This is a genomic window from Providencia alcalifaciens DSM 30120, assembly GCF_000173415.1.
GTDB lineage: Bacteria > Pseudomonadota > Gammaproteobacteria > Enterobacterales > Enterobacteriaceae > Providencia > Providencia alcalifaciens.
In genome coordinates this window covers 1-57671 of record NZ_ABXW01000017.1, presented here as the reverse complement: position 1 = coordinate 57671, position 57671 = coordinate 1, and the positions used below count along the sequence as shown (strand labels likewise).

At 41.1% G+C, this 57671-nt stretch carries 53 protein-coding genes and 1 other RNA gene (1 of these 54 running past the window's edge); 17 read left to right on the top strand and 37 right to left on the bottom strand.

All coding sequences use genetic code 11. The features are described 5' to 3' along the window. Positions 1 to 211, top strand: partial view of a heme ABC transporter ATP-binding protein gene (locus PROVALCAL_RS05185; protein WP_006658075.1) — the 3' end only. Its footprint begins 569 nt before the window's first position; the window shows 211 of its 780 coding nt (coding positions 570-780); its start codon lies off the left edge, out of view; its stop codon occupies positions 209 to 211. A gap of 37 nt (positions 212 to 248) precedes the next feature. Here PROVALCAL_RS05185 and PROVALCAL_RS05180 read toward each other — a convergent pair whose 3' ends face one another. Further along, on the bottom strand, positions 249 to 1166 hold the full coding sequence (locus tag PROVALCAL_RS05180) for a bestrophin family protein (protein WP_006658074.1): 918 nt from the start codon (positions 1164 to 1166) through the stop codon (positions 249 to 251). A 499-nt stretch (positions 1167 to 1665) separates the two neighbouring features. On the opposite strand from PROVALCAL_RS05180, the gene PROVALCAL_RS05175 reads away from it, so the two are divergent. After that, positions 1666 to 2607 carry an ATP-grasp fold amidoligase family protein gene (locus PROVALCAL_RS05175; RefSeq protein ID WP_006658073.1) on the top strand — a complete coding sequence of 314 codons (942 nt, stop codon included), beginning with the start codon at positions 1666 to 1668 and terminating at the stop codon, positions 2605 to 2607. 61 nt (positions 2608 to 2668) lie between these two features. Here the strand turns inward: PROVALCAL_RS05175 and PROVALCAL_RS05170 are convergent, their stop codons facing one another. Further along, the gene (locus PROVALCAL_RS05170) at positions 2669 to 3811 is read right to left on the bottom strand and encodes an MFS transporter (protein ID WP_006658072.1); all 1143 of its coding nucleotides are present in this window, start codon (positions 3809 to 3811) and stop codon (positions 2669 to 2671) included. 608 nt (positions 3812 to 4419) lie between these two features. Further along, on the bottom strand, positions 4420 to 6027 hold the full coding sequence (prpR, locus tag PROVALCAL_RS05165) for a propionate catabolism operon regulatory protein PrpR (RefSeq protein WP_006658071.1): 1608 nt from the start codon (positions 6025 to 6027) through the stop codon (positions 4420 to 4422). Between the two features lie 256 nt (positions 6028 to 6283). On the opposite strand from prpR, the gene prpB reads away from it, so the two are divergent. From prpB to PROVALCAL_RS05150, 3 genes are all read left to right on the top strand, one after another. After that, entirely contained in the window at positions 6284 to 7174 is an 891-nt protein-coding gene (prpB, locus tag PROVALCAL_RS05160; protein WP_006658069.1) for a methylisocitrate lyase, read from the top strand. A 73-nt stretch (positions 7175 to 7247) separates the two neighbouring features. Further along, the gene (gene prpC, locus PROVALCAL_RS05155; RefSeq protein WP_039861642.1) at positions 7248 to 8411 is read left to right on the top strand and encodes a bifunctional 2-methylcitrate synthase/citrate synthase; all 1164 of its coding nucleotides are present in this window, start codon (positions 7248 to 7250) and stop codon (positions 8409 to 8411) included. Between the two features lie 13 nt (positions 8412 to 8424). Next, positions 8425 to 9879 carry a bifunctional 2-methylcitrate dehydratase/aconitate hydratase gene (locus tag PROVALCAL_RS05150; RefSeq protein ID WP_006658067.1) on the top strand — a complete coding sequence of 485 codons (1455 nt, stop codon included), beginning with the start codon at positions 8425 to 8427 and terminating at the stop codon, positions 9877 to 9879. Between the two features lie 128 nt (positions 9880 to 10007). Here the strand turns inward: PROVALCAL_RS05150 and dbpA are convergent, their stop codons facing one another. From dbpA to PROVALCAL_RS05135, 3 genes are all read right to left on the bottom strand, one after another. Continuing rightward, positions 10008 to 11381, bottom strand: coding sequence for an ATP-dependent RNA helicase DbpA (gene dbpA / locus PROVALCAL_RS05145; RefSeq protein WP_039861656.1), 1374 nt, complete (start codon positions 11379 to 11381; stop codon positions 10008 to 10010). A gap of 62 nt (positions 11382 to 11443) precedes the next feature. After that, the gene (locus tag PROVALCAL_RS05140) at positions 11444 to 12484 is read right to left on the bottom strand and encodes a galactose-1-epimerase (protein WP_006658065.1); all 1041 of its coding nucleotides are present in this window, start codon (positions 12482 to 12484) and stop codon (positions 11444 to 11446) included. Between the two features lie 148 nt (positions 12485 to 12632). Beyond that, entirely contained in the window at positions 12633 to 13562 is a 930-nt protein-coding gene (locus PROVALCAL_RS05135) for a cation diffusion facilitator family transporter (protein WP_006658064.1), read from the bottom strand. A gap of 364 nt (positions 13563 to 13926) precedes the next feature. On the opposite strand from PROVALCAL_RS05135, the gene PROVALCAL_RS05130 reads away from it, so the two are divergent. Beyond that, positions 13927 to 14364 carry a universal stress protein gene (locus tag PROVALCAL_RS05130; RefSeq protein WP_006658063.1) on the top strand — a complete coding sequence of 146 codons (438 nt, stop codon included), beginning with the start codon at positions 13927 to 13929 and terminating at the stop codon, positions 14362 to 14364. 64 nt (positions 14365 to 14428) lie between these two features. Here the strand turns inward: PROVALCAL_RS05130 and eco are convergent, their stop codons facing one another. Continuing rightward, entirely contained in the window at positions 14429 to 14905 is a 477-nt protein-coding gene (gene eco, locus PROVALCAL_RS05125; protein ID WP_006661194.1) for a serine protease inhibitor ecotin, read from the bottom strand. Between the two features lie 265 nt (positions 14906 to 15170). Between eco and PROVALCAL_RS05120 the strand changes: the two genes are divergently transcribed. The 3 genes from PROVALCAL_RS05120 (at position 15171) to PROVALCAL_RS05110 (ending at position 17652) form a co-directional block, all read left to right on the top strand. After that, positions 15171 to 15383, top strand: a complete 213-nt coding sequence (locus tag PROVALCAL_RS05120) for a DUF465 domain-containing protein (RefSeq protein WP_006658061.1) — start codon at positions 15171 to 15173, stop codon at positions 15381 to 15383. Between the two features lie 175 nt (positions 15384 to 15558). Next, positions 15559 to 15942, top strand: coding sequence for a nitrous oxide-stimulated promoter family protein (locus tag PROVALCAL_RS05115; RefSeq protein WP_006658060.1), 384 nt, complete (start codon positions 15559 to 15561; stop codon positions 15940 to 15942). 894 nt (positions 15943 to 16836) lie between these two features. Continuing rightward, a complete protein-coding gene (locus tag PROVALCAL_RS05110; RefSeq protein WP_006658059.1) occupies positions 16837 to 17652 on the top strand; it encodes a helix-turn-helix transcriptional regulator in 816 nt (271 codons plus the stop codon). Positions 17653 to 17807: 155 nt separating this feature from the next. On the opposite strand, the gene PROVALCAL_RS19960 is transcribed toward PROVALCAL_RS05110, so the two are convergent. From PROVALCAL_RS19960 to xerD, 9 genes are all read right to left on the bottom strand, one after another. Next, positions 17808 to 18074, bottom strand: a complete 267-nt coding sequence (locus PROVALCAL_RS19960; RefSeq protein ID WP_006658058.1) for an FKBP-type peptidyl-prolyl cis-trans isomerase — start codon at positions 18072 to 18074, stop codon at positions 17808 to 17810. Between the two features lie 173 nt (positions 18075 to 18247). Next, on the bottom strand, positions 18248 to 19435 hold the full coding sequence (locus PROVALCAL_RS19535; RefSeq protein ID WP_006658057.1) for a coiled-coil domain-containing protein: 1188 nt from the start codon (positions 19433 to 19435) through the stop codon (positions 18248 to 18250). A gap of 59 nt (positions 19436 to 19494) precedes the next feature. Then, positions 19495 to 20787 (bottom strand): hypothetical protein, encoded by a 1293-nt coding sequence (locus PROVALCAL_RS05100; RefSeq protein ID WP_006658056.1) that lies wholly within the window; start codon positions 20785 to 20787, stop codon positions 19495 to 19497. After that, positions 20784 to 21281: a hypothetical protein gene (locus PROVALCAL_RS05095; protein WP_006658055.1), complete on the bottom strand. Its 498-nt coding sequence runs from the start codon at positions 21279 to 21281 to the stop codon at positions 20784 to 20786. Before PROVALCAL_RS05095 ends, PROVALCAL_RS05100 begins: the two co-directional genes overlap by 4 nt. 702 nt (positions 21282 to 21983) lie before the next feature. Beyond that, a complete protein-coding gene (gene lysS / locus PROVALCAL_RS05090) occupies positions 21984 to 23501 on the bottom strand; it encodes a lysine--tRNA ligase (RefSeq protein WP_006658054.1) in 1518 nt (505 codons plus the stop codon). A 7-nt stretch (positions 23502 to 23508) separates the two neighbouring features. After that, positions 23509 to 24610 (bottom strand): peptide chain release factor 2 gene (gene prfB / locus PROVALCAL_RS05085; RefSeq protein ID WP_096759634.1). Its coding sequence is split into 2 segments (ribosomal slippage): positions 23509 to 24531 and positions 24533 to 24610, totalling 1101 coding nucleotides; the frame shifts between segments, so codons are not numbered across the junction. A gap of 126 nt (positions 24611 to 24736) precedes the next feature. Further along, a complete protein-coding gene (recJ, locus tag PROVALCAL_RS05080; RefSeq protein ID WP_006658052.1) occupies positions 24737 to 26470 on the bottom strand; it encodes a single-stranded-DNA-specific exonuclease RecJ in 1734 nt (577 codons plus the stop codon). Positions 26471 to 26478: 8 nt separating this feature from the next. Continuing rightward, positions 26479 to 27180, bottom strand: a complete 702-nt coding sequence (gene dsbC / locus PROVALCAL_RS05075; protein ID WP_006658051.1) for a bifunctional protein-disulfide isomerase/oxidoreductase DsbC — start codon at positions 27178 to 27180, stop codon at positions 26479 to 26481. An 18-nt stretch (positions 27181 to 27198) separates the two neighbouring features. Beyond that, positions 27199 to 28101, bottom strand: coding sequence for a site-specific tyrosine recombinase XerD (gene xerD, locus PROVALCAL_RS05070; RefSeq protein WP_006658050.1), 903 nt, complete (start codon positions 28099 to 28101; stop codon positions 27199 to 27201). A 117-nt stretch (positions 28102 to 28218) separates the two neighbouring features. On the opposite strand from xerD, the gene fldB reads away from it, so the two are divergent. Beyond that, positions 28219 to 28737, top strand: coding sequence for a flavodoxin FldB (gene fldB, locus PROVALCAL_RS05065; protein WP_006658049.1), 519 nt, complete (start codon positions 28219 to 28221; stop codon positions 28735 to 28737). A gap of 25 nt (positions 28738 to 28762) precedes the next feature. Here the strand turns inward: fldB and PROVALCAL_RS05060 are convergent, their stop codons facing one another. Both PROVALCAL_RS05060 and sdhE read right to left on the bottom strand, forming a co-directional pair. Beyond that, positions 28763 to 29173, bottom strand: a complete 411-nt coding sequence (locus PROVALCAL_RS05060) for a protein YgfX (protein WP_006661186.1) — start codon at positions 29171 to 29173, stop codon at positions 28763 to 28765. Next, the gene (gene sdhE, locus PROVALCAL_RS05055) at positions 29154 to 29420 is read right to left on the bottom strand and encodes an FAD assembly factor SdhE (protein ID WP_036964213.1); all 267 of its coding nucleotides are present in this window, start codon (positions 29418 to 29420) and stop codon (positions 29154 to 29156) included. The genes PROVALCAL_RS05060 and sdhE overlap by 20 nt, the downstream gene beginning before the upstream one ends. A gap of 291 nt (positions 29421 to 29711) precedes the next feature. On the opposite strand from sdhE, the gene ygfZ reads away from it, so the two are divergent. Both ygfZ and PROVALCAL_RS05045 read left to right on the top strand, forming a co-directional pair. Further along, positions 29712 to 30698, top strand: a complete 987-nt coding sequence (gene ygfZ, locus PROVALCAL_RS05050; protein WP_006658046.1) for a tRNA-modifying protein YgfZ — start codon at positions 29712 to 29714, stop codon at positions 30696 to 30698. An 11-nt stretch (positions 30699 to 30709) separates the two neighbouring features. Then, a complete protein-coding gene (locus tag PROVALCAL_RS05045) occupies positions 30710 to 31330 on the top strand; it encodes an HD domain-containing protein (protein ID WP_006658045.1) in 621 nt (206 codons plus the stop codon). Positions 31331 to 31418: 88 nt separating this feature from the next. Here PROVALCAL_RS05045 and gcvP read toward each other — a convergent pair whose 3' ends face one another. From gcvP to PROVALCAL_RS05010, 7 genes are all read right to left on the bottom strand, one after another. Then, positions 31419 to 34295, bottom strand: coding sequence for an aminomethyl-transferring glycine dehydrogenase (gene gcvP, locus PROVALCAL_RS05040; protein WP_039861639.1), 2877 nt, complete (start codon positions 34293 to 34295; stop codon positions 31419 to 31421). A 184-nt stretch (positions 34296 to 34479) separates the two neighbouring features. Continuing rightward, entirely contained in the window at positions 34480 to 34872 is a 393-nt protein-coding gene (gene gcvH, locus PROVALCAL_RS05035; RefSeq protein WP_006658043.1) for a glycine cleavage system protein GcvH, read from the bottom strand. A 79-nt stretch (positions 34873 to 34951) separates the two neighbouring features. Further along, complete coding sequence (gcvT, locus tag PROVALCAL_RS05030; RefSeq protein ID WP_039861637.1) at positions 34952 to 36046, bottom strand: glycine cleavage system aminomethyltransferase GcvT; 1095 nt, start codon at positions 36044 to 36046, stop codon at positions 34952 to 34954. Positions 36047 to 36513: 467 nt separating this feature from the next. Continuing rightward, on the bottom strand, positions 36514 to 37740 hold the full coding sequence (gene ubiI / locus PROVALCAL_RS05025) for an FAD-dependent 2-octaprenylphenol hydroxylase (RefSeq protein ID WP_006658041.1): 1227 nt from the start codon (positions 37738 to 37740) through the stop codon (positions 36514 to 36516). Between the two features lie 25 nt (positions 37741 to 37765). Further along, positions 37766 to 38944 carry a 2-octaprenyl-6-methoxyphenyl hydroxylase gene (gene ubiH / locus PROVALCAL_RS05020; RefSeq protein ID WP_006658040.1) on the bottom strand — a complete coding sequence of 393 codons (1179 nt, stop codon included), beginning with the start codon at positions 38942 to 38944 and terminating at the stop codon, positions 37766 to 37768. 37 nt (positions 38945 to 38981) lie between these two features. After that, entirely contained in the window at positions 38982 to 40304 is a 1323-nt protein-coding gene (pepP, locus tag PROVALCAL_RS05015; protein WP_006658039.1) for a Xaa-Pro aminopeptidase, read from the bottom strand. A 164-nt stretch (positions 40305 to 40468) separates the two neighbouring features. Continuing rightward, the gene (locus tag PROVALCAL_RS05010; RefSeq protein ID WP_006658038.1) at positions 40469 to 41047 is read right to left on the bottom strand and encodes a YecA/YgfB family protein; all 579 of its coding nucleotides are present in this window, start codon (positions 41045 to 41047) and stop codon (positions 40469 to 40471) included. Positions 41048 to 41268: 221 nt separating this feature from the next. On the opposite strand from PROVALCAL_RS05010, the gene zapA reads away from it, so the two are divergent. The 3 genes from zapA to PROVALCAL_RS05000 all read left to right on the top strand — a co-directional run bounded on the left by zapA (position 41269) and on the right by PROVALCAL_RS05000 (position 42632). Beyond that, a complete protein-coding gene (gene zapA, locus PROVALCAL_RS05005; RefSeq protein ID WP_006658037.1) occupies positions 41269 to 41598 on the top strand; it encodes a cell division protein ZapA in 330 nt (109 codons plus the stop codon). A gap of 109 nt (positions 41599 to 41707) precedes the next feature. After that, positions 41708 to 41890, top strand: a non-coding RNA gene (gene ssrS / locus PROVALCAL_RS19225) — 6S RNA. A 139-nt stretch (positions 41891 to 42029) separates the two neighbouring features. Then, positions 42030 to 42632, top strand: a complete 603-nt coding sequence (locus PROVALCAL_RS05000; protein ID WP_006658036.1) for a 5-formyltetrahydrofolate cyclo-ligase — start codon at positions 42030 to 42032, stop codon at positions 42630 to 42632. Positions 42633 to 42669: 37 nt separating this feature from the next. Here PROVALCAL_RS05000 and serA read toward each other — a convergent pair whose 3' ends face one another. Together serA and rpiA are read right to left on the bottom strand one after the other, a co-directional pair. Continuing rightward, a complete protein-coding gene (gene serA / locus PROVALCAL_RS04995) occupies positions 42670 to 43920 on the bottom strand; it encodes a phosphoglycerate dehydrogenase (protein WP_006658035.1) in 1251 nt (416 codons plus the stop codon). A 428-nt stretch (positions 43921 to 44348) separates the two neighbouring features. Beyond that, complete coding sequence (gene rpiA, locus PROVALCAL_RS04990; protein WP_006658033.1) at positions 44349 to 45008, bottom strand: ribose-5-phosphate isomerase RpiA; 660 nt, start codon at positions 45006 to 45008, stop codon at positions 44349 to 44351. A 197-nt stretch (positions 45009 to 45205) separates the two neighbouring features. Here rpiA and PROVALCAL_RS04985 point away from each other — a divergent pair, with 197 nt between their 5' ends. Further along, positions 45206 to 46126 carry a LysR family transcriptional regulator ArgP gene (locus PROVALCAL_RS04985; RefSeq protein WP_006658032.1) on the top strand — a complete coding sequence of 307 codons (921 nt, stop codon included), beginning with the start codon at positions 45206 to 45208 and terminating at the stop codon, positions 46124 to 46126. Here PROVALCAL_RS04985 and PROVALCAL_RS04980 read toward each other — a convergent pair. From PROVALCAL_RS04980 to PROVALCAL_RS04965, 4 genes are all read right to left on the bottom strand, one after another. Beyond that, positions 46116 to 46844: an oxidative stress defense protein gene (locus tag PROVALCAL_RS04980; RefSeq protein WP_006658031.1), complete on the bottom strand. Its 729-nt coding sequence runs from the start codon at positions 46842 to 46844 to the stop codon at positions 46116 to 46118. The genes PROVALCAL_RS04985 and PROVALCAL_RS04980 overlap by 11 nt on opposite strands. 115 nt (positions 46845 to 46959) lie before the next feature. Beyond that, complete coding sequence (gene argO, locus PROVALCAL_RS04975) at positions 46960 to 47577, bottom strand: arginine exporter ArgO (RefSeq protein ID WP_006658030.1); 618 nt, start codon at positions 47575 to 47577, stop codon at positions 46960 to 46962. Between the two features lie 206 nt (positions 47578 to 47783). Beyond that, positions 47784 to 48656, bottom strand: a complete 873-nt coding sequence (gene mscS / locus PROVALCAL_RS04970; protein ID WP_006658029.1) for a small-conductance mechanosensitive channel MscS — start codon at positions 48654 to 48656, stop codon at positions 47784 to 47786. A 152-nt stretch (positions 48657 to 48808) separates the two neighbouring features. Further along, positions 48809 to 49174: a YacL family protein gene (locus tag PROVALCAL_RS04965; RefSeq protein WP_006658028.1), complete on the bottom strand. Its 366-nt coding sequence runs from the start codon at positions 49172 to 49174 to the stop codon at positions 48809 to 48811. A gap of 176 nt (positions 49175 to 49350) precedes the next feature. On the opposite strand from PROVALCAL_RS04965, the gene PROVALCAL_RS04960 reads away from it, so the two are divergent. Further along, entirely contained in the window at positions 49351 to 49728 is a 378-nt protein-coding gene (locus tag PROVALCAL_RS04960) for a VOC family protein (RefSeq protein ID WP_006658027.1), read from the top strand. 107 nt (positions 49729 to 49835) lie between these two features. Here the strand turns inward: PROVALCAL_RS04960 and acnB are convergent, their stop codons facing one another. The 6 genes from acnB to aceF all read right to left on the bottom strand — a co-directional run. Next, positions 49836 to 52433 (bottom strand): bifunctional aconitate hydratase 2/2-methylisocitrate dehydratase, encoded by a 2598-nt coding sequence (gene acnB, locus PROVALCAL_RS04955; RefSeq protein WP_006658026.1) that lies wholly within the window; start codon positions 52431 to 52433, stop codon positions 49836 to 49838. Between the two features lie 563 nt (positions 52434 to 52996). Further along, the gene (locus PROVALCAL_RS04950; RefSeq protein ID WP_006658025.1) at positions 52997 to 53359 is read right to left on the bottom strand and encodes a hypothetical protein; all 363 of its coding nucleotides are present in this window, start codon (positions 53357 to 53359) and stop codon (positions 52997 to 52999) included. Positions 53360 to 53366: 7 nt separating this feature from the next. Then, positions 53367 to 53699, bottom strand: coding sequence for a hypothetical protein (locus PROVALCAL_RS04945; protein ID WP_006658024.1), 333 nt, complete (start codon positions 53697 to 53699; stop codon positions 53367 to 53369). A 66-nt stretch (positions 53700 to 53765) separates the two neighbouring features. Then, entirely contained in the window at positions 53766 to 54773 is a 1008-nt protein-coding gene (locus tag PROVALCAL_RS04940; RefSeq protein WP_192941390.1) for an adhesin, read from the bottom strand. Between the two features lie 211 nt (positions 54774 to 54984). Then, entirely contained in the window at positions 54985 to 56412 is a 1428-nt protein-coding gene (lpdA, locus tag PROVALCAL_RS04935; protein WP_006661171.1) for a dihydrolipoyl dehydrogenase, read from the bottom strand. Positions 56413 to 56617: 205 nt separating this feature from the next. Beyond that, on the bottom strand, positions 56618 to 57671 hold a 1054-nt coding region (gene aceF, locus PROVALCAL_RS04930; RefSeq protein ID WP_006658021.1), incomplete at its 5' end, for a dihydrolipoyllysine-residue acetyltransferase.

Below are 57671 nucleotides of genomic sequence, written 5' to 3'. Positions count from 1 at the left end.
ACCACTAGGCGTTTGTTGCGTATTACATGACCTAAACCTGACAGCATTATATGCCGATAAGGTCTACCTCATTCATCAAGGGAAATTAGTGGTGGCAGGCACACCACAAGACGTGTTAACCACTGAGAATTTAACGCAATGGTATCAAGCGGATTTAGGGGTACAACCTCATCCTGAAACTGCGACCCCCCATGTGTATCTGCGCCATTAACGACAGAAGCCGCAAGCTATAACTTGCGGCCTTACTATCATAATAAATTAAAATATTTATTTGGCTTAGCCGGTGGCGGCAACTGTTTTGCATCAATCATATCAAGGGCATTACGTTCAAGCCCTGTACATAACGCATTCAATGGTAAGCTATTGTCTAGTACATCGAATGGATCTTCTAATTGCTCAGCTAATGCATCCCACGCCAAGAAGGTATAGGAAACGAACACTGAGACTAAAGGCGTCATATAATGTAAATCTCCCACCAATGCGAATGGCAGTAACGTACAAAAAAGATACACTGTGCGCTGTAAAATCAATGTATAAGCAAATGGGATTGGCGTATTAGAGATGCGTTCACACCCCCCTAATACCTCTGACAATCCGTTGACATCTTTATTGATGGATTGAAAAAGAACGTCACTAATCAGGTTATTATCCCGTAATTCCCCAACACTAAGACCAATGTGCATCAGGATTCGGCTGGTGGGATATGGGCTTTTAATCACATCTAAGAAAACATCGCGCGGTAACAACCGATATAAATCAACCTTTGGATTTGTTCGTCTGAGTTCGTGATTTAAACTCCAACTAAATGCAATAAGTAAATTAGCAAAGGTGCGGTGTGCTAATGGATCATTCGGTAATAATCCTTTGATGTTTCTTAATATATTACGTTGATTCGTTAAGATTGAGCCCCAGAGTGTCCTTGCTTCAACCAAACGGCTATAACAGGCATTATTTCGAAAGCCCAAAAAGATAGCGATAGCTATCCCTAATAAGCTAAATGGCGCTATTGTGAGATGTATTCCTAATTGCTCGTACCATTGATAGATTAAAATAGCGACAATGGACATCATGATATTAAGTGATAATCTGAAGGTAATTTTAGACAGCACGGAACCGTGCCAATCAAACAACCTAAAAAACCAGTGTTGATGCGGGCGAATGACCATAATTGAATAATAATTGAAAGAATAGTTATGTGTGATAATTATCACACAATTCATTTCAGCAATCTATATTTTGATATCATCAGAAATTTAACATTAAATTAACTAAAATTAACTTATTGGCAAAGTATTTAAATATCCTCAATATTTTTACTCTATTTACTATTCTTAATTACTTTAAGATTTCAGTCATTGACACTATATGATTAATAATTAATTTAAATATAGAATATGAAATAATTATTTAATTTTAAAATTAATCACCCCGAAACTTAAACAGTTGATATACTAAATTGAAATTTAATCATTTGATTTACCTTAAATTAAATTTAGTTTAAATATCATTCAATTACATTAAAACTAAGCAGAATCCTTAAGAAACTCTTAATAATAGCAATGTGATTGCTATTATCATTTAGTCATCATTTAAATAGTGGTTAATATAATCCAAACTATAAAAACATTAATAAAATACTAATTTATTAAGAATGGTTGCTTGTTTATGAAAAAAACAGAATATTTCCTAAAAAAAATTCGCACATTTATTATGAGTGATAAAAATTACCTAACGAGTAAATTTATCAAAAAATTAGGCTATTACCCCAATTTTAACTCACCGAAAAGTTTTAATGAAAAAGTGAATTTTCGAATGATTCACGACCGAAATCCACTTCATAGTCAATTCGCTGACAAGCTTGCCGTGCGCGAATATGTCACACAGACTATCGGACAAGAACATATCGTACCGATTCTTGCGACATATCAGCATGTGGATGAAATTGATTTAACCAAACTTCCGCAACGTTTCGTCTTAAAGTGCACTCACGACAGTGGTAGTAGCATTATTTGCACGGATAAATCCAAATTTGACTTACAAAAAGCCAAAGATAAGTTGTCGTTCCATTTAATGAAGAATCTCTATTACATTACTCGTGAACGCCATTATAAAAATATTCCTTCACAAATTATTTGCGAAGAATACATTGATTTATTTGAGCAGAAAACAAGAAAGCTAGTGCCTGAAACTTGTCGTATTCACTGTTTTTCAGGTAAACCCGTTTACGCTGAAATCGATTATACGGATGAGGACGGTACTGAATTTATCAATCTTTATGATACCGATTGGCAGCTACAACCAGTGAGTTTTGGCTACCCTCAAATGTTAGAGCCTATTAATGAACCAACTCAGTTTAGAGAGATGTTAAGGCTAGCCGAAATTTTGGTGACCCCATTTGATTATTGCCGAGCTGATTTTTTAATGGCTGAAAATAAGCTCTATTTTAGCGAGCTCACGTTTGCTCCCAATGCAGGACGCACCGTCATTACCCCGCTTTCTTGGGATTTTAAACTGGGCGAATTATGGGAACAAAAAATTACGACACCCAATATGCTTCACACATTCAAGCCAGAGCTAACACTCGCCAGCCTAAGTAAGAAAAAATAACCATAAAAAAACGCGCTACTGAGTCAAAATAGCGCGTTTTATTTTTCACTACCAAGTTCAATTAGTTAGCCAAGACGCTCGCTTTACGACGTAAACTTGCGATCAACATATAAATCGCAGTCACTAACAATACAATAAAGAAGAAATTGGTTAGCCCACTATGTTGCTCTAGTAATGTGCCAGCAGCAATCGGTCCCATCGCAGAACCCACACTGTAGCTAAATAACATCACTTGCGTTGCAGCGACAATAAAAGATGAGTCTAAATTATCACACGCTAATGTAATGGCGATGGGATATAAGGCAAATGAAGACATTCCCAGTAATGCTAATGCCACGATCATCACCACGTAATCTGTTGAGATATAAATCATTCCCATCGCAAATACGCCTAATAGTGACACCATCGCCAATAACAATGTTTTGCTCATCATCACCGACAACTTACTGATCACGGGCTGAATCAGCATCCCACCCAAAATGATCGATGCCATCAGTACCCCGACTTGGTCAGTTGTATAGTGATCATTTTTCAGAGACAGCGGCATTAATCCATAAATGGTGCCCATTACAATTCCAGAGACCATGCAGCCCATTATTGCGGGTTTACTTAAACGTGTAATTTGTTTCAATGAGAGCTTCTGGTGCAGCCCACATGCAGGTTGTCCTTGACGCACAAGTAATGGCGGTAAAATCGCGACAAGTAACAAACCTAATACAACAATAAATGGCACAACCCCTTGAGTCCCAATAACACCAATTGCGAGCTGACCCAACGTCGTGCCGCCATATAATGAGGTCATGTAAAAGCTTAATCGCTTCGCACGTTCTTTAGGGTTATCGCCAATCAATAACCACGATTCTACCACCACAAAAATTCCCGCCACCGCAATACCTGCGATTAAACGGTTAGGTAACCATGCTTCAATGGTTGGCGTCCATGGCAATAAAATAACGGTAACCGCCAGCATGACGAGAAAACCAATAAAAGAGAGACGGTGACCAATTTTTGCGATCACAGGTTCAATCATCATTGAACCAATCAATAAACCAATATAGTAGGCGCTCGCTAACCAGCCCGCATACTGAGTATCAATATCAAAGCTGCCCATCGATAGTGGGATTAAGCTCATCAGGTAACCAGATGCAATAGCAAACAGGGTTAAGCCTGCAACAGGTACAAAGGTATTGTCGCTTTTACGCATTAAAATGGTGGACTCTTTCACGTCCCACTCTCCAAAAATAAAATAAATACTCTGCGCTGCAAGACGTCGGTCATGACGATAGCAATATTCACAAAAATGAATATACCTTAGCGACTAGTGCAGTGATGAAATTAAATAGATGAGGCTAATTTGAGCGCAATATAGATCTTTCATCGAGGGAATGACAATGAGAAAAACTAATGATGACTAGTAAATTTATTTATGTGAGAAAAATCACGTTTTTTTATGCAGTAAAACCCCCTAAAAAATCGCCATAAAAACAAGCAAACCATTTATTATCAATATGATAAGATAATCCCCAAAAAAATCCCTATTGTTACTTTTTGAAACACAACTCCCTGCTTCAGTCCCATCTTTCAAAATATATTTATCGTTTTTTTTAAAAGAAATTTATTCAAAACTAATTTAGCTAATTAATTAGCCTCAAGTTTATCAATATACTTAATTAGTGGTATTCATTATTTATAAATTATTATCTTGCTTTAATAATTGTTTTCTAACTCCAAGTTGTCTCCTAACTAGTTCGCGCTGTAGCAAGGCGGCAAATGAACTAATCCCTAGGAGTATACACTAGTATGTGACTAGGGTTAGCGAGTGAAGCCAACACAGATAGAGCGTGAACTAGGACGAAGACGGCGCCACAAAGTAGTTCGGCTAATCCCTAAATACTCCGCCACCGCCTTACGATCGCCATTAAACCTTGCCATCACTTGCTCTAGCGACTCTGTTGTTTGTTGACTAATTGGGGGTGTAGACACGGCACGCCTTTCTGGAGATAGCATCATTAACATGTCTGGATTGATGCTTTTATCCGCATAGGCGCTACAATAGAGCGCAACCCGCTCCATTAGGTTACGTAGTTCCCTAACATTTCCTGGCCAAGAATAGGCAAGTAGAAAATCTCGACAACTGAGCAATTGCTGAACTCGAAAAGCAGGAAGTGGCAGTTGCAACCCTGCGAAAGCTAATTTTAATAATCGTTCTGAAAGCATGAAAATATCATCACCTCGTTCTGATAGTGCAGGGACTTTCATACGAAGCACACCTAAACGATAAAAGAGGTCACTTCGAAACCTTCCTTCTGCTACCCATTTATCCAGATCACAGTGGGTTGCACAGATCACGCGCACATTGATCTGCAAGGGGCGGTATCCCCCAACTCGCACCACTGAACGTTCTTCTAACACACGTAATAAGCGAGTTTGTAATGCGACTGGCATTTCTCCAATTTCATCAAGAAACAGCGTTCCGCCATTCGCTAGCTCAAATAAACCTGCTCGCCCGCCACGACGAGACCCCGTAAAGGCGCCCTCTTCATAGCCAAATAGCTCAGCTTCCAGTAATGTTTCAGGAATCGCACCGCAGTTAACGGCAACAAACGGCATTTGTTGCTTACTTCGTTTTTGTTGGTTAAATAAACTGAATTCATGATGAATGGCTTGTGCCACCATCTCTTTACCTGTCCCACTTTCCCCTTGAATGAGCACCGTCGCATCTGAACGAGCATATAACATAATCGTTTGGCGGACCCGCTCCATTGCGGGCGATAAACCGATAAGGTCATTAATCGTGTGCCTAACTTTTGCCATGTTGAGCTGCGGATAATTTGCTTGGTTAAGTACATGTCGATGAGACATTCGGCTAAGTTCAATGGCATCAGAAAAGGCTTGCCGAATAGTTTGTGTAGAATAGACGAAAATACCCGTCATCCCCATTTCTTCGGCAAGATCAGTGATAAGCCCGGCTCCCACCACAACATGGATCCCCATCGCTTTCAAAGACTTCAATTGTGCTCGAGCATCTTCTGCCGTCACATAGCTTCGCTGCTCAATCTGCAAACAAAAATTTTCTTGGAATTGTTCTAAGGCAGGCATAATTTTTTGATAACTAATGATCCCAATTTTATCGCTAATTTCTCGTGCTTTAGCGAGTGCTTGCATCACATCAAACCCATTAATGTTAACGATAATCACTGGGACAGAAATATGGCTTTTTAAGTAAGCCCCATTAGATCCAGCACTAATAATCGCATCACAATGCCCCTCTTTTAGACGGCGACGCACTTCTTCTACAGCTTGATCAAAGCCGATATTAAGTGCCGTAATATCGGCTTGCGCGCTAAATTCGGGGCTAATATCACGAAATAGCGTATAAAGGCGAGATACTGAGACGGTCCAAATAATCGGCTTTTCCATTTTTCTCCTCCGCAATACTGCGCTTTACGATGTTTCAATTTTGTTTCATGTAACAATATGGTGTTTCAATGAAATACACCAATTCATTCACTCAATAGTGACTCTTTCATCACATAAAAACAGATTATTTTTATCTAATTGATATATAACAATTAATAATATTTTTTGTATTTCAGGGCAGACTGGCACATCAATTGCTATCTCACTATAGTTATCAAAGATCATTTACACAGAATTAACAGATTATGAGGTGTTTATGTCTAGCCATTCCGCAGGTCAAAAATTTCGAGAGGCGATTAACCACGAGTCTCCACTTCAGTTAGTCGGCACAATCAATGCAAACCATGCACTGCTTGCCCAACAAGCGGGCTATAAAGCCATTTACTTATCAGGTGGGGGGGTTGCTGCGGGTTCTTTAGGTCTTCCTGACTTAGGTATCTCTACCCTTGACGATGTACTCATTGATATTCGTCGTATCACCGATGTGTGTGATTTACCGCTAATGGTGGATGCCGATATTGGTTTTGGTCCCTCCGCATTTAACGTCGCGCGTACCGTAAAATCCATGGCTAAAGCCGGAGCCGCAGGGCTGCATCTGGAAGACCAAGTAGGCGCTAAACGTTGCGGACATCGTCCGAATAAAGAGATTGTTTCTACACAAGAAATGGTTGACCGCATTAAGGCTGCTGTAGATGCCAGAGTGGATGAGAAATTTGTCATTATGGCACGCACTGATGCCCTCGCGGTTGAAGGACTCGAAGCCGCTCTAGAAAGAGCAAACGCCTACATCGAGGCAGGCGCAGATATGCTATTCCCTGAAGCCATCACCGAGTTAAGCATGTACCAACAATTTACTCGCCATACACAAGTCCCTGTATTGGCTAATTTAACCGAATTTGGTCAAACACCTCTATTTACGCTTGATGAGCTTCGCAGCGTCGGGATTGCCATCGCGCTGTATCCACTTTCCGCTTTTCGAGCCATGAATAAAGCGGCTGAACAGGTGTACACCACGTTACGCCAAGAAGGAACGCAAAAAAGCGTTGTGCCATTAATGCAAACCCGTGAAGAGCTCTATAAATCCATCAATTACTATCAATATGAAGAAAAACTGGATGCGTTATTTTCACAAAATAAAAAACGCTAAGCCTTTTTAATCACCAAATAAACCGTGAATAGAGCAAGTTGTAGTCGTCTCTGTCCCCTACAAGGAATCCATGATGAATGAACAACTTAACAGCGCTGTAACACCAAGCTTCAAACCTAAAAAATCCGTTGCTTTATCAGGCGTAACAGCAGGGAATACCGCGCTTTGTACCGTCGGTCGTAATGGTAATGACCTCCACTACCGTGGCTATGATATCCACGATTTAGCGACCCAATGCGAATATGAGGAAGTGGCCTACTTACTTATCCACGATAAGCTCCCAAATCGCACTGAATTGGCGGCATATAAAGAGAAGTTAAAGCCCTTAAGAGGTTTGCCAACCAATGTGAAGCAAACATTGGAATCCATTCCTGCCAATACACACCCCATGGATGTTATTCGCACTGGAGTGTCAATGATGGGCTGTGTTCTCCCCGAAAAAGAGGTTCATACCCTTGCCGGAGCAAAAGATATTGCAGACCGCTTACTGGCGTCTCTTGGCTCTATCTTGCTGTATTGGTATCACTTTAGCCATCATGGTCGACGTATTGAAACCATGACCGACGATGATTCTATTGGCGCTCATTTTTTACATTTGCTGCATGGTAAAAAACCGCCTGCACAATGGGAAAAATTTATGCATATCGCCTCCATTTTATATGCTGAGCATGAATTCAATGCCTCAACATTTGCCGCTCGCGTTATTGCAGGAACTGGGACTGATTTTTACTCTGCTATTACTGGTGCCATTGCAGCCTTAAGAGGTCCCAAACATGGTGGAGCCAATGAAGTTTCACTCGAGATTCAGCAGCGTTACTCATCGATAGAAGATGCAGAGCAGGATATTGTCGCTCGCCTCAAAAATTCAGAAGTCATTATTGGCTTTGGTCACCCCGTTTATACCTTGGCAGATCCTCGCCATCCAATCATTAAATCAGTGGCGCTACAACTGTCTGAACAAAGCATGAATCGACATTTGTATACCATTGCAGATCATATCGAATCGGTAATGAAACGTGAAAAAGGCATGTTTCCAAATCTTGATTGGTTCTCGTCCGTGGTTTATCACTTAATGGGCGTGCCAACTGCAATGTACACCCCGCTATTTGCAATTGCCCGAATAGCGGGCTGGTCAGCCCATATCATTGAACAACGCCAAGATAATAAAATTATTCGACCTTCCGCTAACTATACGGGTCCTGAAAATAAACTTTTTGTTCCTATTGAACAGCGCTAATTAAGGTAAAACCATGACAACGCAATCCCAAACAGCCCCACACGTTCAATTTGATACGGTGATGACGGATATCGTCGACTATGTTCTCGATTTTCCCATCACGTCAAAATTAGCTTACGAGACCGCCTATTATTGCTTACTTGATACGTTAGGCTGCGGTATGGAATCCCTTGAATACCCGGCTTGTAAAAAGTTATTAGGTCCGATTATTCCAGGTACAATTGTGCCGAATGGCACCAAAGTACCTGGCACGCAGTTTCAATTAGATCCCGTCCAAGGCGCATTCAATATTGGTACGCTATGTCGTTGGTTAGATTTCAACGACACTTGGTTAGCCGCAGAATGGGGACACCCATCGGATAACCTCGGTGGTATTTTAGCCACTGCGGATTGGCTTTCTCGCGAAAACATTGCTAAAGGCAAAAAACCGTTAGTCATTCGTGATGTGCTTACCGCCATGATCAAAGCCCATGAGATTCAAGGCTGCATCGCCCTAGAAAATGCCTTCAACAAAGTCGGTCTTGACCATGTCATTTTGGTCAAAGTTGCCTCAACAGCTGTTGTCGCACAAATGCTTGGGCTATCTCGTGAGCAAATCCTCAATGCGGTTTCCCTCGCATGGGTTGATGGGCACAGTTTACGCACCTACCGCCACACACCCAATACAGGCTCCCGCAAATCATGGGCTGCAGGTGATGCAACGTCCCGTGCAGTAAGACTCGCACTGATGGCTCAAAAAGGTGAGATGGGTTACCCAACGGCTTTAACGGCGAAAACATGGGGATTCTATGACGCCTTATTCCGCGGGCAGTCATTCAAATTTCAGCGACCTTATGGCTCTTACGTCATGGAAAATGTGCTCTTTAAAATTTCCTTCCCTGCTGAATTCCATGCACAGACCGCCGTTGAAGCAGCTTTACAACTCCATAACCAACTGAAAGAAATCGGTAAGTGCGCCGATGATATCGAATCCATTGCAATTCGTACCCATGAAGCCTGCATTCGAATTATTGATAAACAAGGTCCTCTACAAAACCCAGCAGATCGCGACCATTGCATTCAATACATGGTTGCGATCCCGCTTATTTTTGGTCGTCTTACGGCATCTGACTATGAGGACAGTATTGCTCAAGACAGCCGCATTGACGCACTACGAGCCAAAATGCATTGCCACGAAGACCCTGCGTTTACACAGGATTATCATGATCCTGAAAAACGCTCTATTACCAATGCTCTCACCATCAAATTAAAAGATGGTCAAACCTTAAATGAAGTGGTCATTGAATACCCTGTTGGTCATAAACGTCGTCGCCAAGAAGGCATGCCATTGTTACTTAAAAAGTTCAGAACTAACTTAGCACGCCAGTTCCCTGAGGCTCAGCAACGACGAATTTTATCCGCGTCATTAGATAAACCGTTGCTTGAGAACATGCCAGTGAATGAATATTTGGATTTATTTGTGATTTAAAAAGACGTTTTCACGATTCATAACGTTTTTCTGTAAACAACCGTTTTACTCTGTGTCATCTTGAGAGAAACAAAAAAGCCCTAGTTTTAGGTTATTAAAACTAGGGCTTCAAATATCGGGGAAGAATATTATTTCAGTAATCGGGCTCTTACTGATTTTCCTTTAATTTTGCCTTGCTGTAGTTGTTTCCATGCTTGATTCGCGACTGATTTTTTAATCGCAACGTAGGCATGCATTGGGTGAATCGCAATTTTGCCAATATCATCCCCTTGTAAGCCAACTTCGCCCGTTAATGCCCCTAAGATATCTCCAGGGCGGATCTTCGCTTTTTTACCACCATCAAGGCATAACGTGACCATTTCGGCTTCTAATGGGGTAATTCGTAAACCTGTCGGTACAGGTAACCAATTCAGCTTGATATTCAGCATCTCTTCAAGCACATTGGCTCGCTGAGCTTCTTCTGGCGAGCAAAGACTGATGGCTAAGCCGCTCTTTCCTGCCCGCGCAGTACGTCCAATGCGATGCACATGGACTTCAGGATCCCAAGAAAGCTCAAAGTTAATCACCATTTCGAGCGCCTTGATATCCAAACCGCGGGATGCTACGTCAGTCGCGACTAAAACACGGCTACTCCCATTCGCAAACCGCACTAACGTTTGGTCACGATCGCGCTGCTCCATATCACCATGTAATACTAAAACGCTTTGATTGCTATCCATCAAGGCATCATAAACGGCTTGGCAATCTTTTTTAGTATTACAAAACACCACACAAGAAGCGGGTTGTTCACGGCTTAAGAGTTTTTGCAATAAATCAATTTTGTCATGTCGAGCAACTTCGTAGAATTGCTGCTCCACATCTGGCAATTCATTAACTGAATTAATTTCAATGGTCAGTGGGTTTTTCTGAATACGTTGGCTAATAGCCGCAATGCTGTCCGGCCATGTTGCTGAAAATAAGAGTGTTTGGCGATCTTCTGGCGTAAAAGAAATTACAGCATCGATATCATCAGCAAACCCCATATCTAACATACGATCGGCTTCATCCAATACCAGCGTTTGTAAATGGTCTAACTGCACAGTTTCTTTGTGTAGGTGATCGAGTAAACGACCCGGTGTTGCCACCAAAATATGCGCGGCATGAACCAAAGAATCACGTTGTACACTAAACGGCACACCGCCACATAATGTTAAAATTTTAAGATTAGGAATATAACGCGCTAAACGACGTAATTCATTCGCAACTTGATCCGCCAATTCTCGGGTCGGACATAAAACTAAGGATTGGGTATTAAAATTTTTGGCATCAATACGTTGTAATAATCCCAAGCCAAAAGCTGCCGTTTTGCCGCTGCCAGTTTTAGCTTGTGCACGGACATCTTTGCCGGCAAGGATCGCGGGTAATGCCGCTTCTTGAATTGGGGTCATCGTGATAAAGCCCAATTCATTCAGATTGGAGAGTTGCTCCGCAGGAAGCGCATTTAAGTCAGCAAATGAAGTCACAGTTAACATTCCGAATAAAATAAAAGAGATCATAGGAGAGAAAACTCTCCTCGCCTATGATACTAAAAAATAAATTGATAGCGAGTTTGGTTGGTATAAATGTGGTTCGCCTTAGCAATAATTGCGTGCGGTTCATGTGCTTCCGCATGCCCTAAACCATCAAATGGATATTGTGTCGCTAACACGACCCCTGAAAAAGGCGTGTAGGTTTTGCTTTTTCCTAAAACGGAAACCAAGTGGTTACCTGTATAAACATGAATTGCAGGTGAAGTGCTCATCATATGCATGTGAACATCCCCATTTGGTGAGCCTAATGTTGCGACAATGTGTTGTCCATCCGTAACCGCTCCGTCAAAAACAAATGTGTGGTCATACCCACCCACGGCTTGCTGGTCTTCATCTTGTAGATAATCACGACCAATACGTTTGCTTTGTCGAAAATCAAAATAGGTATCCGTGACTTCACGCCACTCCCCCGTAGGGAGCCCTTCATGATTTTGTGGTAAGAAGTATGGCGCGTGCATTTGGAGGTCATGCTCAAATGCAGTTCGGTCTGAGTCTTCACCCGCAAGATTAAAATAGGTGTAGTTAGTCAGATTGACCGGACAATCCTGATCACATTGATAACGGTAGCTGATAACAACTTGATTATCATCTGTCAGTTCATAATGTACTTCAACTTTTAATTCGCCCGGAAAACCTTGATCCCCATCCGATGACACCAGCGTAAAAATGGCTTGCTGCTGGTCTGGTTGAGTAATCGCCCATACCCGATAACTAAAATTGTCTCGCCCACCATGCTGGCAATGAGCGCCTTGATTATGCGTCAGTTGATAGGTATGCCCATCAAGCTCAAAAGTGGAATTCGCAATGCGATTTGCAACCCGTCCCACGGTTGCACCAAAATAGACGCGTTGCTCCATTTGAGCCGCCATATTTGGTGAGCCTAAAATAATATCGCGTTTACCACTTGCTAACGGCAATATACAGCTAACCCAACTTGCACCCAAACTACTCAAAATAATTTTCATTCCCTGTTTATTTGTGAGTGCAACGACCTTTGGTGTGCGCAGAGTATGACGTTGTTGCTTGGTAAACTGCATTTTTCCTGAGTGTTCCTTATATTTCCACTTATCGTGTCGCCTGACATTATTTAACAATAATAAAACGAATTCACGATAACGTAAAAAGAAAAAAGCTGAGCGTATAATACGTCAGCCTTCTCATAATTACCCAATAACCAAATAGGAATTAGTGCAAGCAATCTTTGTCATAAGGGTCTAAGTGAGTCATAACATCCAATATTTGAGGATTTTTCATTAATTGCTCTCGGACATTCACTGCAATATCATGTCCTTCCAAAATTGTCATTTGACCATCTAATTCTAAATGGATATCCACAAGAAAAAAATCGCCAGATTTACGCGTTTTTAAATCATGAAAACCTTTAACATCAGGGATTCCTTTTAGCACATCACTGATTTGCGCTAACGTTTCGTCATCCGCACCTTTATCCATTAAATCTTGCATGGATTGATAGGTAAATTTAAACCCCATACGGAAAACGAACGTCCCCACAATTAACGCTGCAATCGGGTCAAGAATACGAATGCCACATAAACTACCAATAATACCGATAGCGACGACTAATGAAGATGCCGCATCAGAGCGGGCATGCCAAGCATTCGCAACTAACATGCTTGAGTTAACTTTATTCGCCACATGCAGCATATAGCGAAACAGACCTTCTTTAGCAACCAAAGCCGTCAATGCCGCAACCAGAGCCATTGAATGAACTTCAGGTATCAGAGCAGGATTAATCATTTTCTCTACAGCTGACCAGCCCATACCAACACCGACTATCAGTAAAATAATACCTAAAATAAGTGATGCTCCATTTTCATAACGAAAATGCCCATAAGGGTGATCTGCATCAGGCTTTTTATGGCTTTTCTTATTCGCAATAAGAACAACAAAGTCAGCAATTAAATCCGAAAGTGTATGAATACCATCAGCAATCAAACCTGATGAATGTGAAAATACACCAACAATGATTTGCCAAATAGACAAAAGAGTATTAACAGCAACACTAATCAGAGTACTCTTTTTCGCCGCCTTAAACTTTTCTTGCTGTAATGCGAATTCTTTCTTCGTTGAAGTTGGGATTTCATGTTTATGCATAGGTTATTTTCTTAATGAAAAACAAAACAATTATCATTTAAATATAGTTGATTTTCAATGACTTAATTAATTTCGAATATACTCTCATATTATTTGTTAAATGTCCCACAATAAATTGTAAACAATTGATTACATTGACTGAGAATGGTTATTCTTTATTTTTCTATCCTTGTTCAGATTGGAACTATAAATAAAGAAAGAAAAATCATTTATCAGCATAGCCTCTATTCCATATATAGAGGAGATTTATCTTTATTAGATAGGCATTGCAACATGAATCCAATATCACAAAATCATCAGCGCCATATGACTTATAAAATGATAGGTATATAATCAAATTAAAATAACAAATGAAGAGGTGGCTATGTATAAAAAAATATTGGTTCCTATTGATCTGTTAGAAGATGATTTAAACTTAAACATCATCAAACATGTGGAAGATCTCGCAACACTCGGTAAGCCTGAGATTCACTTTTTTTCCGTGATCCCGAGTGTCGAACTGTTTTTTGGTATTGAAGTGGCTATCCTGCCTGAAAGCCATAGGAATTCAGCAGAACGAGCATCACTGGCAATGCGGGCATTAGAAGAAGTGATCCGAGATGTTAAAATTCCAAGCTCTCAGATTACCTGTCAGGTCAGTATTGGTTCAGCCAAGGATGAAATTCTAGACTACGCAAAAACAATTAATGCCGATCTCATTGTTGTCGGCTCTCACCATCCAAGTACATCGACTTATTTATTAGGTTCAACCGCATCTGCTATTGTGCGTCATGCTCAAACATCGGTGTTTGTCGTTCGCTAATTAGGCAAGCTTAAAATAAAAATGCCGCATCATAGAATCAAACGGTGATGCGGCATTAAATGCATTACTTCTTAATCGAGTTCATTAATTTATCGTCTGTAGACCAAATACGGTACTTCACATCCATATCTTTTGGCGCATAAACAACAATTGGTAACTTACTGTTATAGCGTACAAATGCGTCATCCCCTAACTGGGTAGTAATAAAACGATCTTTTGCAGGCTCAGTACAAGCCATCATTGTTGAAGCAGGTCCTTTTACTTCTTCTAATTTGTAATAGTTATAACCCCATCCATCTAAGGTTTTTTCTTCTAAATCACCCATAAACCATTGACGGTTACAATCAGCTTTGATGGTTTTACCGATAACTAACTCAACCATATAGTCGTATTCATTTTGCTTAGTATCCAGTTGAATAACATGACGAGTCATACCAGATTCTGCTTTTGGATAAGGAGCGATCTTTCCTAAATCTTCAGTCGCCATTGCACAAGAAGAAACTGCCACCGCAGCCATTACAGACAAAATCGCTTTTTTCATCATAAAATTCCTATTCGTAAAAAAATAACAACATTAAAAACTAGACTTTTATACATAGTAGGTCAATTCAGCCACTTTAATCACTATAGATGATTCTTAATTACAAAAATATAGATAACTTATTAATCCTTTAGTGATATTACTTAATTTTAGTATAAGGATCATAAAATTAATAAAAATTATGTAAATTCCCGCCATAAAGATGTACATAAAACAATCAATGATTATACTGAAAGTGAGGCTTAATTCATTCTGAGGAGGTAGTATGTTATCTGCTGATCAAGATTTAGTTTCACAATTAATTGCCACACATCCCCGCTTTCAGTCTCTCTATGAGAAGCATCATCAATTGAATAAAGAAATTAGCAAGCTTGAAGGACCTTCAGGTGCTGGCTATAACGAACAAGTCGCCAAACTTAAAAAAGAAAAACTACATCTAAAAGATGAAATGCAAAGAATAATGCAAACTAGTCGGTAAGATGCCTTCACTCAATTGCTAGGCTGGCTTTATCAAGCGGAATTGGCATATAAAATCTAATACAATGTTAATGGCATAAGAAATGGCTCTTATGCCATTTTTGCGAGTACGCCTCAAAACAAGATTTCTATTGATTTAACCACCTATAAATAGAGCAATAAAAGATATATATTAAATGTATCTTTATACGGCGAGGATTATTACGGTGGGAAAAAGAATATCTCGAGAAATTGTCACAATAGAAAAAATGATAAAAATCTATGAAAAGTCGCATCCTGCGCCTGACGACAACCCTGAGTATTATCAAACTCTTTTTTCCTATGCGGTTAAACGCCTAGAAAAATGTCGCTATGGAGAAGCCAAGCCTGCTTGTAAACAATGCCCAATACATTGCTATCAGCCAAAACAACGCGAACAAATGAAAATAATTATGCGCTGGGCTGGCCCAAAAATGCTATATTCCCACCCTATTTTGGCAATCCGTCACCTTATTGATGACAGAAAACCCGTCCCTGAACTCCCCCCTCGCAATCGAGCAACATCAAAATTAGATAAATAGACTTATCCGCAGAATATTCCACCAATTCGATATCATCGAGTGGAGGAGCAACAACAGACAGTTTGCCTGTAAAAATGTTAAATATATTTAACAACTCGCTACTCATGAACACCCATTGCTTGCTTTCACTATCTTATTAGTTTTTTATCACTTTTTTTAGCTGCTGACGGTGGATGCCATAATTTCCAGTTAATCCAATAGATTTACTCAGATTTATCATAAATAAGCTTGCTTCAAAAAATGACGCTCATATAAAAATTAGTAACCAACTATAATTAATAACCAAAATCCATGCTTATATAAGAAGCAAAAAACATCACCCAAACCAATAAATGTCAAAAATGAGATTTAAATTTCAATATTTAGCTTAAATAGACCTTTTTGATAATTAAAATAAATCAATATGATTCATTAATCTAATTGATGATGTAATTAACAAATTAATACATAAGAAAAATTTATTATTGATGTTTTTAACGAGTATATACCTAATAATTTACATGGCTATTATTTGTGATAAAACACAAATAACGACTACTTATCTTTAAAAGGTAAAAAAACCACAAAAAAGAGTAAAAAAACATAAAATATATAAAACCAGAAAAAACAATAAAACTAGCATTTTAATCTTGATTTACCGGTAATCCTTAGAATAAATGAAAGGTGTACCAAATAGGTCACTCGAAATATACGAACAATTGCCTTAAATAGTTCGCAAAAACCATATTTTGAAATATTTATTAATACTTTCATTTACGATATGACATATAAAAAAACAGCTCATATAATTTCAATCATCAAGGTCATAGTGATTTTTTATATCAACCGAGAGTGAAATTTTGATATTTAATTTCCACTATCACTTAAAGAGCTAATTTTAATAAAGGTGCTACCATGAACAGTAAATTAAGCCATCAGGTGATAAAAAAAGTACGCATAGATAAAAGTAACCCCCATGCGATACTCGATTTAACCTCTAAAGGCCTTATCATTATAGAAAAAGGGTCTATTTTGTTAGAAACCCCAGCAGCAAATGAAAGCTTGCATGAAGGGGACATTTTATATCATAAACAAGGCTCGTATTCTTTTAAGACCGAAAATAACACGTTAGATGGTGAATTTTTATGGATCTCATTGGATGATAAATTTTTACGTGAATACTTATCTCAATACGGTTCTCAGCTAAGCGAGATTGAGCGCACTGAAAACTCAGCTAATGACATTATCAAATTTACAATAAGTCCATTAATCAAAGAGTTAAAGAATAGCTTGGAGTCTTTTATTCAGACTCAGTATCCGGAGATGATCCTTAAGCTGAGAATCAATGAGTTACTTTTATTGTTATCTTACAGTGAGCAAGGAGCGGCATTGTTGTCTAATTTTCGACAACTCAGTAACCGTCAAGCTGAACGCTTACAAACCTTCATGGAAAATAATTATTTAAAAGAATGGAAACTCAATGAGTTTGCTCGAACCTTCGGTATGGGATTAACCACGTTCAAAGAGCTATTTCACACGGTCTACGCAACATCACCACGTTCTTGGATCAGCGAAAAACGTATTATGTATGCGCATCAGTTATTAATAAATACCTCGATGAGTATTGTGGAAGTTTCAATGGAAGCCGGATTTTCAAGTCAGTCTTACTTTACGCAAAGCTACCATAAGCGCTTTGGTTATACCCCTAGCAGGTCGCGTAAAGCCGCCTAAGCACTTCCCTCACGTTATATGCCCTGTCAGTATAGGATTAATGTCTTAGCTACACTGACAGAAAGGCAACCTCATTATCAATCACACCGCTTAAAATAAAAAAGAGCCTACTATCTCTAGTAAGCCCCTTCACATTAGTTAAATGTACCAATCAACTAGTTTGCTTGAATGACTTTTAAATCAATAATTGACATTGAATTTGGTGGCACTTCACCAGGAATCCCCTCAGGGCCATAACCACCTTCAGGTTCAATATAAATTTTAACCATTCCCCCAACACCCACTTTTTCGACAAAAGAGTTCATTGGTGGAGGCAATTGATTATAAGGCAATACCATCGGATTTTTTTCCGTGTGCATGACAGTCACTTTGCCATCTGTTAGTTGCTCACGCATGATCAGCGTGATTTTTTTATCTTGCACATCTGTAATTGGCGTACCTTTTTGTAAAACTTTATAGTAAGTGAAATTATCTAACTTACTGTATTTCTGTTGTTTTATATCTTCTAAAATCTTTTGATTGCGCTTCGCATTTTCTTTAGCAATCGTCGTATTATCTGCCGGTGGAATTTGAATAATATTTGGAGCCTTACCTGCTACGTTTTTTTATTCGCCCTTAAAGCATCATTCTCTTCACGTAACTGAGTGACACGCTGATTAAGATCTCTAATCTGCAACTTTAATCCATCGTCGGTTGAAAATGCTTTCAGTGATGCCAGCTCATCTTTTGCTTTTTTCAGATTTTCTTGAACGCTCGCCAGCTCCTGTCTAGATTGGCTATCCGCCGCTGTTTTTTCATCCAGCTGCTTTTTAAGCTGAAGTAATTCCTGATCTTTTTTAGCAACATTCTCTGCCGTAAATTTTTCAGCTTCTAACTTCAGCACATTCAGTTGCTTATTAACATCTAACAATTTCTGCTCAAGATCTGATTGCTGTTGATTGCGACTCGCAATGTCTTTCTCAAGCTTAGCAATTTGAATTTCTTTTTCTTTTGCTTGTGAGGCTAACAACGCATTTTGAGATTCTAACTGTTGTTTATCAGATAGCTGGGCTTTCAACGAATTTTGGACATTTTTATTTTCTAAATCTAATTTCGTTAACGTCTCTTCTCTCGCTTTGAGTAACGTAATTTGTTGATTTAACTCAGTAGTGAGTTCTTTCACTTGCTGATCAGTCGCCTTTCCAGCAAGCTCAGTCTGTTTCTCTAATTCTGTACGCAGTTTTTGCACTTCAGCATTAGCTTGCGCCAGTTGTTTTTTGGCCTCTGCATAACCTTGCTCATTTGTTGCTAATTGAGCTTGTAACTGAGCATACTGATTTTGGCTATCAGTAAGCTGCTTAGCTATTTTTTCATGGGCATTTTGCTGAGTAAGCTGTTGTTTTTTCGCATTAGCAAGCTCAACTTCTAATGCATTTTTTTGGACCAATTGAGCCGTTTGTTCAGCTAAAACAACTTGAATTTTTTCATTTTGTTTTGATTTTTCAGCAAGTTGCTGATTTTGTTGCTCAAGCTGTTTAACTGCATCCTGCTGCTGTTTCAGCGCTGATTGGACATCATTTTTCTGCGATTGAACTTGTTTGAGTTCATCTTCACGCTGCTTCAGTAATGTTTCTTGCGTTAATAAATTGGCGCTCAACGTTTTCAATTGCTCATCCGTATTACCGGACGATTGCAATTGCTGTTTGGCGTCAGATTGCAGTTTCGCAATCTCTGCCGTTAACTGATCAATACGTTGGTGAGCATCAGTAACTTGCTTATCTTTGTCAGTGAGCTGCTGCTTCATTTGCTCAGCAAGTTGCTGATTTTGTTGCTCGAGCTGTTTAATCGCATCCTGCTGCTGTTTCAGCGCTGATTGGCATCATTTTTCTGCGATTGAACTTGTTTGAGTTCATCTTCGCGCTGCTTCAGTAATGTTTCTTGCGTTAATAAATTGGCGCTCAACGTTTTCAATTGTTCATCCGTATTACCGGACGATTCCAATTGCTGTTTAGCGTCAGATTGCAGTTTCGCAATCTCTGCCGTTAACTGATCAATACGTTGGTGAGCATCAGTAACTTGCTTATCTTTGTCGGTGAGTTGTTTTTTCGTATTCGCAACATTAACCAAACCATCATTAAGTTGTTTTTCCAACTTTTTGATGGTTTCTAAAGACTGATCATTCTGTTTGGCGAGCGCTTCCAAACTGGCTTGTTTTTCAGCAACAGCCCCCTTCGATTTCGTTAACTCATTGTTAAGTTCATCGATAACAACTTTATTATCAACCGACTTCACAACATTTTGTAACTGATCAATTTTCAGCTTGTTGGCTGTAATTTCTTCGCTAAGTTGATTAATCGTAGATTGTTTTTCAGCAATAATACGATTTAGCTCAGCAATACTTTTATTGTAGTTGGTAAGCTTATTGACTAGCTGACCATCCGTTAAAAGCTTATTGTACGCAATTAACTCACCCACACCTTGCGCAATGCCAAGGCGATAAAGGCTTTTTAATTGTTGCTGCTCAATTAAGTTTGCCAACTGAGCTAAATAGGCAGCATTATCTGCCCCTGCTTTCTTCGTGAAATCAGAAGAATACAGACCAAGAGGATCAATAATAACTTGGTATTTGGCAAAATCTTTCGCCAAATACTTAGGGTTCCATTGATTACTTTGCAGTAAGTATGAAGATGTCGGCTGGTAAGATGAAGGCTCAGTTGGTAACACACAAACCTCTGTAACAGGAGGAGTCACCGGCTCTGTTACTTGTGGTTGTGTTTTAGGCTCGACCTGCGTTTGTACCGTGGCGGTTACTGGCGCTGTAGTGTTTTGAGAATGAGACACCGTCACCGTATTCGATACGTGCTGAGTGGCCTTTTTCTCTTTAGTATTCCTTGCATTAACCGTCTTGACTTGGCGGTTTTCTTTCGGCAGTGGAACTGGCGAAAGTGTGGATAAAACATCATAACCCTGGGCTTGTGATTTAACACTCAGTGGCACTTCGATAGGACGTGGCTTTGGCTTTTGACCTTCATTTTCAGATTGAAGGTAAGTATCAAAGTCATCGATGACATTGTTAAAACGATCCGCATAGGATGCCGATGAAAAACATGTCGAGAAGAGTGCCAGAGAGACACAAAGCCTTAGGTTAAGTCTCATAATCCATTAATTTTCTGCAAAGTTGATTCCGTTGACAGCACTGCGTTGTAACGCACCTTAGCACAAAGTACTTTTGTTTTAGACTCAATTGCCATTTGCAATAGTTCAATCGTATCTGGGCTAGCAGTTGCTTCGATTTGCTTATACAACTGATTGATTTCACTCACTTCCTTAAATGAACCAACCAGACGATTGTAATTTTCTGGTGATAATGTTTTCAATGAACTGAGTTCTTTAATACAGGTATTAAGTGGAGCAACGCCCGATTGCTCAGCACTATTTGGCGAGCGATCTAAAGCATTATTTAAAACATTTTGTGATTCAGGGTAAGAATTATCGACCTTACCGCTTTGTGAACTTTTCGTTGATGCTGTAGCTAGTTGAGAATCAGCTGATGCCGTATTTTGCGCGTTTGGACCAGAAACACAGCCAGAAAGTAAAACTGTGGTTACCGCAAGCAAAGATGCGACATAAAATTTATTTTTTAAAAACATATATTTACCTTACCAGTACTTTTCTTCGCTATTATTATGATGTCCTAGAAACCTAGTGTAAGCTAAAAACTTCTTATTTTCTATATAGTCGAATAGAGAAATAGAGTCTTCTCATAAATATAATGCATTTTTATTTTTCACTAATATAATTCCACGCTGCGGTGTCGTTATTTTAACGACAATAATACTCATCGCTACTCTAAATAAGATATCCTGTATTCCTATTTATTGGTTGTTTATCTCCATTTATTAACACCAAAAACACATCTCATTAGTAATAACTTAAAATGAGTAATGCCTATTTACTTTATCTATCCAGTTATCTACACGTGTTTTATCAAGTAAACCTAATTAGCAATGTCATATCAAAATCAATCAATTACAATCAAGTAGATTTACTCATTAAAAGACTTAAATTCTCTTAATCTGAAAAACAAAAAAGTGCTAACGCTCACCTTGATGATAAAAATAAGTATTAATGAAACAATACTCTACATTTATTAAAACCAGCGAAGAATAGCAGTTATCTTAAAAGATACAGGCATTCAATTAACGCACAACGTGATATAACTCAGCTTTTATTTGCTATAAAAGAAAAATACGACAAATTAATTGTAAGTTCACATAGGTTAATTAAATAGAACGGTGACAACGTATTGAGAGGTTCATGCCCAGCAATTTACTGGGCATGAAAAGCAAAATTTAAGCTTTGCTAGGACGTAATGCAGGGAATAAGATTACATCGCGGATAGTATGGCTATTGGTAAATAACATGACCATACGGTCAATACCAATACCTAAACCTGCTGTTGGCGGTAAACCGTGCTCTAATGCGGTGACGTAGTCTTCATCATAGAACATCGCTTCATCATCGCCTTCATCTTTCTGGCGAACTTGCTCAGCAAAGCGCTCAGCTTGGTCTTCCGCATCATTTAACTCAGAGAAACCATTACCGATTTCACGACCACCGATGAAGAATTCAAAACGATCTGTAATGAACGGATTTTCATCGTTACGGCGAGCTAATGGTGAAACTTCAGCTGGATATTCAGTAATAAATGTTGGCTGAATTAAGTGGCTTTCCGCAACTTCCTCGAAAATTTCACACTGAATACGACCTAAGCCCCAGCTCTTCTCAATCTTAATGCCAAGAGACTGAGCAATCGCAACCGCTTTGTCCATGTCATCCAAATCCGCAACATTGGTTTCTGGACGGTATTTGCAGATAGCTTCTTTCATCGTCATTTTGGTAAATGGCTTACCAAAATCAAATTCTTGCTCACCATACTTCACAACCGTATTCCCTAACACTTTCTGCGTTAAGATACGGAATAAGTCTTCAGTCAGAACGATTAAGTCACGGTAATCCGCATACGCCATGTACAGTTCCATCATTGTGAATTCTGGGTTATGGCGTGGAGATAAACCTTCATTACGGAAGTTACGGTTAATTTCGAACACACGTTCAAAACCACCCACAACTAAACGCTTCAGATACAGTTCTGGCGCAATACGCAGATACATATCGATATCTAACGCATTATGGTGTGTGACGAATGGACGCGCAGAAGCCCCACCAGGGATGACTTGCATCATTGGAGTTTCAACTTCCATAAAGCCATGATCGACCATGAAATTACGAACTTCCGCTAAAATCTTAGAACGGATGATGAAAGTGTTACGAGATTCATCGTTAGCAATTAAATCAAGGTAACGTTGACGATAACGTGTTTCTTGGTCTGATAAACCGTGGAACTTGTCTGGTAATGGACGCAGAGCTTTGGTTAACAAGCGAACTTCATGACAATGAACAGTCAATTCGCCCGTTTTAGTTTTAAATAAACGACCCTTAGCACCCAGAATGTCACCTAAGTCCCATTTTTTGAACTGCTCGTTATAAATACCTTCTGGCAGATCATCGCGGGAAACGTAAATCTGAATACGACCACCAACATCTTGCAATGTTGCGAATGATGCTTTACCCATGATACGGCGAGTCATCATACGACCCGCGATAGTCACTTCAACATTCAGATCTTCTAACTCTTCTGCTGTTTTTTCACCAAATTCAGCGTGAAGCTTATCGGACACATTTTCACGGCGGAAATCATTTGGGAACGGAATACCCTGTTCGCGTAACGCAACCAGTTTTTCTTTACGGGCTTTGAGTTCGTTATTTAAATCGGGAGCGTGTTCTGCACCCTGTTGCTCTTGAGACATTTTTTCCTCACAGGCCAGCTTTTAAACTAGCTTCAATGAATTTATCCAAATCACCATCCAGCACGGCTTGCGTGTTACGCGTTTCCACACCAGTACGTAAATCTTTAATTCGCGCATCATCAAGGACGTAAGAACGAATTTGGCTTCCCCAGCCAATGTCCGATTTATTCTCTTCCATCGCTTGCTTATCTGCGTTCTTCTTCTGCATTTCCAGTTCGTACAACTTCGCTTTTAACTGGCGCATGGCTTGATCTTTATTTTTATGTTGCGAACGGTCGTTTTGACACTGAGTCACTATGTTGGTCGGTATATGGGTAATACGCACCGCTGACTCAGTTTTGTTAACGTGCTGACCACCAGCTCCAGAGGCGCGGTATACGTCGATACGCAAATCAGCAGGGTTAATTTCGATATCAATATCATCATCAACTTCAGGATAGATAAACGCTGAGCTAAATGAGGTATGACGACGGCCGCCAGAATCAAATGGGCTCTTACGAACCAAACGGTGAACACCCGTTTCTGTTCTTAACCAACCATAGGCATAGTCTCCGATGATTTTAATTGTCGCAGATTTTAAACCTGCCACATCACCATCGGACTCTTCAATAATTTCTGTTTTGAAGCCTTTTGACTCGGCCCAACGCAAGTACATACGCATGAGCATACTTGCCCAATCTTGCGCTTCAGTACCACCAGAACCTGCTTGTAAGTCAATGTAGCAGTCAGCACTATCATACTCGCCGGAAAACATACGACGGAATTCCAGTTGTTCTAACTTGCCTTGCAGTGCGTCTAACTCGGCACCCGCTTCGTTGAACGTTTCTTCGTCATCAGCTTCTACCGCTAATTCCAATAAACCTTCTACGTCTTCGATACCTTGGGTCAGTTGGTCAATAGTCTCAACAATTGCCTCAAGGGAAGAGCGTTCTTTACCAAGCGCTTGAGCTCGTTCTGGTTCATTCCAGACATCCGGTTGCTCAAGTTCTGCGTTCACTTCTTCTAAGCGTTCTTTCTTGGCATCATAGTCAAAGATACCCCCTCAGAACCATTGTCCGTTCAGACAGGTCCTGAATCTTGCTTTTTACTGGGTTTATTTCAAACGTCATTTTCACTATCTTATAGTTGATCAATAAAGATAAATATTTCCATTCACGAACCGTTTAGTATAACGGAATTCCTGTCAGGTTTATAGGGCATCACTCCCCTATTTCTGTACGAATTGTATCGTCAGTTTAATCCGGCCAAATATGCTCAATCATCAATTGCACATTTTTATTGCCGCGAAATTCGTTTACATCCAGCTTAAATGCGATTTTAGCTTTTTTCACACTGTTGTCTGGCCATCGGCGAACATCAATATTAAACATGATACCATCGAGCATGGGTCCACCATTAACGGGCTCCAACATCAATTTCAAATGTTTTTCACCCACTAACTTTTGTTGTAATAACTGGAAATGTCCATCAAATACCGGTTCAGGGAAAGCCTGTCCCCAAGGACCACTTTCACGCAGTAATTCTGCTGTTTCTAATGACAGCTGATTACGCAATAGCTCACCGTCACTCCAGATCACACCCGATAACAGTTCAGGCTGAATAAGCTCCCCCATTAACGTCTCAAAGTGGTATTTGAAGGCGTCAAATTTACTCTCTTCAAGAGACAAGCCAGCCGCCATGGCATGTCCACCAAACTTTTGCATTAACCCTGGTTGCAGCGTGTTCAAACGTTCAAGCGCATCACGCATATGTACACCTTGAACCGAGCGACCAGAGCCTTTTAATAACCCATCACCGGCGGGTGCAAAAGCGATGACAGGACGGTGAAACTGCTCTTTAATTCGCGATGCTAAAATCCCAACAACCCCTTGATGCCATTCAGGATGGTACAAAGCTAGCCCATTGGGTAATTGATTGTCGCTATATTCGATTTTATTAAATAACACCAAAGCTTCTTGCTGCATGCCTGCTTCGATTTCTCGACGAGTTTGGTTCAAACCATCAAGCTCATTAGCTAGCTCACGCGCATGTGCCATATCATCCGTGAGTAGCAATTCAATACTCACCGACATATCATCGAGCCGTCCAGCCGCATTTAACCGAGGACCTAATGCAAAGCCAAAATCGTTCGCGACAAGACGAGACGCATCTCGCTTGGATACCTCAATTAACGCTTTGATTCCCGCGCAGCAACGTCCTGCTCTTACGCGATTTAACCCTTGATGCACTAAAATACGGTTATTGGTATCTAATGGCACCACATCAGCGACCGTGCCAAGTGCAACTAAATCGAGATATTCCGCTAAATTAGGTTCACTGATCCCTTGCTTTTCAAACCATTGCTGTTGGCGTAAGTGCGCCCTTAATGCTGACATTAAATAAAACGTAACCCCAACACCCGCCAATGATTTTGATGCGAATTGGCAGTCACTCAGGTTTGGATTGATGATAGCATCAGCTGTTGGTAGGATTTCACCCGGCAAATGGTGATCTGTAATAATCACCTTCATCCCATATTGATGAGCAGCATCGACCCCATCATGAGAAGAAATACCGTTATCTACGGTAATAATCAGGTCAGTTCCCTGCTTATAGGCTTCATCCACCACTAGCGGCGTCAAACCATAACCATTTTCAAAACGGTTAGGAACGATATAATTTAAATTCACATACCCCATGGCTTTCAGTGCACGAATAGCCAATGCAGTGCTGGTTGCGCCATCAGCATCAAAATCCCCTACAATGGTAATTTTTTGATGCTCCACCAGTGCGACATAGAGCAGCGTTAATGCATTCTCAACCCCTGATAATGAGCGATAATCGAGTAAATTAGAGGCTTTTCGCTCTAATTGGGCGATATCAGTGATCCCTCGAGAGGCATAAATACGCTGCAAAAGCTCAGGAATATTGGGTAATGCGGCAGCATCACCCGTTAATTCTCTTTGACGTAAAAAAGTTTCAACATTCACAATAATGATTATTTCTGTTCAAGTAATTGGAGTAATTCATCCGGTTTTAAAAAGCCAGGTAGCACTTGTCCGCTTGGCAAAATAATCGCTGGCGTGCCTGTTACTTTAAATAATTGACCTAATTTTAAATGATTACCTAAATCAATTTTACAGTCATCAATCATGGCAACCTCATCACCTTTAAATGCTTTCGTTAACGCATCTTGAGGTAAACCATTGCACCAAATGGATGCCATTTGTTTCGCCGTATCACTCTTCAGTCCTTGGCGTGGGAATGCTAAATAACGAACGGTAACTCCTTTACTGTTTAACTCGCCTACGGTTTCATGTAACTTTTTGCAGTAGCCACAACTGATGTCCGTAAAGACGGTCACCACATATTTTTCATTAGGCGCTTTGAAAATGATCATTTCATTTTTTAGCGCTTCTACCTTCTTCAATAATGGTTGGTTACTGATATTTACAGGGACTTTGCCACTCAGATCATAAATAGGACCTTGCAATAAATATTTACCATCATCAGTCACATAGATAACGCCGTTATCCGTTTCTACCGTATTTAAACCCACAATTGGGGAAGGCTTAATAGACTCTACTTGCATATTATAATGTGCAAGTTTTTCAATAATCAGCTTCTCTTCTGTTGCTGCATAAACAGATGCCGTTAATGACGCGATGCAGGCGCCTAAAACAAGTAATTTGCGTTTCATATTTATCCTTTTCACCCATCACCCTCGAGGATGATGCTGCTCATGTAAAGCACGTAGTCGCTCAGTGGCAACATGTGTGTAAATTTGGGTTGTTGATAGGTCACTATGACCTAATAGCATCTGTACGACGCGTAAGTCTGCGCCGTGATTCAATAAATGGGTTGCGAATGCATGCCTTAATACATGAGGCGATAATGCTTCCCCATCAATATTTGCCAAAACGGCGTAATATTTTATTCGGTGCCAAAATGTCTGGCGGGTCATCTTTGTACCGCGTTTACTTGGAAAAAGCACGTCGCTGGTCTTTCCATTCAATAAGTCAGGGCGCCCTTCTGCAATGTATTTTTCCAGCCAATAAATCGCCTCTTCTCCCAGAGGGATCAAACGCTCTTTGTCACCTTTCCCCACAACACGCACAACCCCTTGCCGTAAACTGATATCCGAGAAGGTCAATCCCGTCAGCTCAGAGACGCGTAAGCCACAGGCATATAACACTTCTAACATCGCTTTGTCTCGTAATTCGAGCGAGTCCTCAGTTGCAGGCGCATTGAGTAAATCTTCGACTTGTTTTTCACTCAAATCTTTTGGCAATCGTTGCGGAATTTTAGGTGCTGCAATTACCGCTGAAGGGTCATCTGACCTAATTTTTTCACGATAAAAATATTGAAATAGCCTGCGTATCGAACTTAACAAACGCGCCGAACTTGCAGCTTTATATCCACCGTCAATACGCTCTGCTAGAAAAGATTGCAAATCAATAGATTGAACGGTTTCTAAATGTAGCTGCTGCTTATCCAGCCACCGATCTAATGATTGGAGGTCATTACGATAAGATGCCAAGGTGTTTTCAGCAAGATCTTGCTCCAACCAAATTGTATCAAGAAACTGTTCAATTAATGGATTTAGTTGTTTACTTTCCACGCTAGATCCTATGCCTCTTTATTATTACCATGCAATCTATTATGCCTGATTGTAGCACCATCTGTTACAATACGTCCCTCGTGATAAAAACCAGCGCTGGATATAGTAAGAATATATATGAAAATAGGTCTTTTTTACGGCTCAAGTACCTGCTACACCGAAATGGTTGCGGAGAAAATACGCGACATCCTAGGTGATGATTTCATCACGCTCCATAACGTCAACGATACACCGCCAGAATTAATGGAGCAGTACGATGTTCTTATTTTGGGAATTCCTACGTGGGATTTTGGTGAAATTCAGGAAGACTGGCTGGAAATTTGGGAGGCGCTTCCCAAACTTAACCTTGTCGACAAAATGGTCGCCATGTATGGCATGGGTGACCAAGTTGACTATAGCGAATGGTTTTTAGATGCATTAGGTATGCTCTATCACCAACTAAAACCGACTGGCGCACAATTTATTGGTTTTTGGTCTACTGAAGGTTATGAATTTGAAAGCCCCAAACCACTGACTGAAGACGGTAAAATGTTTGTTGGTCTCGCACTCGATGATGTGAACCAATTTGAACAAACGGACGAGAGAATCGCCCAATGGTGTGAGCAGATCCTACAAGAAATTGAAGCTGCTCTTTAGAGATGAAGCGCAATAAACTGCAATATCAAATGTCGGGATATTGCAGTAATAATTGATTGAGGTTACGCCAATTTTCTTCGGACACTGAATCTTTCGCCACCCACAAACGCAGCTTCTGTGGCTTTCCTTGCAGTGCCTTAAGCGTCAATAAAATACCACAACGGCTACACCATGGTGCTTTGATTATTTCCCACTCATTCTTTTTCCATTGAAGCTTATTGCCATTCACCAGTACAGCAACGCCTTTCACTTTGCTAATGTTCTTTTGACTTTTTGCCCAGCTCGCCACTAAGATAACCAATAATGGAAGCCAAATCATCGAGTTACCAGGTTCCCATGGTGCAACAAGCAAAATGATACCCGCCCCCACATGGAGGCTGGTTGAAAAAAGCTGGGTTTTCCATGAAATGGAAAGATTAGATTTCCACAGGACCACGATTTTTATTTCTTTCTTGAATGAGTTTAATCATAGAGAATAGCTCTTCATCCTCCGGACGCCCGTGATTCATCAACCAATTGAACAAATCTGGATCTGGGCACTCGAGTAGACGCACAAAAATACGTTTATCGTGATCTGTCAGTTCGTCATATTCATATTCAAAAAATGGCATGATAGAAATATCAAGCTCACGCATGCCTCTTCTGCATGCCCAATGAATTCGCGCCTTGTTATTGATATCGATTTGACTTTGCCCGCTAGGCATTCCATTATCCATTTCACTACGACCTTTTGTTGCAGTTGACTGATAAGATTGATTATTTTAAATACTCTATCAGATAATCTGTCAATAAAACATGCCACACTCTACATAGTTCACATTTTAGGTTGTAAAATACCGTTTTTCTACAAACTATTTACCCGCTTATGCTGAATAATAGGCTAATGAAACTTTAGTACCGTTTTAGGCTTGCAATGTGACCTAGCTATTTTACCATTAAGCACCATTATCAGATAAAGAACAACAGGTGAAATCATGACTTCTCATGTAGACAACACACTTCAGTTTCCCCTCAATTCTCAGTCTTTACCCCTTGTATTGATTTCACTGGAAAACTGGGAACTTATTCATCTTCACGGTGCCGACGCAGAAAAATATCTGCAAGGGCAAGTCACCGCGGATATTAGTACGCTTGAACATGCCCACACACTGACCGCACATTGTGACCCAAAAGGCAAAATGTGGAGTGACCTACGCCTATTCCATCATTTAGATGGTTTTTCCTATATTGAAAGACGCAGTGTCGCCGATGCCCAACTTGCAGAACTAAAAAAATATGCCGTTTTTTCTAAAGTCACTTTTGAGAAAAAACCCGAACTGAAATTACTGGGTATCGCCGGACAAGGCGCAAGAGAAGCACTAGCAGCTATTTTTGCCACATTGCCGGATCACCAAAATCAAGTGGTTGTTGATGGCAATAGCACCCTTCTGCATTTTGACCTCCCAGCAGAACGCTTCTTAATCATTACAGATGAGCCCATCGCACAAAAGATAACAGACACATTAAATGCACCACAGGTTTCTGACCAACAATGGTTAGCGCTTGATATTGAGGCCGGTCTCGCTGTTATTGACCAAGAGAATAGCGCTCAACATTTACCACAAGCAGCAAACTTACAGGTTATCCCTCACGGTATTAGCTTTAAAAAAGGCTGCTACACAGGCCAAGAAATGGTGGCTCGTGCCAAGTTCCGTGGTGCTAACAAACGAGCGATGTATTGGCTTACAGGTACAGGCTCCGCGCTCCCAACCATCGGCGAGGGTGTTGAATGGCAACTCGGTGAAAACTGGCGTCGTACAGGCACTGTTCTCGCGGCAGTACGTTTAGGTAATGGTGATCTTAGCATCCAAATCATCATGAATAATGACATGGAAGCCGATAGCGTATTTCGTGTTATGGGAGATGAGCACAGTCGCCTAACAATTAGCCCACTCCCTTATTCTTTAGAAGAAGATAAATAATTGAGGTTTTTATGTCATCTGCAACAGGTACTAAGCCACAGAATATTTTGAATTTTGGGGCTTTTACCGAAGTCATCCAATTTTTAATGGAGCTCGATAAACTGAAAAGTGTTTATCGAAAAAATAAATTATTAAACCGTGAAAGACACGAAAACACCGCAGAACATAGCTGGCAATTTGCGGTTGCAGCAATGGCATTCGCACCTTATGTACCGGGCGTTAATCTGGAACGTGCCATTAAACTCGCCTTAGTACATGATATTGTTGAAATTGATGCTGGTGATGTCTTAGTCTTTGATAATGCTGCTCGTGATGCCATTCATGATGAAGAAGTCAAAGCGGCTAACCGCCTATTTAACCTACTACCAAGCCCACAAAATGCGGAATTTTTAGCCTTGTGGAATGAGTATGATGCTGTTGAAACCTTGGAATCGAAATATGCCAATGCCATTGACAGAGCGATGCCAATGTTATTGAACTTGCATAATCAAGGTCAAAGCTGGGTTGAAAATCATATTCGCCATGAGCAGGTCGTCAGTAAGTGTGACTATATTCAAGAGATACTGCCTGAGTTTTGGTTGCAACTTGAACAGCAATTAGAACAGGCACACCAAAAAGGATGGCTGCTGTAGTTATAAAAACAGGCTACAGAAAAGGCAATCCCATAAAAAACGCCAGATCTTCATCTGGCGTTTTCATATTCAACACTGAGTAAATTAATTACATATACTCTTCAATAGGTACGCACGAACAATGTAAATGACGGTCCCCGTAAACATCATCAAGACGTTTCACCGCTGGCCAATATTTGTTCACTCGAGTTGCGTGAGATGGGAATACCGCCAATTCACGACTATAAGTATGCGCCCACTCTTCCGCTAATTCAGTTTGAACGTGCGGAGCGTTCACTAACGGGTTATCTTCCAACGTCCATTTACCTTGAACCACTTGGTCTATTTCATCACGAATAGCCAACATCGCATCGATAAAGCGATCAATTTCGACGATGCTTTCTGATTCAGTTGGTTCAATCATCAAGGTTCCCGCGACAGGGAATGACATGGTTGGCGCATGGAAACCGTAGTCAATCAAACGCTTCGCAATATCTAACTCACTGATACCTGTATCTTTCTTGATAGGACGTAGATCAACGATACATTCGTGAGCCACATAGCCTTCTTGCCCTGTGTATAGAATGTCATAGCGAGTGGCTAAGCGTTTCGCGATGTAGTTAGCATTTAAAATAGCCACTTGGCTAGCTTTTCTAAGCCCGTGCGAGCCCATCATACGGATATACATCCAGCTAATAGGTAGAATAGAAGCGCTACCAAATGGTGCAGCAGAAACCGCGCCTTGCTCAGTCAACATTTCTTGCGTGACCACCGAGTGCCCAGGAACAAACGGTGCTAAGTGTTTTTTCACACCAATAGGTCCCATACCTGGTCCGCCGCCACCATGAGGAATGCAGAAGGTTTTATGTAAATTCAAGTGAGACACATCCGCACCAATAAAGCCAGGTGTTGTTAGACCTACTTGTGCGTTCATGTTCGCACCATCTAAATAAACTTGCCCACCATATTGATGAATAATTTCACACACTTCACGGATACTCTCTTCATAAACCCCGTGAGTAGATGGGTAGGTCACCATGACACAAGAAAGAGCTGTGCTGTGTTCCTTCGCTTTTTCACGGAGGTCAACAAGATCAATATTACCTTCATCATCACAACGCACAACCACGACTTCCATGCCTGCCATATGTGCAGATGCAGGGTTAGTTCCGTGTGCCGATGCGGGGATCAAACAGATATTACGCGCGCCTTCATTGCGGCTTTCATGGTAACGACGAATCGCTAACAGCCCCGCGTATTCACCTTGTGCCCCTGAGTTTGGCTGCATGCAAACGGCGTCATAACCCGTTAATTGCACTAACCAGTGAGAAAGCTGCTCAATCATTTGGTGATAACCTTGCGCTTGCTCTGGTGGGCAGAACGGGTGTAATTCACCAAATTCAGGCCATGTGATAGGGATCATCTCCGCAGAAGCGTTCAGTTTCATCGTACATGAACCTAATGGGATCATCGCTTGATTCAGCGCTAAATCCTTACGTTCTAAGCTATGCATGTAGCGCATCATTTCCGTTTCACTATGATAACGATGGAAATTTGGATGGGCTAAGATAACATCATCACGCAACATCGCGGCTGGAATAGAACTTGTGCCTTCTGAAACGAGCTTGTCTAATGCTTCAAAATCCAATTTTTTATCCATGCCAGTGATCACGAAGAACAACTCGTTCAGGTCATGACGTGAAGTGACTTCGCTAAATGTCACGCCCACCGCACCATGAATATCTGTGCGCAAGTTGACTTGTGCTTTTTCTGCGCGCGCTAATACTGCGGCTTTATCTGCGACTTCAATCGCGAGAGTATCGAACCACGTTTTATGACGAAGAGTAATACCCGCCTCTGTAAGCGCTTTGGCAAAAATAGAGCTAAAGCGGTGAATACGCTCAGCAATCAGTTTTAAACCTTCAGGACCATGATACACCGCGTACATTGCTGCAATGTTAGCGAGTAAAACTTGAGAGGTACAAATGTTAGAGTTCGCTTTTTCGCGGCGAATATGTTGCTCACGAGTTTGCATTGCCATGCGTAATGCTGTATGTCCTGCCGCATCACGGGAGACCCCGATAATACGTCCCGGCATCGCGCGTTTAAATTCATCTTTGCAGGCAAAAAATGCGGCATGAGGACCACCATAGCCCATTGGTACACCAAAACGTTGAGCGGAGCCAAAGACAATATCCGCACCTTGTTTTGCTGGTGCTGTCAGTAAAACGAGTGCCATCATATCCGCAGCCACACAACTGACGATATTTTTCTCTTTCAGCTTAGCAAACAGTTCACTGTAATCATGAATGTTCCCTGTGGTACCAACTTGTTGTAGCAATACACCAAATACCCCTTCATGCTCCAGTGCTTTTTCTGCACTATCCACAATCACTTCAAAACCGAAAGTACCCGCGCGAGTACGCACAACATCAAGTGTTTGAGGATGGATATCATCTGCAACGAAAAAACGCTCTGCGTTTTTCAACTTACTAATACGTTTTGCCATCGCCATGGCTTCAGCCGCCGCAGTCGCTTCATCCAATAAGGACGCTGAAGCGAGATCTAAGCCCGTCAAATCGATAGTGAGTTGCTGAAAATTCAGCAGGGATTCAAGACGCCCTTGAGAAACCTCAGGTTGATACGGCGTATAGGCCGTGTACCAGCCGGGATTTTCTAACAAATTACGCAAGATAACAGGGGGAAGTACTGCAGGGGCATAGCCCATACCGATGTAACTTTTATAGCGTTTATTAAGAGATGCGATGCCTTTTAGCTCGGCCAATGCCTCTTGTTCTGTAGCACCACCACCCACTCTTGGTGGTTCCGGTAGTAAGATTGCTTTTGGGACAATTTTGTCCATTAAATTATCGAGAGAGGTCGCACCAACAGTACCTAACATGGTTTTTATTTGTTGTTCTGATGATCCAATGTGGCGCGAGATAAATTCTGAACGGTTTTCTAGTTGACTCAGTGACATCGACATATCTGTGTTCCCATCCTTTTTGCCGTGCGTAGCGTAGGTTATAAGACTCTAGCGATGATAAGACCTATTTATAAACTGCGAGGTAAGTGGGCCAGTTCAAACTAACCTTTATAAAAACAATATTTTTAAATACGTTGCGCTGTAGCGAACTATCAGGCTACAGCGCAAAGTACGATGCAATAAATTACTCTTCCGCGGCGATCATGCTCAGATAACCCTGAGCATCAATCAGGTCAGCTAACTGTGAGTCATCAGTCATCTTAATGCGGAAAATCCAACCTTCTTGATAAGGTGATTCGTTGACTAATTCTGGAGAATCACTTAATGCATCATTTACTGCGATAATTTCACCGCTAATAGGTGCATAAATATCAGATGCCGCCTTAACAGATTCAACAACTGCACAGTCATCCCCTGCACTCACGACATCACCTACGTTAGGTAAGTCGACAAAAACCATATCGCCTAAAGTTTCTTGCGCATGTTCAGTGATACCCACAGTAAACTCACCGTTGCCTTCATCACGTAACCATTCGTGTTCACGGGTATATCTTAACTCTTTAGGTGCATTGCTCATTTCTAGCCTCTCTTCTGATTCTGAGAATATGTTTTTTGAGAATAAAACTAAATATTGTGTTGCATTAGAAAATATCTAATTATACTAATGCCTTACCTTCACGTACGAACCCCGGCTTAACCACTTCAACCGGCATTTCACGATGGCGAATTTCAACGATGGCCTGATTTTTAATCCCATTCGGTACACGCGCTAATGCGATACTGAAACCCAACGTTGGAGAAAATGAACCGCTAGTGATCACTCCCTCATGCAATTTACCCGATTCGTCGGTAAAGCGCACAACCTGTTCAGCACGTAAAATGCCTTTTTCACGCATGACAATACCAACCAGTTTGTCTGAACCTTGAGCACGTTGCTTTTCCAATGCTTCACGACCGATAAAGTTCCGATCTTGCGGTTCCCAAGCAATTGTCCATCCCATATTGGCTGCCAATGGAGAAATAGACTCGTCCATATCTTGCCCATATAAATTCATACCTGCTTCAAGGCGTAACGTATCACGAGCACCCAAGCCAGCTGGATGCACACCCGCTTTAAGCAGCTTGCGCCAAAACTCTACAACTTGCTGCTTTGGCATTGCGATTTCATAGCCTTTCTCACCGGTATAACCTGTTGTTGCAATAAACAGATCGCCAGTTTGTACACCATAGAAAGGCTTCATATCTTTAATTGCAGCACGCTGCTCTTCAGTCAGTAAAGAGTGAACTTTATCTTGTGCCTTTGGACCTTGAACGGCTAATAACGCGAGATCATCGCGTACAGTGATTGCAACAGCATACTCTTTAGCATGCTGTTCAATCCATGCAATGTCTTTGTCTCGTGTCGCAGAGTTAACCACCAAACGATAGAAATCATCGTCAAGGTAATAAACAATCAAATCATCAATCACACCACCGGATGCATTCAGCATACCGGTATACAGTGCGCGGCCTTTGATCGTGAGTTTGGCAATATCATTGGCGAGAAGATAACGGAGAAAATCGCGGCAGCCTTCACCATGTAAATCAACAATGGTCATGTGGGAAACATCAAACATTCCTGCATCGGTTCGGACAATATTATGTTCGTTGATTTGCGAACCATAGTGCAGTGGCATCATCCACCCGTGGAAATCCACCATTTTTGCACCGCAGGCTATATGCTCATCATATAGAGTTGTTTGCTTTACCATGAATACCCTCTTTACATTACTGTGTCTGATGGGGTGATTGCGTGATGACGGTATAAATTTTTTCTGTAAACCCCGTTTCATCAAAACGCAAATCATCGAATTTGATTCAAAATCGCTAACATTCGAAATTGGATGCTATAAAAAAAAATAGGGTGACGTACTCACTGTATTACTGATTGCGCGGTTATATTGCCAGCGCTTTTTGTTAAATAATTGAGAACGATCACTCAATCCCTTCATATTTGGCTTATTGGTGAGCAAAATATCATCAAAACTGAGATTCCCATCGAAATAAGGCTCTAACAGCGTCTAATTGTTAAATTAGAAAAACTAATCCGAAATAAGGGATAAATTAGTTTTTCTCAGCCATTGGAAAGTATCAACGAGGTGGGGAGATAGTGATTACAAATAAAAAAACGGAACGCGTTAAACTCAGCGTTCCGTCTATAAGAGAAAAATAAAATCAATTACTGACTATCAATAGGGAGTTGTTTTAACCATTTAGGCATATCCGATAAGCCCATTGCATGGTTCAGCAATTGTGGTTTTATTCCGGGTAGGCTATCCGCTAATACTAAGCCAATATCACGTAACAATTTTTTCGCAGGGTTATTGCCATCGAATAACTCACGGAACCCTTGCATACCCGCTAACATCAATGCGGCACTATGTTTACGACTGCGCTCATAGTCACGTAAATAGAAATATTGACCAAAATCCTTACCTTCTCGATGCAACCTTCTGATTTCACCGATCAGCATAGCAACGTCCATAAAACCAAGATTAACACCCTGACCTGCCAATGGATGAATGGTATGAGCAGCATCCCCCAGAAGTGCAAGACGCTGAGCCGCAAACTGGCGTGCATAACGCCCAGTTAATGGAATAGTCACACGATCGCTTTCAAGCTGGCATAACCCTAAATTAGCATCAAATGCAACGGTTAACTCTTTCTCAAACTCGAGCTTGTCTAAATCTTGGCGACGCGCCGCGGCTAAGTTTGGTTGGGACCACACAATCGAGCATAAATGCGGGTCGCTCAATGGTAAGAATGCGAGGATACCTTCCCCATTAAAGGCTTGGCGAGCAATCCCTTCGTGTGGACGTTCCGTTCTAATTGTGGCAACTAACGCAGTATGTTCATAATCCCAGAATGTCAGTGGGATATCCGCATGACTACGTAACCATGAATTCGCCCCATCGGCACCGACAACTAATCGAGCTGTCAGCATATTTTCGTCATCTAACGTGATGAAAACCTCATTTTCGCCCCAAACAACTTTCTTAATGGTCGCTGGCGCTAATAATGTCACATCACGCAATTGGCTGGCTTTTTGCCACAGCGCATCACGTACCACATTATTTTCAACAATATGACCTAAGTGCGAAAGGTTTTGGTCTTTTGCAGAAAAAGCGATACGCCCAAAACTATGGTTATCCCACACTTCCATACCATTATAGGCAGACGCTCTCATTCCTTTAATGGCTGACCACACATCTAAGTGAGCCAATAATTTTTCACTCGCTGCATTAATTGCTGATACGCGCAGCGCATGGGGCTCACTGGCAGAAAATGGCACTTTAGGCGGATGGTTTTCTACCACTGCCACACGTAAACCACTGCCTTCGAGTCCACATGCCAATGCCAGCCCAACCATGCCACCACCAGCGATAACCACATCGAACGATTGCATATTATAATTCCTCTTAATTTTGTGGTTATTTATGTGCGACCCAGCCAAGGGTTTGGCGGGCTAAAACATCACGAATAGGCGGTAACATTTCCATCGCCATCAGTCCCAAATTGCGCCCAACGATCAGGGGAAAGCAACGATTAGCAAATAACCGAACCAGACCATCCGTCATGGCAACCGTTTTTTCTCTGTCAGCTAATCGGGATTGTTGGTACTGATTTAGCAATGAATAATGACCAATATCTTGCTGATTAGCATGAGCATTCACCACTAATTCAGCTAATTGCATTACATCACGGATCCCAAGATTGAAACCTTGCCCCGCGATTGGGTGTAGCGTCTGAGCTGCATTTCCCACCAGTGCAACACGATGACTCACTGAATTAACCGCTTTTCTTAATACTAACGGGTAACAGTTGCGTTTACCGGCTTGGGTGATTTCACCTAAACGCCAACCAAATGCTTGCTGCAATTTGCGAATAAACGTTTCGTCGTCCCATGAATTAATAGCATCAGCATGCTCTTGATGATGGCACCACACTAGCGAGCTGCGCCCTTCTGACATAGGCAATAACGCTAAAGGACCAAATTCAGTAAAGCGTTCGAAAGCACGTCCTGCGGGGTCAATTGCTGTTTTGACGTTCGCGATAATCGCCACTTGCCCATAATCATCCTGCTGCCATTGCATGTTACAAGCTTGTCCAATCGCAGAGCGACTTCCATCGGCCGCCACTAAAAGATGACCCGTAATTTGTTCGCCACTTGCTAACGTGACCGTCACATTATCCACGGTACGCTCTACATGCTCTACTTTTGCAGGACAATAGAGTTTGACTCCTGGGGCCTTACGCAACAGGGTAAATAAACGGGCGCCAGCTTCATGCAATTCAATCACATTACCTAGCTCGGTAATCTGGTGATCTTCGGCATGAATATTAACAAAACCGGCATGACCTCTATCAGACACATGAACGTGATTAATCGGAGTCACACAGTCAGCAAAAGCAGACCAAACACCTATCGATGACAAGTACTGACAGGTGCCGTGGGATAATGCAATCGCTCGAGCATCAAAGCCTGGATGCTGACCTTCCGGTCGAGAGGCTTCAATGAGTGATACCGAAACGCGTCCTTGACTGAGTGACGAAATCGCCAGAGCCAATGTGGCGCCAGCCATCCCTCCCCCAACAATAATCACATTCATAGATTATTAATTACCTTCTGTTATTACTTTGTACTGCTTAACCTAAGCGTTTTTTAGCAGCCGCCATTAACGCTTCTATTTCATCTGGATCTTTCACGACCATTGACGTTAGATTCTCATTCCCATCTTCAGTGATAAGAATGTCATCTTCAATACGCACACCAATACCGCGGTATTGAGGGGGTACATCTGCATCTGGTGCAATATAGAGCCCCGGCTCAATGGTCAGCACCATGCCCGGTTCCAAAATGCGATCTCTTTCCACACCATAGAAACCAACATCATGCACATCTAAGCCCAACCAATGACTTAAACCATGCATAAAAAATGGATGATACGCTTTGTTTTCGATCAATTGTTCGACATCACCCTGTAAAATGCCTAATTTCACTAAACCTTCCGTTTTGATACGAACAATTTGTCGAGTCACTTCGTGGATGCTGGTTCCTGGGCGATAAAGCGCTAATGCGGTATTGATAGATTCAAGAACGATGTCGTAAATTTCACGCTGCGCTTGGGTAAATTTACCATTCACAGGAAACGTACGAGTAATATCTCCTGCGTACCCTTCTAACTCCGCACCCGCATCAATTAAAACTAAGTCTCCATCCTTCATAGCACATTCATTTTCGGTGTAGTGCAAAATGCAGGCATTTTCGCCGCTACCAACGATAGTGTTATAGGAAGGGAAACGCGCGCCATGGCGAGTGAATTCATATTCAATTTCACCACAGAGTTGATATTCATACATATTTGGACGGCAAGTTTCCATCGCACGAATGTGGGCTAAGGCTGAGATTTCCCCCGCTTTACGCATAACTGCCATTTCTGCATCCGATTTAAACAGACGCATTTCATGCACCATCGGACGCCAATCAATAACAGTTTGAGGGGCTTTCAAATTGCGGCGGCTACCACGGCGTAATACATCCAGCGCACCAAAAACCAATTTATCCGCATACTCAAACTCACCTTGAGCATGATAAACCACATCTAATCCATTCAATAATTGATAGAGTTGATCAACAATCTCATCAAATGGTAGCGCTTTATCTACACCTAATTTTTCAGGTGCCGCATCTTGTCCTAGACGACGACCAAACCAAATTTCTGCGGTTAAATCACGGACGCGGTTGAACAACACGGTATGACTATGTTTCTCATCACTTTTAATTAAAACTAAAACCGCTTCTGGCTCACTAAATCCAGTCAGATACAAAAAATCACTGTGCTGGCGATACGGATATTCGCAATCCGCATTACGTTGTGCTTCAGGTGCTGAGAAAATAATGGCAGCACTTGCAGGCGCCATTTGAGCCAATAATGCATTACGACGAGAAATAAATTCCTGCTTATTCATACCGTTATTGCCTTATTATTTTGGGTTTTAGGTAAATTGCTTATTTGATGATTAGCTAAAAATCAAAGAGCAATCGTCTTATATTAGGTAAAGAGCCCCCTTAACCATAGGCTTCTGATAACCCAGAAAACCGACGGTTAATGGTCATTACCTAGCATTATAGATTAGTGGAGAACGGGCTTGATATTCTCGACTGCGGTTGGTCCATTTTTCGGCTCAACTAATGCGATGTAGCACAGTTGAACGGCGACTCTTACATATTCAACAACTTCTTCTAAGGCTTGCTCAAGCTCTTCTTGGTCTTCTTCTTCATCATAACCAAGCATACCAATGTTACGTAAATCAGTAATAACTTCGCTAATCTCTTTTTTATCAGTAAGTTTAGGTTGAGCAACACCAATGCCCAGTAAGAAGTGATTAACCCAGCCAGCTAACGCATCTGCATGATCAAACACTGAAGCGTCTTCATCAGGAAATAGCATATTAAATGCGAATTCGCTGTCATCTAATGCATCAAATGTGAGGTCATACAGCTCACGTAGCGGCTGAGCTACCGTCTGTGGAAATGCAAGCCCGTCATTTGCCAAATCATGGACGAGAGTTTGCCAACCGTGGTCACGACTTCCTCCACAAATTAATCCGGTAATTAAACCATGGATTTCGGCAGCAGTGAGTGCGATTGAGTGCTGTTGGAGCAAATTGTCCAACGATTCATAGTTAGGTAAAGATTTTTGTATAGACATCTGAATTCGTCATGTTAGCTTGGGATTCGTGATATGCTACCACCAAGGATAGCCGCTAGACCAGTCTGCTTTTTTTGTCTGAGTTATTATTAGTTTATTTTTATTCTAAACTAGTAATATAACGCCAATGCCTATCTATGCATAAGCTATGTGAAAATTAACAACATTTACGCCAAATGTCCCACTTTTATTGGCGAAAAAGATTTTAGTATGGAGGTATCATGTCCGCACAACCCGTTGATATTCAGATTTTTGGGCGCTCTATGCGCGTTAATTGCCCAATAGAACAAAAAGAAGCGCTGTTAGAAGCTGCAAAAGAGTTAGAAGAACGCCTAAAGAATTTAAAAGACAGAAGTGGTGTAACTAACACTGAACAGCTTATTTTCATTGTCGCATTGAACGTCTGTCACGAATTAGCACAAGAAAAGACAAAAACACGCGATTATGCTTATAATATGGAAGAGAAGATAAAGGTATTGCAACAAACGATTGAGCAAGCGTTGCACGATCAGGTGAAAATCACTGAGAGGCAGGTATTGCCCCTAGAGTAATTATGCTTATTAATCAATCACTAGTAAAAAATAAAACTAAAAATTAGGTTGCATTTATACTCTAATTTCGTACAATGAAGTCACTGAGTAACGTAAGTTCTCAAAACAAATTTCTCTGAGATGCGCGTCAGTGGGTGAGTCCCCTGAGCCGATATTTCATACCAAACAGAATGTGGTTTTTGCGCTGGTGAGCATGCCTGATTCGCTCAGGAAGCCTAAAGGTTGCTAAACTGCGTTCACCTTGAACCAAGGGTTCAAGGGTTACAGCCTACAACGGCATCTTGGAGACCTCCCTTTCTTTTCCTGTTGTTTCTGTGTCTTCTGCACAACTTCCCAAATACTCTGCGAAAAACTACCCATTCCTATCGCTTGCGATATACTGTTTGTTATGTTTTTCCGCTGGTTATACAACTTTCTATGAGGGAAGGTATATGGAAATGGTTATGTCAGATGCGCTTTCTTTATCACGTCAGCAAATTCGTCAATCCATTAGGGCAGCCCGTCGGGCACTTTCCCTTGAAGCACAAGATGCTGCGGCACAGCAAATAGTGACTCACTCACTCAATCACCCCAAAATAGCACAAGCAAAAACTATCGCCCTATTTCTATCGTTCGATGGGGAAATTAATACACGCCCATTAATTCAAGCTCTCTGGGAACAAGGGAAACATATTTATCTCCCCGTCATTCATCCATTTAGCCCTAACAACCTCTTATTTTTACGTTACACACCAGAAACTGCACTAGTAAAAAATAAGTTTAATATCGAAGAACCTCCATTGAATGTTTCAGATGTATTACCCATTGAACAGCTCAATATTATGATGATCCCACTCGTGGCATTTGATAGCCAAGGGCAGCGATTAGGAATGGGTGGCGGTTTTTACGATAGAACGTTAGCGAAATGGCAGCAAACTGGCTTTTATCCTATTGGGCTTGCCCATGATTGCCAGCAAGTTGAAAATTTACCAGTAGCACATTGGGATATTCCATTACCTGAAATTATTACCCCTAAAAAAATATGGCGCTGGTAAGCACCAACGCCATATGAGAATAAAAAGCTAAATTTAATTAGAACAACAGGCGAGCGCGAATAGTGCCTGGCAGTGATTTCAATTTCACTAACACTTCATCCGCCTGACCAGGTGATTGCGTCAGCACATCAATAACAACATAACCAACATTACCTGACGTTCTCAGATATTGCCCTACTACGTTGATGTTATTTTCCGTAAATACTTGGTTGATGCTATTCATCATCCCTGGACGGTTTTCATGAATATGCAGTAAGCGGTTGGTATCATCCGTATGGACTGGCAGTGAAACCTCAGGGAAGTTAACCGCAGATAATGTTGAACCATTGTCAGAGTATTTTGCTAGCTTACTCGCCACTTCTAAACCGATATTCTCTTGCGCTTCTTCCGTTGAACCACCGATGTGTGGTGTCAGGATCACGTTGTCGAATTTAATCAACTCAGAGATGAACGGATCATTCGGATCATTATTTGCCGCTGGCTCTGTTGGGAACACATCAACTGCCGCGCCTGATAATTTTTTGCTTTCTAATGCTGCGCTAAGTGCAGGGATATCAACGACCGTACCACGAGAAGCATTGATGAAAATTGCACCTTTTTTCATTTGCTCAAATTGCGTTGCACCAATCATATCCTTGGTACTTGCTGTTTCGGGCACATGCAAACTCACCACATCGCTCATTTTCAGTAGCTCAGGTAATGAGCGAACTTGCGTCGCATTACCTAATGGCAATTTATTTTCAATGTCATAAAAATAAACATCCATACCAATCCCTTCAGCTAAGATCCCTAACTGAGTACCGATATGACCATAACCGACAATACCTAAACGCTTGCCTCGAGCTTCAAAACAGCCTTTCGCTTGTTTTTCCCAAATACCACGGTGCGCCTGCATATTGGCTTCAGGAATACGACGCAATAATAGTAATAGCTGACCTAATACCATTTCCGCCACGGAACGTGTGTTGGAGAATGGTGCGTTAAAGACAGGAATACCGCGTTTTGCTGCCGCATCTAAATCAACTTGGTTAGTCCCAATACAGAAGCAACCCACTGCCACCAGTTTCTCTGCCGATGCAAAGATCTCTTCAGTCAAATGAGTACGGGAACGGATACCGACAAAACGAGCGTCTTTAATTGCTTCTTTTAATTCTTCGTCCGACAGCGCGCTTTTGTGATATTCGATATTGGTGTAACCCGCTGCTTTGAGGTTATCCACAGCACTTTGGTGAACACCTTCAAGCAGTAAAAATTTAATTTTGTCTTTCTGCAAAGATACCTTGACCATTTACCCTACCCTATCGTACTTAATTTATGACAGATGAATTTCGTATGAACTCAAAATAATTCGAGATGCAAGTCATGAAATTAAGGCACTCCAGCCCCTCACATGCACCTTGAAATAAAACGAGAATACCAACATAGCAAAATTCAGCGCAGTAGCAATACAAACGATTGCTTAGACGCTGCTAAAAAGTGTGAAGAAAAAGAAGTTATGTGGTGGAAAATCTAGAGCGGTAACACAAAATAAGCATTTTGCCCACCCAATGGGCATTTGTGTGAGATATATCACCAAAATAACGGATGGTAAAAAAAATTTAAATAATTTTCAGGTTTACCATATTTATAAAAGTCATTAACGCTTTAGCTATCTAGTTAAAAACAAAATAAGCCAGTGAACTTAAAATCCACTGGCTTATCATTAACCACAGAAGATTACAGCTTAATAGTTTTTACACCTTCAGCTGTTCCCATCAATACGACATCAGCACCACGGTTAGCGAATAGTCCCACAGTCACGACGCCAGCAATACCGTTGATTTTGTTTTCTAATGCAACAGGATCGAGGATCTTTAAGTTATGGACATCCAGAATAACGTTACCGTTATCCGTCACCACATTTTCACGGTAAACTGGTTGCCCGCCTAATTTAACCAATTCACGCGCAACATAGCTGCGCGCCATCGGAATGACTTCGACTGGTAGAGGGAAATTACCTAAAACACCCACTAACTTAGATTGGTCAACGATACAGACAAACGTTTTAGCAATAGCAGAAACAATTTTTTCGCGAGTTAATGCGGCACCACCGCCTTTGATCATGTTCATGTTGCCATCTACTTCATCAGCCCCATCAACATAAACATCTAATGAATCTACACTGTTACAGTCAAAAACAGGAATACCCAAGGATTTCAATTTTTGTGTTGATGCTTCAGAGCTAGAAACGGCTCCTTCAATTTGTCCCTTCATTGTTGCCAATGCATCAATAAAGTGGGATGCGGTAGAACCTGTACCTACCCCAACAATCGTGCCTGGCTTAACATATTCTAATGCCGCCCAACCTACTGCTTTTTTCAATTCATCCTGAGTCATGCGAGAGCCTTATACTGGAATATTCAATCATTAAATAGATAGTGAATAGTATATACCGGACATTCTGCAAGTTGCAGTATTGTTATTAGGGATTGTGCACTACTTCTTATGAAAAATACCCTTTAGGAATATTTGCAAGTGTTATCCCTAAAAATATGGCATAGTGATTGGCAGAATAACAAGAAGGAGAGTTTTTGATGAAGCGCCCTGATTATCGCGCCTTGCAAGCACTGGATGCCGTCATTCGTGAACGCGGATTTGAACGAGCAGCACAAAAGTTATGCATCACTCAGTCTGCAGTTTCTCAACGAATCAAACAGTTAGAAAACCTTTTTGGTCAACCTTTGCTTGTGCGTACCGTTCCGCCACATCCGACTGAACAAGGTCAAAAACTGTTGGCATTGCTTCATCAAGTTGAATTACTCGAAGAACAGTGGCTTGGAGATGAAAACAGTGGCTCCACCCCATTATTGCTCTCCTTAGCGGTGAACGCTGACAGTTTAGCAACATGGTTTTTGCCCGCCCTAAACCCTGTTTTAGGCAATACGCCTATCCGTTTGAACATTCAAGTGGAAGATGAAACCCGCACCCAAGAGCGCCTAAGACGCGGGGAAGTGGTTGGGGCTATAAGTATTCAACCTCAAGCCTTGCCAGGTTGTTTAGTCGATAAACTGGGCGCATTAGACTATATTTTCGTCGCCTCACCGGGTTTTGCCGCGAAGTATTTCCCTGATGGGGTAACTCGAGCCTCCTTACTAAAAGCACCCGCGGTGGCATTTGACCATTTGGATGATATGCACCAAGCCTTTGTACAACAAAACTTTGGACTATCACCTGGCAGTGTACCTTGCCATATCGTTAACTCATCAGAGGCCTTTGTACAATTAGCTAAACAGGGGTCAACATGCTGTATGATCCCACACTTGCAAATTGCCAGTGAGTTAGAAAATGGTGAATTAATTGATTTAACACCGGGGCTCTGTCAACGCCGGATGCTCTACTGGCATCGTTTTGCACCGGAAAGTCGCACAATGAAGAAAGTCACTGACGCCCTATTAAAAACAGGACGCCAGATGCTAAAACAAGATGATGAAATCGCCGCTGAGATTAACGTTTAATTTCAAACACCACATCAACTTGATCATTAAAATCGATACTTTGCTGCTCATAGGTCTCATTAACGTTGAGATCTTGAGCAGCCGCTTTCAGTGACCCCGCTTGACCACGCACTGCCATTGGATATGGGACATCAGCTGGAGCATTGTAATTAATGCTATAAATCGGCCCTAACTGTGCATTAAACCCTTTTGCCAGCGCTTCAGCTTGTAACTGAGCATTCTTCATTGCTTGGTCACGGGCTGCATTACGGTATTTCTGAGGATCACTCACCCCAAACTGCACAGAATTAATTTCATTTAATCCTGCTGTCAACGCACCATCAAGTAGAACATTTAGCTGATCCAACTTTTTCACTTTGACATCGACGGTTCTTATCGCCGTATATCCTTTCAGTGTTGGCTTAGACGCTGAACTATAATCATAGTTAGGTTGTGTTCGTACATTTGCAGCATCAATATCCTGCTTTTCAATTCCATTTTTCTTCAGGAATTCAAAGTATTCAGCAACGCGCTTATCAACTGCCGCTTTTGCCGCCGCAGCATCTTTATTCGTAACCTGCACATTAATGCTCAACGTTGCCATATCCGGTGCTACTTTCACCGCCCCACTTGCTGACGTTGAAATATGAGGACCTTCCGGTGCTGCACTAGCCAAAGAGATGCTCGGAACCGCAAGACCTGCCAATACGGCAGCAACAACGATAGATTTCAATTTCACAGAACCTCCCAATGGTGTTTTTCTCTATAATAAAGAGGAAGTTCATCATAAACCTCCTCTGATTAAGATTCACATTATCATATTTACCACAAACTGCGATTCAGAATAATGCTAATTAATATCCTAGCCCGTGCATTGCGAGTTGAAATGCAATAAACCACATCACACAGCCTACAAACAGATTAATAAAACGCTGGGAACGTGGTTTATTCAGTATAGGAGAAAACCACGCCGCTAACATCGCTAATAAAAAAAACCAAACGAATGAAGCCGTTAATGCCCCAGCCGTGAACCATGGGCGCAACTGACTTTCTAATTGACCACCAACACTACCTAATACCACAAAAGTATCTAAATACACATGAGGGTTAAGCCAAGTCACGGCAAACAACGTCACGACCACTTTCCATCGTGTCATCATCTTACGTTCTAATTGCAATACTGCGTCATCTGGCGTCATTACTGTGCGAAATGCCTCATAGCCATACCACACTAAAAATGCGACTCCCGCCCAAGTAATCAGTGCCATTAATAGCTCAGATTGACTTAATAACGCGCTGCCACCAAAAACCCCCGCAATAATTAAAATCGTATCACTTAATGCGCATAATAATGCACTCATCAAATGAAACTGCTTTCGGCTACCTTGTTGTAAAACAAATGCATTTTGTGGACCTAATGGCAATATCATTGCAGCCCCTAAAAGAGCCCCCTGAAAATAAATCGTAAACATGCAAATTTTCCTAATAATTATTCAGATTATCTGCACAGAATAATATCCACGAAAAATCATTAGTGAAAACGATTAACTCTAATAGGGCATAAGAAAGGCTAATACAAATTCATGGAGAGAAATTTGAAATAAGATTACCTATATTCTGGGAATAAAAATGGCGTAGTTTTTTAGTCTACGCCATTTTTCATGGTACACATGATGAGTTATTCAGCAGAAATATTTTTCACACTAGGATTAACTTGATGAAGGTGAACATCCATTTGTGGGAATGGAATTCCAATATTGTGCTGATCTAATGCACGTTTAAAGTTTTCCATTAAATCCCAGTAAACAGGCCACGTATCACCATTCGTGGTCCAAAAACGCACTAAATAATTCAATGAAGATGGCGCCATTTCATTTAAACGGATAGTGACACCTTTATCGTGCAGAATACGTTTATCAGCCGCAACAATGTCACCTAAGACTTTTTTAACCATATCAATATCTGAGTTATAAGCAACGCCCACCATGATATCTTGACGGCGAAGTGGCTCACGGGTCACGTTAATGATGCTGTCCCCAATGATTTTACCATTTGGGATAACAACGATACGGTCATCCGCCGTTTTTAATGTGGTTGAGAAAATTTGTACGCTTTGGACAGTACCGTCAATCGCACCAATCTTCACAAATTCACCCGCTTTTAATGGTCTAAATACCACCAGCAAAACGCCTGCAGCAAAGTTACCTAATGAGTTTTGTAATGCTAAACCAACCGCTAAACCGGCGGCACCCATTACCGCGATGACAGAGGCAGTTTGTACGCCAATTTTGCCCAGCACAGCAATTAAGGTAAATGCCACAATGGTATAGCGAGCAATAGCAGATAAGAATTCGCTAACAGTGGAGTCAATTCCTCTCATTGTCATCACGCGATTCAAACCACGGCTAACCCATTTAGCAATCATCAACCCCACAATTAAAATAACAAGTGCGGAAACGATATTGACGACATACTGGACTAGCAGATCCTGATTTGCCACAAACCAATTCGTTGCATCATTCAATGCGCCTGTAACATCATCAGTATTCATATGTATATCCTTTTCGATCAAATTTAGACTAGGAAAACTCGCTCAATTCAATTAACAATCTCAAAAATCATGAGTAAATAATTGAATAACACGCTTAAAATAATAGCTATAAATCATCAAAATATAAAATTAATCGATAAATAAAATACTTTTTATCGATTTTCGATAACAAATTCACGATAGTCATCTAGCATATCGAAGAAGTCATTGATACCGCAAAAGGCAATGCTTTCATTATCATAGTAACTCATTCCTTCTTCTAACCCATCGGTCTCAAACGCTAACTGATTCGCACGGATCATGACTTCCTCATCATCTAGAATCAGTGTGTATTCGTGACCAATAAACTCCCACTGCTTTTCACTGCCTTTAATCAGTTCATAATTATCTGCGATAGTATCCAGTAAACTGAGGTCGTTTTTAATTTCCTCGTTTAACCAATAACCAATAGCTTCATGATCCATTGAAAATTTTGCGGTAATACTTCCTGTAATATCCTTTAAAAATTGGTAGTCCATATGCAATACCTCACACTTTGCGTCTTTGAATTAAGTATAACGCGAGTCAAGCTGGTTTGCTTAGCGCTATTACGAGCTGTCAGAAGAATATTTCAGTATGGAATTATTGCGCTACACAAATATGCTTATTCAATTAAAATTAACTATACCTCTTCGACTCAGTAATAAGGGCTTCAATGATTAATCGCGTAGACCACCTTGTTTTAACCACCACTAATCTTGATACCTGTCTTGATTTTTACCAGCGTATCTTAAAAATGTCTGTGATCACGTTTGGTGAACAACGTTACGCATTACAGTTTGGTCAGCAAAAAATAAACATTCACCAATATGGAAAAGAGTTTGAACCTAAGGCTCACTTACCCGTGCCAGGGTCACTGGATCTCTGTTTTATTAGTGATATACCGCTTCTCGATGTGCAAAAACATCTTGAACAACAGGATGTAAAAATTATTGAAGGACCTGTACAACGCACTGGCGCTACAGGCAAAATTTTGTCGTTATATCTCCGAGATCCCGATTTAAATTTAATCGAAATTTCTCAATATATTTAGCATCAACCTATTTATCCCTCTGTATTTTTCACGTAGAAATAAAAAACCCCAATAATTGAATTAACAACTATTGGGGTTTAATTAATATAACCGCGATTAATCAATCATTAAACAGCAGTTTGGAAGATCACTCCATCCGCTTTCTCAGTGTACTGATCCAGTCGATCAAAGTTCAGATAACGGTATGTGTCTTCCGCAGTCTCATCGACTTTATTCATAAACTGTTGATACTCAGCAGGTGTTGGCAAGCGACCTAATAGGGAAGCCACTGCGGCTAACTCCGCTGATGCCAAATAAACATTGGCACCTGTACCTAAACGGTTCGGGAAGTTACGCGTAGACGTGGAAACAACGGTTGCGCCATCTGCCACTCGAGCTTGGTTACCCATACACAGTGAACAGCCCGGGACTTCAATACGAGCCCCACTCTTACCAAATACGCTATAGTAACCTTCTTCCGTTAGCTGCGCAGCATCCATCTTCGTTGGTGGCGCAACCCACAGGCGAGTTGGTAATTGACCTTTATGGGAATCCAGCAGTTTACCTGCCGCACGGAAGTGACCGATGTTAGTCATACAAGAACCGATAAATACTTCATCGATTTTTTCATTCTGAACATCAGACAGTAAACGTGCATCATCTGGGTCATTCGGTGCACACAGGATTGGCTCTTTGATCTCATTGAGATCGATTTCAATCACTGCCGCGTATTCTGCATCCGCGTCACCTTCCAGTAACTCAGGGTTAGCAAGCCAGTTTTCCATCCCTTTGATACGACGTTCGATGGTACGGCGGTCGCCGTAACCTTCCGCGATCATCCATTTCAACAGAACGATGTTGGATTGCAGGTATTCAATGATTGGCGCTTTATCCAACTTGATAGTACAACCCGCAGCTGAACGTTCTGCTGACGCATCCGCTAATTCAAATGCTTGCTCAACTTTCAGCTCAGGAAGACCTTCAATTTCCAGAATACGACCAGAGAAAATGTTTTTCTTACCTTTTTTCTCAACAGTCAGTAATCCATCTTTAATCGCATACAGCGGAATAGCATGAACAAGGTCACGTAATGTAATACCCGGTTGCATTTGTCCTTTGAAGCGAACTAATACGGACTCTGGCATATCCAGAGGCATAACACCGGTTGCAGCAGCAAAAGCCACTAAACCAGAACCTGCTGGGAATGAGATACCAATTGGGAAACGGGTATGCGAGTCACCACCAGTACCAACAGTATCTGGCAATAGCATACGGTTTAACCAAGAGTGAATAATACCGTCGCCCGGACGCAGAGAAACCCCACCACGGTTCATAATAAAATCAGGTAGTGTATGGTGTGTTGTCACGTCTACTGGTTTTGGATACGCCGCCGTGTGACAGAATGACTGCATCACTAAATCCGCAGAGAATCCTAAACACGCTAAGTCTTTCAGCTCATCACGAGTCATTGGACCCGTTGTATCTTGTGAACCGACAGACGTCATTTTAGGTTCACAGTATTCACCAGGGCGAATACCTTGACGACCGCATGCGCGACCGACCATTTTTTGTGCTAATGAATAACCACGATTGCTTTGTGCAACAGGTTTTGCAAGACGGAACATATCCGTTGCACCTAAACCTAATGCCTCGCGTGCTTTTGTGGTTAAGCCACGACCGATGATTAGAGGAATACGACCACCAGCACGAACTTCGTCGATTAACACGTCCGTTTTTAATTCGAATGTTTCTAACAATTCGTTAGTTTCGTGATTACGAACTTCACCTTTATATGGATAGATATCAATCACATCTCCCATATTCAGCTTAGATACATCCACTTCAATTGGCAGTGCACCCGCATCTTCCATTGTGTTAAAGAAGATTGGTGCAATTTTTCCGCCCAGCACAACTCCGCCACCACGTTTATTAGGCACGAATGGAATATCATCGCCCATAAACCACAGAACGGAGTTCGTTGCTGATTTACGTGAAGAACCAGTACCGACAACGTCACCCACATAAGCCAGCGGGAAGCCTTTTTTATTCAGTTCTTCGATTTGTTTAATTGGACCTACGTTACCCGCTTCATCAGGAACGATGCCATCGCGTGCGTTTTTCAGCATGGCTAAAGCATGAAGAGGAATATCTGGTCGCGACCATGCATCTGGTGCAGGAGATAAGTCATCCGTGTTGGTTTCACCAGTCACTTTAAAGACCGTCACGGTCATTTTTTCAGCTAATTCAGGACGCTCTTTGAACCAATCTGCATTCGCCCATGATTCAATCACTTGCTTAGCATGCGCATTTCCCGCTTTCGCTTTTTCTTCTACATCATAGAAATTATCGAACATCAGTAGAGTGTGGGAAAGTGCTTTCGCTGCGATGGCTGCCAATTTGGCATCATCAAGAGCTTCGATTAGTGCGTGAATATTGTATCCGCCCTGCATGGTACCTAGCAGTTCAATGGCTTTTTCAGGGGAGATCAGAGGGGAGGATGTTTCGCCTTTTGCGATCGCGGCTAAAAATCCAGCTTTAACGTAAGCTGCTTCATCAACGCCAGGTGGGACACGGTTGGTCAGCAGGTCTAACAAGAAATCTTCTTCACCTTTGGGTGGGTTTTTCAGTAACTCGACTAGTGCAGCTACTTGTGACGCATCTAATGGCTTAGGGACAATCCCTTGAGCGGCACGCTCGGCTACGTGCTTACGGTATTCTTCTAGCACGACGTTCTCCTCGCTTCTTTGTTATTTATATACCCGGCTGTCTGCACCATCCTGAAAAAAATTATCATCCGGTGCCAGGTCAGAGGAATTTGCTCACATAATCTCAATGGCGATAAAATTATGTCCAGCTTCGGGCAATCAGCATAGCAGAATTTAAACGTAATGTTAATTCATTCACAAGAAAGTAACATTCTTCTGCTAACTTAACCCATTAACAAACTTTATAGGGCAATTTTTAAGCTTGAAACATCATAATCCATTATAAACATCCATTAAGACCCTACTTTTTATAATCCATTTCATGGCTGAAAGCACTCTAATTAGTGTCTTTTTTCATCCCTTATCACAAATTATATTTAATAACTCATTTTTACTTATCTGACTAATTGATAAGGCAAATCATTGCGATTGGTTTAAAATTTTTTAATGGATTTTATGGGGTTTATTGGTCTTTTTAGTCCAACCAAATTGCTTAGGGGAAGCAATAAAAAAGAGCCTACGAAAATCTAGGCTCTTTAATTGAAACTTAAATTATTTCAAATAACTGACGGATAAATGAAAACTTAGGAACCCACATATTTTCCAGACTCATCTTTCCACAAAATAGCCGGCATTTCATAAAAATACATATTCAACTCATCATCATCTTCTTCCACTGAATTTTCAGGCCAGTGAACTTCAAGATAATTAACAATTTCTTGGCTATTAGCATTCCAGTATGAAATATTTTTACCTAGTGGATCATCAGGAGAACAAAATTTAATTACTTGATCATCTAATAATTTTTTTATCACATAGAAAAAGATATTTTTATGTTCATAAAAAGATTTATTTGGATTCCAACCAACTATAGAACCAAATAACCCTGATAGCCATAGCCCTTTTGCATCATCAATAATTTCATCAAAATGTAAAATTTTTTCCATTATATGCTCACTTTAAAAATTTTATTTCTACAGGTGCAGTATCTTTAGCAATGCCCCTTGGAATATCAATCGTCCAAGCTTTTCCTGTTTCTCTAGCAGAATTCGAAAAATCACGTAAGTTGAAGCTCCCATTTGGTGTTTTAATAGTATAAATATTTCCTTTTCCTGGAACTACTCTTACTTCGGGCAAAGCTTTATTACCTGTTAACTCAACAAAATACTGCTTTATTTCTTCTTCTGATACCCCACTAAAAATCTTTGCGTTACCTTTGTTTGGGATTTCAATCAAAGATCTATTCCCAATTTGAATACCAGCTCTACTGCTATCATATTCAAACAATTCTTTAATTTCATTTATTCTATTGGATGTATGAGTTTCTTGTTGGTTAAACCTTTCATCATCTGGTTAAAAGCCATTAGGAGTGCCACTTACGCTACCACCTAAGATTCCTAATTCTTCTTTTTCTTCTGCCGTTAAATCGTTCCCAAGATTTGGATTTTTAGCAGCCTTATCCAAATCCGATGCACAAGCAAATCCAAAGGAACATTCAAATGTTTCTGCTAATTTATCACCAATCGCATTCAGTTTATTTTCAATTGCTTGAGCAACACTTGTATCCATTCTTGTTGTTTCATCAAGCGTGGAGCTTCCGCTGTTTACTGGAATTAACGGTGTTGGGATTGTTAAAACACTGCTTTTTTCAATACTAATTTGAATATTTCTTAATTCACTTTCATTAGACTGTATTTCTTTTGTTAATTGAGTATGTCTTTCCTGAGTTGCTAGCAGATAATTTCTTGCTGATAATTCTGCGTTTCTCTCAATAGCATTATAAAAAGGTTTAGGATCAAAAAAGTTTAATTTTGGTATATCTATAGGGCTATCATCAAAGTTATCTGAAAGTAAGCGATCTCTATCTTGTATTGAATTAAATTTAACATTTGCAGTGATATTAAGATCTGGTGATTTAAAAAACCATTGATAATTACATGGGTATTTCTCCGGATCAGTCAAAAACTTCCATTCATAACTTTTTTCTAAATTATTTTTCTCTTCTTTTAGAACTCTTATTTTATTTAAAGATTCCTGATAACTTAATGTTAATTTCTCTTGAGGTGATGGTTCTTGTGGTGATGGTTCTTGTGGTGATGGTTCTTGTGGTGATGGTAATGGTGTGTTTACCGTATCTTCTGATACTATATTTTCTCGATTTACATCCCTATTTCTAGATATCTCCAGATTATAATTATCATTCTCTATAATTCTTGTGATAGTTTTCAAATGGTCATATTGCTCATTTATACTATTATGATTAAAAGCATAATCACCATAAAAAAGATCATCATTCGTTACATCAGTAAAATTAAAAGGGACGGGGTTGGCATAAACAGTCATTGAATCTATATAGAGCATAATTAACATCCTTGTTGTTGTTTAAAAACAGCAAAGAAGTTAAATTTAAAATCTTTTATAGTCAACTAAGTGTAAATATCAAAATTATAACCATTATAATATTTATATAATTAAGAAAATAAGTTAGCTCTGCTTTATTAATTAATAATAAAAAGACCAAAACATTTCTGCTTTGGTCTTCAATTCGCTTATTTCTTGCTAAAAAAGAAAATTATTTTTTCTTTTTCGCTTTCGCGTTTGGTAAGTCAGTGATGCTACCTTCGTAGATCTCTGCAGCCATACCAATTGATTCATACAGTGTTGGGTGAGCATGAATAGTTAATGCTAAATCTTCAGCATCACAACCCATTTCGATTGCCAAACCGATTTCGCCCAGTAATTCACCGCCGTTAACACCAACAACTGCACCACCGATGATACGGTTAGATTGCTTGTCGAAAATCAGCTTAGTCATACCTTCAGAACAGTCAGATGCGATTGCACGACCTGATGCAGCCCATGGGAATGTTGCTGTTTCGTAGCTGATGTTTTTCTCTTTCGCTTCTTTCTCAGTTAAACCAACCCATGCAACTTCTGGCTCAGTATAAGCGATTGATGGAATAACTTTAGGATCGAAGTAGTGTTTCAGACCAGAGATAACTTCTGCTGCAACGTGACCTTCGTGAACACCTTTGTGAGCCAGCATTGGTTGACCAACAATGTCACCGATAGCAAAGATGTGAGGAACGTTAGTACGCATTTGTTTATCAACGTGGATGAAACCACGGTCATCAACTTCAACGCCCGCTTTACCTGCGTCTAAGTTCTTACCGTTAGGTACGCGACCGATAGCCACTAACACAGCGTCATAACGTTGTGGTTCAGCTGGTGCTTTTTTGCCTTCCATTGAAACGTAGATACCATCTTCTTTCGCTTCAACAGCAGTCACTTTAGTTTCTAACAGTAAGTTGAATTTCTTGCTGATTTGCTTAGTGAATACTTTAACCACGTCTTTATCCGCAGCTGGGATAACTTGGTCAAACATTTCAACCACATCAATTTGTGAACCCAGTGCATGGTATACAGTACCCATCTCAAGACCGATGATACCGCCACCCATGACCAGCAGACGTTCAGGAACTTCTTGCAGTTCTAATGCATCTGTTGAATCCCAAATACGTGGATCTTCATGAGGAATAAATGGTAACTGAATTGGACGTGAACCCGCAGCAATAATCGCATTATCAAAATTGATAGTGGTGCTGCCGTTTTCGCCTTCAACAACCAGTGTATTCGCGCCAGTAAATTTACCCAGACCGTTAACTACGTTAACTTTACGGCCTTTCGCCATTCCCGCTAAGCCGCCGGTCAGCTGGTTAATTACTTTTTCTTTCCACAGACGAACTTTGGAAATGTCAGTTTTTGGCTCGCCAAATACAATACCGTGCTCAGCTAATGCTTTAGCTTCTTCGATAACTTTAGCAACGTGCAGTAATGCTTTAGAAGGGATACAACCAACGTTTAAACAAACTCCACCAAGAGTTGAGTAACGTTCTACCAAAACAGTTTCTAAACCTAAGTCAGCGCAACGGAATGCCGCAGAATAACCTGCTGGGCCTGCACCAAGCACAACGACTTGGGCTTTAATTTCAGTACTCATCATGACCTCTTTTTGTTTTGTCCAGCGGGGCCGCCGAATAAACGAATTTTCCACTGGTAAAGTACACACCGCAAGCAGTTTACAGAATTGTTAACATCCTGAAAAGGCTGAATACGTGACGTAACTCCCAACCTTTCGTTGCAACAGCGAAAAACTCTGCCCCAGCCTAAATAAAACAGACCGGCCAATTGACCGGTCTTATTAGTTACATTACCAGACGGCGAATATCGCTCATCAGTTGTCCAACTAAAGTGATGAAGCGCGCACCATCAGCGCCATCAATCACACGGTGGTCAAATGACAGAGACATTGGCAGGATCAAGCGTGGAACGAACTCACTACCATTCCAAACTGGTTTGATAGAAGAGCGAGACAGCCCCATAATTGCCACTTCAGGTGCATTCACGATTGGTGCGAAGCCGGTCGTACCGATACTACCTAAGCTAGAAATAGTGAAACAACCGCCTTGCATGTCTGCTGCGGTCAGTTTACCTGCACGCGCTTTCTTAGACACTTCGCCAAGCTCACGAGATAACTCCATAATGCCTTTTTTGTTCACGTCTTTGAAAACAGGAACCACTAAGCCATTTGGTGTATCAACCGCGATACCGATATTGATATATTTTTTCAGGAACAGACGCTGTGCATCTTCTGAAATAGAGCTGTTGAAGCGTGGCATTTCTTCCAGAGCACGGGCAACCGCTTTCATCACGAAGACTAATGGAGTGATTTTCACATCCAGTTTTTTCTTCTCAGCTTCTTTGTTCTGTTGCTTACGGAACTCTTCAACTTCAGTGGTATCCACTTCTTCCATCAGAGTTACGTGCGGGATCATGACCCAGTTACGGCTCAAGTTAGCGCCAGAAATTTTCTGGATACGACCCAGCTCAACTTCTTCAACTTCACCAAATTTGCTGTAATCAACTTTCGGCCATGGCAGCATCCCCGGTAAACCACCGCCAGCTGCTGCTGGTGCTTCCGCACGCTTGATTGCATCTTTAACGTAAGCTTGAACGTCTTCACGTAAGATACGACCTTTACGACCCGTACCTTTCACTTTCGCTAAGTTCACACCGAATTCGCGCGCTAAACGACGAATAACCGGTGTTGCGTGAATATACGCATCGTTCTCAACAAATTCATTTTTGCTATCAGCAGTTTTAGCTGGAGCAGAGGCTACTGGCGCAGCTGCTGGAGCTGCAACTGGTGCTGAAGCCGGAGCTGCAGTAGGAGCTGGCGCTGCACCCGCAACTTCGAAA

What these genes read in the sequence shown, in the direction of transcription:
- PROVALCAL_RS05180 (WP_006658074.1), bottom strand. Translation starts at nt 1,166, where the DNA reads ATGGTCATTCGCCCGCATCAACACTGGTTTTTTAGGTTGTTTGATTGG.
- PROVALCAL_RS05175 (WP_006658073.1), top strand. Translation starts at nt 1,666, where the DNA reads ATGAAAAAAACAGAATATTTCCTAAAAAAAATTCGCACATTTATTATG.
- PROVALCAL_RS05170 (WP_006658072.1), bottom strand. Translation starts at nt 3,811, where the DNA reads ATGCGTAAAAGCGACAATACCTTTGTACCTGTTGCAGGCTTAACCCTG.
- prpR (WP_006658071.1), bottom strand. Translation starts at nt 6,027, where the DNA reads ATGGAAAAGCCGATTATTTGGACCGTCTCAGTATCTCGCCTTTATACG.
- prpB (WP_006658069.1), top strand. Translation starts at nt 6,284, where the DNA reads ATGTCTAGCCATTCCGCAGGTCAAAAATTTCGAGAGGCGATTAACCAC.
- prpC (WP_039861642.1), top strand. Translation starts at nt 7,248, where the DNA reads ATGAATGAACAACTTAACAGCGCTGTAACACCAAGCTTCAAACCTAAA.
- PROVALCAL_RS05150 (WP_006658067.1), top strand. Translation starts at nt 8,425, where the DNA reads ATGACAACGCAATCCCAAACAGCCCCACACGTTCAATTTGATACGGTG.
- PROVALCAL_RS05140 (WP_006658065.1), bottom strand. Translation starts at nt 12,484, where the DNA reads ATGCAGTTTACCAAGCAACAACGTCATACTCTGCGCACACCAAAGGTC.
- PROVALCAL_RS05135 (WP_006658064.1), bottom strand. Translation starts at nt 13,562, where the DNA reads ATGCATAAACATGAAATCCCAACTTCAACGAAGAAAGAATTCGCATTA.
- PROVALCAL_RS05130 (WP_006658063.1), top strand. Translation starts at nt 13,927, where the DNA reads ATGTATAAAAAAATATTGGTTCCTATTGATCTGTTAGAAGATGATTTA.
- eco (WP_006661194.1), bottom strand. Translation starts at nt 14,905, where the DNA reads ATGAAAAAAGCGATTTTGTCTGTAATGGCTGCGGTGGCAGTTTCTTCT.
- PROVALCAL_RS05120 (WP_006658061.1), top strand. Translation starts at nt 15,171, where the DNA reads ATGTTATCTGCTGATCAAGATTTAGTTTCACAATTAATTGCCACACAT.
- PROVALCAL_RS05115 (WP_006658060.1), top strand. Translation starts at nt 15,559, where the DNA reads ATGTATCTTTATACGGCGAGGATTATTACGGTGGGAAAAAGAATATCT.
- PROVALCAL_RS05110 (WP_006658059.1), top strand. Translation starts at nt 16,837, where the DNA reads ATGAACAGTAAATTAAGCCATCAGGTGATAAAAAAAGTACGCATAGAT.
- PROVALCAL_RS19535 (WP_006658057.1), bottom strand. Translation starts at nt 19,435, where the DNA reads ATGAAGCAGCAGCTCACTGACAAAGATAAGCAAGTTACTGATGCTCAC.
- PROVALCAL_RS05100 (WP_006658056.1), bottom strand. Translation starts at nt 20,787, where the DNA reads ATGAGACTTAACCTAAGGCTTTGTGTCTCTCTGGCACTCTTCTCGACA.
- PROVALCAL_RS05095 (WP_006658055.1), bottom strand. Translation starts at nt 21,281, where the DNA reads ATGTTTTTAAAAAATAAATTTTATGTCGCATCTTTGCTTGCGGTAACC.
- lysS (WP_006658054.1), bottom strand. Translation starts at nt 23,501, where the DNA reads ATGTCTCAAGAGCAACAGGGTGCAGAACACGCTCCCGATTTAAATAAC.
- dsbC (WP_006658051.1), bottom strand. Translation starts at nt 27,180, where the DNA reads ATGAAACGCAAATTACTTGTTTTAGGCGCCTGCATCGCGTCATTAACG.
- fldB (WP_006658049.1), top strand. Translation starts at nt 28,219, where the DNA reads ATGAAAATAGGTCTTTTTTACGGCTCAAGTACCTGCTACACCGAAATG.
- ygfZ (WP_006658046.1), top strand. Translation starts at nt 29,712, where the DNA reads ATGACTTCTCATGTAGACAACACACTTCAGTTTCCCCTCAATTCTCAG.
- PROVALCAL_RS05045 (WP_006658045.1), top strand. Translation starts at nt 30,710, where the DNA reads ATGTCATCTGCAACAGGTACTAAGCCACAGAATATTTTGAATTTTGGG.
- gcvP (WP_039861639.1), bottom strand. Translation starts at nt 34,295, where the DNA reads ATGTCGATGTCACTGAGTCAACTAGAAAACCGTTCAGAATTTATCTCG.
- gcvH (WP_006658043.1), bottom strand. Translation starts at nt 34,872, where the DNA reads ATGAGCAATGCACCTAAAGAGTTAAGATATACCCGTGAACACGAATGG.
- gcvT (WP_039861637.1), bottom strand. Translation starts at nt 36,046, where the DNA reads ATGGTAAAGCAAACAACTCTATATGATGAGCATATAGCCTGCGGTGCA.
- ubiI (WP_006658041.1), bottom strand. Translation starts at nt 37,740, where the DNA reads ATGCAATCGTTCGATGTGGTTATCGCTGGTGGTGGCATGGTTGGGCTG.
- ubiH (WP_006658040.1), bottom strand. Translation starts at nt 38,944, where the DNA reads ATGAATGTGATTATTGTTGGGGGAGGGATGGCTGGCGCCACATTGGCT.
- pepP (WP_006658039.1), bottom strand. Translation starts at nt 40,304, where the DNA reads ATGAATAAGCAGGAATTTATTTCTCGTCGTAATGCATTATTGGCTCAA.
- PROVALCAL_RS05010 (WP_006658038.1), bottom strand. Translation starts at nt 41,047, where the DNA reads ATGTCTATACAAAAATCTTTACCTAACTATGAATCGTTGGACAATTTG.
- zapA (WP_006658037.1), top strand. Translation starts at nt 41,269, where the DNA reads ATGTCCGCACAACCCGTTGATATTCAGATTTTTGGGCGCTCTATGCGC.
- PROVALCAL_RS05000 (WP_006658036.1), top strand. Translation starts at nt 42,030, where the DNA reads ATGGAAATGGTTATGTCAGATGCGCTTTCTTTATCACGTCAGCAAATT.
- serA (WP_006658035.1), bottom strand. Translation starts at nt 43,920, where the DNA reads ATGGTCAAGGTATCTTTGCAGAAAGACAAAATTAAATTTTTACTGCTT.
- rpiA (WP_006658033.1), bottom strand. Translation starts at nt 45,008, where the DNA reads ATGACTCAGGATGAATTGAAAAAAGCAGTAGGTTGGGCGGCATTAGAA.
- PROVALCAL_RS04985 (WP_006658032.1), top strand. Translation starts at nt 45,206, where the DNA reads ATGAAGCGCCCTGATTATCGCGCCTTGCAAGCACTGGATGCCGTCATT.
- argO (WP_006658030.1), bottom strand. Translation starts at nt 47,577, where the DNA reads ATGTTTACGATTTATTTTCAGGGGGCTCTTTTAGGGGCTGCAATGATA.
- mscS (WP_006658029.1), bottom strand. Translation starts at nt 48,656, where the DNA reads ATGAATACTGATGATGTTACAGGCGCATTGAATGATGCAACGAATTGG.
- PROVALCAL_RS04965 (WP_006658028.1), bottom strand. Translation starts at nt 49,174, where the DNA reads ATGGACTACCAATTTTTAAAGGATATTACAGGAAGTATTACCGCAAAA.
- PROVALCAL_RS04960 (WP_006658027.1), top strand. Translation starts at nt 49,351, where the DNA reads ATGATTAATCGCGTAGACCACCTTGTTTTAACCACCACTAATCTTGAT.
- PROVALCAL_RS04950 (WP_006658025.1), bottom strand. Translation starts at nt 53,359, where the DNA reads ATGGAAAAAATTTTACATTTTGATGAAATTATTGATGATGCAAAAGGG.
- PROVALCAL_RS04940 (WP_192941390.1), bottom strand. Translation starts at nt 54,773, where the DNA reads ATGCTCTATATAGATTCAATGACTGTTTATGCCAACCCCGTCCCTTTT.
- lpdA (WP_006661171.1), bottom strand. Translation starts at nt 56,412, where the DNA reads ATGAGTACTGAAATTAAAGCCCAAGTCGTTGTGCTTGGTGCAGGCCCA.